The following is a 41,381-nucleotide window of genomic DNA, read 5'->3' on the forward strand; positions in this document are numbered from 1 at the left end:
GGCAGATTTGAAAATGAACCTTTATTAAAAGAAAGGTTTCCTTCTTTTACCGTATAGGCTAAATCTTTATTTAAGGTAATGTCATATAAACGAATTCTTGAATTGTCGGCTTTTATTCCGTATGCGTGCGTAGGAGTACCGTCAATACGCAAAGCGGCAATCTTTACGACATCAAATTTTAATGCGTTGATTTTTTGCTGCAAAAATTCCGAGGCATTGGATTTAAAACGCAGATTTTTAATGTAAAGATCGCTTATAGCTAAGACTTTGTCCGTAAGAACGGTTTTTAAATCAACTTCAAGATAAATTTCATCAGCACTAAGTATATCGTTAAAAGACGGCTTAATAAGCTTGATGGTATTAGGGTATAAAGGCGAGAACTCAACTGAGCTTACAGCAAAATCAGTTCCCAGTTTATTATTAATAAAATCCGTTAAAGGTTCTTTTACTTTGTTGCCGTTAAATAGAAAAATCAGCACGGAGAAAACGACGGCAAGAAAAATCGCCAATATTGCTGCCCATTTTATTAAACGGGAAAGCAATGATTTTTTATGAGCTCTGCGATACGGAATGACCATCGTTTTTGTCGTCTCTTGCAGTTAAATATTGGGGAAACCAGCGCCGTATCAAGTCTTCGGCGGCTTTAATCTCATTTTCTTTTAAGTATAAAGCACTATTGCGTGCACTCTCAATGAGGCGGTGATCGCGAGTTACGTCCGCGACTTTAAAAGTATCAAATCCGGCTTGCTTTGTACCGATAATTTCGCCCGGACCTCTTAGTGCCAGATCTTCAGTGGCGATTCTAAAACCGTCGTTTGAGGTTCGCATGATTTGTAGGCGTTTTTGCGCAATTTGATTTTCAGGATCTGCGTTATGCAAAAGCAGACAATAAGATTGCGCGGAACCTCTGCCGACTCGTCCGCGCAGCTGGTGCAGCTGAGCAAGTCCGAGTCTTTCGGCGTTATTAATAATCATTATGGTGGCGTTGGGAACATCTACACCAACTTCAATAATGGTAGTTGCCACCAAAATGCTTATTTTGCCTGCGGCAAATTCTTCCATGACTATGTTTTTTTGTTTGGAATTCATTTGTCCGTGCAAAAGGCCGATTTTAAGATGTGGCAGTTTATGTGAAAGTTCTTCATAAACGTTTTTTGCTGAAGCAATATCGTCATCTTCGCCTTCTTCGATATGAGGACAGACCCAATACGCCTGCGTCCCGCGGCAGCATACGGCGTTTAGTCTTGCTATAACGTCGTCTTTACGCGTCATATGAATTAAAGCGGTGATAATAGGTGAGCGGCCTGGTGGCAGTTCATCAATAGTTGAAACATCCAAATCCGAATATAAGGCAAGCTGCAGAGTCCTCGGGATTGGAGTTGCCGTCATTACAAGCTGATGGGCGGATGTCCCTTGCGGTGCTTTGTTTAATAAAGCGACACGCTGTTCAATGCCGAAACGATGCTGTTCATCAATAATGACAAGAGCAAGATGCTTATAGATTACATCATCCTGAAACACCGCATGTGTACCGATGATAAATTGGGCGCTGCCGTCACTTATAGATTTTAATAGGTTTAAACGATCGCTTTTACGCTCGGATGCGGTTAAAAGCACGCAGTTTACGTTAAACGCTTTTAGCAGGGCTGAACATTTGGCAAAGTGCTGTCTTGCAAGAATGTCGGTAGGAGAAAGCAAAACGCATTGTCCTCCTGCTTTTATTACTTGCAGAGCACTCATGATAGCCACTAAAGTTTTGCCGGAGCCGACATCTCCGTGTACCAGACGAGCCATCGGTACCTCTTTTTTTAAGTCATCAAGAATTTCGTTAAAAACTCTAAGCTGTGCCGAGGTCGGTTTAAAAGACAAACTTTTAAGGAAGTTATCGCTAAGCTCAGCATTGAAAGTTATGCTTAAAGCTGCTTTGTGCGAGCTGTTGCTTACTTTTAAAAGCAATAGGCACAATTGATAGGCGATAAGCTCTTCGTAACAAATCCGTTCAAAAGCCGTTAAGTTTTGCGGCAGTAGCGGCGCATGATCGCTTTGTGGATGCGGATAATGAACGTCGTTTATAGCATCATTTAAACTTATCCCGTAAGGATTTAAGTTCTTGGGCAGAATTTCAGGTAAAGGGGCTTTGTGAATAAGATCCAAAGCGGTTTTTATCGTTTTACGTAAAATAGCTTGACCAAGTCCCTCGGTTGAGGGGTAAATCGGGGTTAAAAATTCTTCGGTAACAATCTCTTCATCCGTTTGCAGGAAGGTAATCTCGGGATGAACGAGACTCGGACGCCCCGTCATATAATCAGGTTTGATGCTGCCGTAGGCAAGAACGCGTCTTCCTGATGTAAAGTTATGTACGAAAGTTGCGTAAGTATTAAAAAAACTTGCCTCGATAACTCCCGTATCGTCGGCAAAGAGAATTTTCAATACCTTACCGCGAGAACCGACAAATCCTTCCACCGCTTTGACTTTTAAACATAGTAAAACGGTTTTGCTGTCTGTTGTAAGGTCGCTTACCTTACTGATAAAGGTTCGATCCTGATAGCGAAAAGGAAAGTGAAAAATCAAATCAAATAAAGAGAAGATCTTAAGCCGGTTAAGACTTGAAGAAATCTTAGGTCCGACACCTTTAAGATTACTGACATCAATATTTTTAATTTGAGCGTCAGAAGTAATCATGGTCACTTATCCTTGCTTTTTAAATTTATTTCTGCGGCTGCGTTTTAAATGAATATGACGCCTGAAGGTATAAAAACTCATTAAAAATAAAAAAGCGCCGGAGATATGAAACTGTACGTTAAGCGAGAAAGTATGAACAACGGCACCTGATAACAGCGGTCCTAACATGCATCCGAATTGTCCGGCCATCGTCATCATGCCGAAACCGCGGCCGCGAAATTGCGGAGTGGTGGCAAGGGATAATGCCGCATTGATGCTCGGAACAATGCCGACGATAAATAGTCCCATTCCCGCACCGGTCACGAAAAGATACATGATGGATTGGGCAAATCCCTGGATAAATAAGAAAAAGGCCGCGCCGAAAAACGCGCATGACATAGAAAGGTAAAAGCCGCGTCTTTGCCCGAAGCTTCCCCAAAAAGGAGCCGTGAAAGCTCCGACAAATGAAGGTAAGGAGCAGGCGATGCCGGCATAGAAGGCCATGTCTTCATAGGAGTCGATAAGTTCACCGACATACAATGACAAAATCGGCTGAATCGCGAGCATGACAAGCGAGAAAAGGAAAAACAGTGATAAAAGCTCTCGTAAATTTTTATCTTGGACGGTGAATTTAAAATCAGCGACGATTGAGGATTTTTCTTGTTTGTCGTTACTTTTTACGACTTCTTCACCGGGAACAAGAGCCGTCACCAGAAACACGATAAGTAAAAAAGCTCCGGCGATGAAGAATGAAGATCGCATGCCGAACAGATGTGCGAGGACTCCGCCGATTAAAGGTCCGCTTACGGTTCCGACAAGCTGCGATGATTGGATGAAGCCTAAAGATGAACCTAATTTATCAGACGGGGAGAAAGAGGACACGCGTGACAAAATTGACGGCAGATAGCCGTTGGCAAAACCTTGAAGGATACGCATGCCTAAAAGCTGCAGCGGCGAGACGACAATTCCGCCGCTAAGGTATGCAAGACACAGCATGGCAGATGATCGTACCGACATGCTTTTCTGCCCTTTTTTATCGGCAAGCTTGCCCCACAGAGGAGCCATTACGCCGCCGACTAAAAAACTGACGGAAAAAATTACTGCGGTCCAAAATTCAATATTGTTTTGGTTTGCACCAAGCTCCAGCAGATATAGCGGCAAGAAAGGCACAATCATTGTGTAACTTGCCGACGTGAAGTAGATGCAAATGGTAAAGACAATAAGTTTGGCTTTCCACGACATGTCAGAACCAATCCTTGTTTTAAAGCAGCTGTTTGATAAAAATAGATGCCTTAAAACGCTTTACTTTGGTTAAAAGTTTTCTTACCTGCTCAGGATATTGACTGAAATCATCCAGATCTTTTTCAGACATGATTTGAGTGGTGTGTTTTAAAATATATTGCTGCTCATGTCCGAACTTTTCCTGCATCAGATGATGCGGATCGTGGACTAAAAGTCCGTTTTCCAAATCAAGGCTCCAAGCTCTCGGGTTTAAATTGTTTCCGGTAATAAGAGCAAGGCTTCTATCGGCAAAAATTCCTTTTAAGTGATATGTGTTGCTGCCGTTTTTCCATAGCATTACTTTAAGCTGCCCTTTTTCGATAAGATTTTGGAACTTGATGATAAAGGCACGCAGATTTTGTTCGTAAATATAAGGGACAGCACCTATAGGGGAGAATTTTTCTTCAGGCTTTAAATAAAAATCATTAGCCACTTTATCCCCTACCACTAAGGTAATTTTTACGCCGCGCATTAAAGCAGCTTCAAGGGCCTGCTGCAGGATTTTAGGCGGATTGAAATAAGGAGTACAGATAAAGAGATTGTTTTTGGCGCTTGATAAAAGCCATAAAACGGTTTTATTTAGAATATTTCCCTTTTTCCCTAAACCGACGAGCGGGGTGATTCCGACTTCGTCATTGTGCAGACGATTATTTTTAAACGTGTACTGGGTTTTTGTCAGGTGATGCTGAAGCTGTCTTATCTCTTCGCTTATTTCTTTTGCGCTCTTTACTTTCCCCTGGGAGAAGTCTTGTACCGCAAAATTAATATGAAAGGCGGAAGTGGTATAAGAACACAAAGTATCAGCTAATTCTTGTGACTGAATTTCATGATAGCGATCAAGACGATAACGTCCGTTTTTATCAAGGTAAACATCGTTGATACTGGCACCTGAATATAAAACGGTGTCGTCAAACACGCAGCCTTTTAAATGCATGACTCCGAAAATTTCACGTCTTTTTACGGGAACCCCGTAAATTGCCGGAGGATGCGGACTGTTTTCAGCCATCTTATAGTAAAGGGCGCTGTTGCCAAGCGATTGCTCCTGACCGATAAGACCGCGCTGTGCACGATGAAAGTCCACGTATATGCAGATATGAAGCTTAGGATTACGTTCCTGTGCTTTATAAAGAGCCTCAAGGATTTCTCTTCCGGCTTCGTCATCTTGAAGATATAAAACCGTCATCATGATCCGGTTTTTGGCTTGAGATATAAGTTCAAGCATTCTCTGCCTGAAGTGAGCAGGTCTTTCAAGAATGTTGTAATTGACGGCTTTTACCGCAATTACGGGCATTTGCTGAAGCCTGGTTGCGCTGTACAGGGTTCCGTGTAAGCTTTTTTTCAAAAAGAGCATGTCAGATCCTTCTCAGATGCGTGCCGTAGCTTTGGTCAGGAAGTTTACTTCCATATCCGAAAGAGTGGTTCCGGCATTTTTGATTACCTGATGAACGCGCTGATGATATTCATTCAGCCATTCGCGTTCTTTGTTGGTAAGCATTTCTCTTAAAATAAGTCTTGTATCAAAAGGCACCAATGTCAACGGTGAAAAACGCAGCATGTGACCTAAATGGGTCTCGGAGCATTTTTCAACGACCACTAAGTTTTCAAGTCTTATTCCGTAAAGACCTGTGGCGTAATATCCCGGCTCAATTGAGACCACCATGCCGACGTCAAGCGGTATTAATGATTGACGTGAAGAAATAACTTCAGGACCTTCGTGTACTGATAAAAGGTGTCCTACGCCATGGCCGGTGCCGTGCTCATAATCAAATCCGTAGTCCCATAAATTGCGGCGGGCGATTGCGTCAAGCTGAAGCCCCGTGGTTCCTTTGGGGAAAATGGTGGTTGCAAGTGCGATATGACACTTAAGGACCAAAGTGTACATGCGCTTTTCTTCTTGACTGACGTTCGGCCCTACCATCACGGTACGGGTAATATCGGTAGTACCTTCAATATAATGAGCGCCGCTGTCAATTAAATACATACCGTCATTACCTAAAGAGCGCGGGTGCTTTGCCGTAAGATGGTTGTAGTGACACATGGCGGCGTTAGGTCCTAAAGCAGAAATGGTATCAAAAGAAGGCTCAATAAAATCTCCTTCGATTTTACGGTAGGATTCAGCTTTATCCGACATGATTTTCTCATCGATATCGGCAACGCGTCTTTGATAGGCTTCAAGGTCGGTACTACTTTCAGGGGTAGTCTGTTCATCAAGCCAGGCAAGGAAACGGCACATGGCGATTCCGTCTTTAATGTGAGCGCGCCTTTCTCCTGCTATCTCCACGGGATTTTTGCAGGCTTTAGGGATTTGGCATAAACCCAAGCCCTCAATTACGGTAGCGCCGCCCTCTTTTAAGGAATTTAAAATGTGGGCGTTAGCGTTTTTAGGGTCAATATAAACTTTTGCCTGTGAGGTGCATAAACGTTCTAAAACATCATTAAAGCTGTCTATGCTGAAGATATCCACGTGACCGAAATGATCTTCAAGTGTTGCCTGAATCTCATCGTCAAGGTGCTTTAAGTTAACATACCATTCAAGAGCTCCGTTGGCGTAAGCCACGGCTCGGCTATTGATAACGGGAAGTCCTTTTCTGTCACGTCCGCGGATATTTAAAAGCCAGCAGACGCTTTCAGGATCCGGAATGACGGTTGCGTCGATGTCACGACGGTTTAACTCTTCTGATAAAGCCTGACGCTTTTGTAAACTTGGGCAGCCGTTAAACTCATCAGGATAAATTTCTACTTTTGAATAAAAATGTTCGGGTCGATCTTCCCATACGGCATCAATAAGATTGTATTTGAGCTCTTTAAGCTCAATACCGAAAAAGTTAAGCTGCTCTTTTAATTTTAAATAGTAGTCATAGCTGATGCGGTTTAAATCAACGCCTACGCTTTGTCCGCTTTCAAGTACCGCACACAGCCAGTCGGCAGGAGACACTTCGCTGAAATTGAAAGTATCAAAAAGTTCGGGATCCGTTTGCTCCGTTACCTGTATTTTGTAGCGTCCGTCAATAAATACCGCATTAGGACAACTTAACAGCAGATCTTCATTTGTTTTGACGTTTTTAACTTTGACGTTTCGTGTTAAATCATGGGCAGATATGCAGGCAAAACCTGCAGATCCCGTAAATCCGGTTACATAAGCAAGATACTGACTGTCATCCTGCAGTTCAAAAGAAAGAAATTCGTCATCATGGGAAATAAGAATCGCGTCTATTTCCTGTTTGGCCATTTCTTTTTTTAGATTAGAAAGAATCGGCGCGAAATTTTTTTGATTATGCTCTTCCATTTATGACGTTCTCTAAAGAAAAAGCACCGTTTATAAGGTGTACTGATATCTAATACGAAATAAAGCTCTTCCTGTCGCAATAATCATTATAAACGCAAGCGGCATTTTTGCTAAAAGAAGTACTTAATCTTAGCATATTGGGCGTTGATCCTTAACTTTAGATCCGTTAGTCTTAACCATTAATCAAGATTTAAAGAAGGAATTAAATAATGGAAAAAGATTTTAATCCTTTAATGCATATTGTAGGTCTTCCGGCTTTTTCCGCCGTAAAGCCCGAACATATAAAACCGGCTGTAGAAAGTGCTGTAGAAAATTGCAAGAACGTTATCATCAATGTTGTAGAAAAAAATAAAGATAATCCTACATGGGATAATCTGATGGCTCCGATAGAGGAGGCTGATGATCGCTTTTCAAAAATATGGTCGGTCGTTTCCCATTTAAATTCCGTTAACAATACTCAAGAATTAAGAACGGCCCATGATGAATGTCTGCCGCTTATTGCCCAATACTCAACCTGGGCCGGACAATATCGTCCGTTGTTTGACGCGTTGACGAAGATTGCCAAAAGCGATGAGTTTAATTTATTAACCAAAGCACAGCGTAAATCGGTAGAAAATTCTTTACGTGATTTCAGATTGTCGGGTATTGATTTACCTGAGGACAAGCAGCGCCGTTTTGGGGAAATTTCGGCAAGACTGTCGCAGCTGCAGTCCGATTTTGCCAATAATCTTTTGGATGCAACCAATAACTATGTCAAAAACGTCGTAGATGAAAAAGAATTGGCCGGTTTGCCGCGCGGCGCTTTGAATCTTGCTAAAAGCGAGGCACAAAAGCGCGGTCTTGAGGGGTATGTCTTTACTTTGGACATTCCGTCTTATCTGCCGGTATTAACTTACGCAGATAATCGGGAACTGCGTAAAGAAATGTATATTGCATACAATACCCGCGCTTCCGACGTGGGTCCTGATGCCGGCAAATGGGATAATTTGCCCGTAATGGAAGAAATATTATCTTTACGCCATGAGCTTGCCCGGCTTCTTGATTTTAAAGATTACGCATCATTATCTCTTGCTACTAAGATGGCGCAAAACAATGATGAAGTTTTAAGCTTTTTATATGATTTGGCAAATAAATCTCATAATCAGGGTCTTGAGGAAGTAAATACCTTAAAAGAATATGCCAAAGGTTTAGGCTGCGATGATTTAAAACCGTGGGATGTCGCTTATTATTCCGAAAAGCTGCGTCAGGAAAAATATTCCTATAATGCCGAAGAGCTGCGTCCGTATTTCCCTGTTGATAAGGTTATAGCCGGTCTTTTTGAATGCGCCAAGCGTATTTACTCGATATCCTTTAGATCTCGTCTTGGTGTGGATGTCTGGAATGAGAATGTAGTCTGCTATGACGTTTATGATGATTTTGGCAGCAAGATCGGCACTTTGTTTATGGATCTGTATGCCCGTCAGGGAAAACGCGGCGGCGCCTGGATGGATGAGTGCATGAGCAGGCGTTATCGTGCTGACGGCAGCTTGCAGCTTCCTGTTACATATCTTGTTTGTAACTTTACTCCTCCGGTTAACGGCAAACAGTCTGAACTTACGCATGATGAAGTAGTGACTTTGTTCCACGAATTCGGGCACGGGTTAAATCAGTTGTTAACGCGTATTGATATCGCAGACGTTTCCGGAATTAACGGAGTACCTTGGGATGCCGTTGAGTTACCGAGTCAGTTTAATGAGAATTTTGCCTGGCAGGAAGAAGTTCTTAATTTTCTGTCCTGTCATGTCAGAACGGGAGAGCATTTGCCTAAAGAGAAGCTTGATGCTTTGATTGCAGCTAAAAATTTTGAGTCGGCTATGGCAATGCTTAGGCAGCTTGAATTTGCGATTTTTGATTTTAGAATTCACGCAGAATACGATCCGCACAAAGGCGGACGCATTTACGAAATTTTAAATGAAGTCAAATCAAAAGTAAGTGTTGTTCCTCAATATGAGAACGGTCGCTTCCCTAACGGATTTTCGCATATTTTTGCAGGCGGATACGCGGCAGGATATTACAGCTATAAATGGGCGGAAGTGCTGGCTGCGGATGCTTTCGGACGCTTCATTGAGGAAGGTATCTTTAATAAAGAGGCCGGCGCGGATTTTCGTGATTATATATTGGCATCAGGAGGAGCAGAAGATCCGATGAAGTCATTTATAGCTTTCAGAGGCCGTAAGCCTAAAGTGGATGCTCTGCTGGTTCAAAGCGGAATCAAAGTAACACAGCAACAGTAGAACGTAAAAAAGGGGCATTTGCCCCTTTTTTAAGAATATGTGTAGCGTAAAGCAGTAAAGAAGCCCAAGCGGCTTAAAGAGCTGCGCATGTTTTGTGAAATAACTTCGCCCATGCAGTCGCAAAAATCAAGCGGCTCCTTATGCTTTAAAGATCCGATAAGGTTTATATATCTGTCGCATTCACTTTCATAAAATTGCAGAAGTTTGTTTCTGTATTCGCTAAACAGATGTTCTTTTTGGCTGACATCATCCGCAGAAGGACTATTTTTTAATTCAATCATTTGTTCTCTTATTTCTTTGAGATCAGGAACTGAACTTTCGCAAATAGCTTGTGGTGTAACAGCATCTTCAGGATCTTGCTTGATGTTTTCTAAAAATTTACTTATAAGAAAGCAGCTGTCGTTGTCAGTAGATGCCGTTTCACGATAGGTAAGTAGCGCTGACTTTAACATAACAAGTTTTGAAGTAACGGTATTAACGCCGTCTTTAAATAAATCAGAAGAACTACGCAGCGTTGATAATAACGTTAAATAAGGAGGCATTGCTTTGGCTCCGATAGGAAGAATTTCCAGCATTTTGTCTTTTATTTGTTTTAGTGCTTCGTTCAAGGAATCAACCGCAGCCTGCAGTCTTAATTGGCATTGCGAAAAATTAAATATCGGAGCCGGTACTTCAATACCGAGTTTTTGTATGGCGGTTAAAGCAACGGCGATACGTTTTCCCGTATCGCTTTCTTCGCCTTTTTGCAGAATTTTGTCGATGATTTCACTGACTTGGTTTTTTTTAGCTGCAAAAGCAATTTTCCCCTCAGGGCTTAACAATTCCTGGTAGCCTTTTAAGAAGTTTGACGTATCCTGTTTAAGTGCTGCAGCCGCAATTAAAGTTATCTGTATTTGCTGTGAAGAGGTAAGTTTAGTTGCATTGCCGAAATCGATAACGGTCAGCATATTGTCATCTACCATCATATTTCCGGCATGCAAGTCACCGTGATAAAAGCCTTCACCGTAGATACCTTCGGATACCCATTTGCTGCTTAAGTTGATCAAAAACTGCTGTTTTTTCTCAACATCTATATAAATTTTATTTAAATCTTCCAAAACCTTGCTGGTAGTTTCACGGTAGAACTTTTCGTCGGGGATCTCCACTGTATCTGTCTGCTGCATATTAGGAGCAACAGCTTCTTGAATTTTTGCGTCAAGACCGCTTAAATATCGGTCCAGTGTAATTCCCGGCGCTTTTTCCAGTACCATGGTATTGGCTGTCGGCTCTACCAAAGGATTTAATTTCATGCTTTTTACTGTGGCAAAACCTTGATCGTAAATAGCTCCGTCCTTGATGTTTGCAGCCTCTATAGTCAAATCAAGCTCTGACATAATACGTTCTAATTGTCCGGCAAAGGTTGTGGTCATGCCGGGGATATTTTTTGCTGCTTCTTGGAAAATAGCCTTTTCTCTTTCCGCTCTTAATTTGGCATCCGGGCGCAAAATTTTAATAACGCAGTCAGTTCCGTCCGGGTGATCTTTGGTATACATTTTGCATAATAATGCTTGACCTACCGAAGCTGCGCCTAATGATTTTGTTATTTCGATTTTATCGATACGTCCTTGAGATTTTTCTACCATGTCAAGCAGATATGCCTGAATAATTGTAGGATTTATCGGAGCGAGATTGCTTTTCATATCTTGCAGGGCATTACGGAAGATGGCATTCATGCTTTCAGTATTAAATCCCTGCAGCATCTTTTGCATGATTGGCCCTGCGCCTTTAAGCAAAGCACCGAGTTTGGCTCCCTGATCGGCGTTTTCCGTACTGTAGCGTACGCCTGCTGCAATCATAGCTCTTTGGTCAATAGGAGGTATAGCTGAAAAATATGAATTCATAACCTCGCGCATGAATTTACCGTAACCGTCACTGTTAAGATCGGTCCCGCTTGTCTGCAGCAGTTCGTCAAGAGTCTTGGTATCGTAATCCGCTGCATCTGAGGCAGCGCTATTGCCGCAGATTTCGTCAAATTGTTCTGAAATAGTGCGCTGGAGATTTTCTGATAAGTGTTGTATCTCTTTATCTATAGCTTCTTCCGTTGCGGCAAACTCGGATAGCGGAGTCAGAGTTATGGCGGTTTTAACTAAAAAACTAATTTGGTTTTCATTAAGATTATTAATTAAATCTTTTACCTTCTTGTTTTGTACGTCATAATCATGTTTAATTTCTTCGTAAATTTCTCGTTCATCCGATTTTAAAGCATCGGATATCTTTGCAGAATCTTTACCGAATGGCTCAATATTTTCAATCGTATCAAGGATATTGTTGATTTGCTCTTTTATTTCTGGAATAAGCGCATCAAGCTCGGATCGGTTTTTTAAAATTTTACTTATAGTGTCTGCATTCTGATATAAAGCAAGCTGTAATCTTTTCCCTTTATTATCAGCATTGGCATCAATATCCCAAGTACGTTCGTTATAGATTAAATCTGCAGCTAAATTGCGTACCGCCTGTTTTTGTTGTAATTCTTGCGCATCCGTTTGATTTGAGGGGGTAGGTAAAGAACTTACTTTTGCTGTGACTGTTTTAGGATCCGCTTTTTGTTCTGTTTCAAACCTGCTTATAAGATCAAGACAGTCGGCAGTATTGATAAGATTGTTATTGCATAAAGGATAAAAAAGTTTTTCAAATTCTGCTTTGGTGGAAAACTGCTCTTTTAAGGCCATTTCGGTAAATAACTTTAAAAGCGGTGTAGTTATAGAACTAAGATCGTGCTCTTGAATGCCGATAGCAGATATCAATGCCTGAGAATATAACTGACGTACGCGCGGGCGAGTGGAATCGTTATCCGTTAAATCGTTAAGCATGGACAGTACGTTGTCTTTTCCATAAAAATTAACGTGTTGAGCCATATCGTCTTCAAGTTTTTCTTTAAGCCGCTCTGCGGTGTGCTCAAGTTCAATATCTTGATTGTCAATTCTGGCGATAAGCCGGTTATCGTCGGCGCGTTGATGAATGCTGACAAGCAGACCGTTCATGACAAGAGAAATTGTTTCGTCCTGATTGGGAGTAAAATTTTCAAGAACATGTCTTAAATTTTTAACGCTTTGGATTGTTCCTTGTGCTATGGCTTCTTGTTTGTTTTCTTTTACTGCAAAATAAATAGCAGCACAGCCTAAAGTCAGAATGCCGAGAATGATTTTTTTTGCTGTAGAGGCTTTTTCATAGCTGGCCTGGTGAGAGGCTGTATCCTCTTGCCTTAAAATAGCAGTGTTAATATTTATGCGATTGGAAATACTATCGATTGACATAGCTTTTCTCTTTATTTTGATATGTAGGTTAAAATTAATATACAAATAATTTAATATATTGTTACATTTAATGTAAATATAAAGTCTTTCTTGTGATTATTATCACAAATGCAGTTAAAAATTTATAACAGCAATTTTGTCTTGGCGATAAATTGCACTGTTTATATCACGTCTGACTGCAGATTGGGGGTAAAAGTTTTTTGCATTCTGCAAACCGGCAAATATCAGGCATGGCATATTGCCGTATGTGCTTATTTGCTGAAAGATTCTTTTTTAATAAGCTTAATCTGAATTATTTTGTTTAAATTAAACATATAGTTAATTAGCAGTTAACTTTCTTTTTTTACACTAAAAGACAGAAAATTTGTTAAATACTCAAGGAGACCTTGTATGAATATGTCCCCAAAGTTTTTGGTTCTGTCTTTAGGTTTAGCTCTAAGCGTACCTTCGTTTGCAGCTCCCGAGGAAGTAAGCGCATTTTTAGAAGGACATGCGATTTTACCGGTAAACTCTACGGTTGCCGCCCCTTCAGACGCTCCTTCTGATATGAAAATAAGCGGTAAATATACTACCGGTAAAAGAATTGAGAAATTAGCTGCAGTTCCCGGTAAATCAGCTGATCGCTTAACCGGGATTTCTCTTCCTATTGAGAATCAGCCGCGTCAGGGTCATTCCGGAATTAAGCATATGGATGACGGAACCTTTTGGGTGATTTCAGATAACGGTTTTGGCAATAAAATTAACTCTTATGATTCAATGCTGTATTTAAATCAGTATCAGATTGATTTCAAGGACGGCAGTGTCAAGCCGTTAAAGAGCATTTTTCTGCACGATCCGGATAGAAAAGTTCCTTTTCATATTACTAACGAAAGCACTGAAAAACGTTATTTGTCAGGACATGACTTTGATCCGGAAAGCTTCCAGTTTGCCGGCGGCTTCTTATGGGTCGGGGATGAATTCGGACCTTTTCTAATTAAAGCCGATATGAACGGAAAAATCCTGGAGGTCTTTGATACCAAAGTAGACGGCAAGATAGTCAGATCTCCTGATAATCCTTATATTCAGTTACAAGGAGCTCCGGACGGAAAAGCACCCTTTGAAGTAACGCGTTCCAAGGGATTTGAAGGTATGGCTTCATCTCCTGACGGTACCAAATTATATCCTTTGCTTGAAGGCGCTTTGTGGGATGGTTCTCAATATGAAAATATTGACGGTAAACGTTACTTGCGCATTCTTGAATTCGATACCCAAAAAGGTGAGTGGACCGGCAGACATTGGAAGTTCGTGCTTGATGAAAATCATCATGCCATCGGCGATTTTAATATGATTGATGATGAACACGGACTTATTATTGAGCGTGATAACGGTGAAGGTACAGCTGATAAAGCATGTAAGACAGGTGAGCCTACTGCTAAATGTTTTAGCGATATAGCTAAGTTCAAGCGTATTTACCGCATTGAAATGAATAATGAAAATGTCGGAAAAGAGGCTTATAAACAAGCATATATTGATTTGCTTAACATTCAGGATCCAAAGAATGTTTCGCGGGTCGGCTTAAACGACGGAGTTTTTAAATTCCCGTTCTTTACAATAGAAGATGTGGATGTGGTTGATGCCAATCATATCGTTGTCGGAAATGATAATAATTTCCCCGGATCTTCAAGCCGTGATCCGAATAAGGCCGACGATAACGAGTTTATTCTTCTTAAAGTAGAAGGATTGCTCTAATTTTTCTTGGATATACAGATAGATGCCGGAAATAATCCGGCATTTTTCGTTTTTATTTTTTAAATGAATAGTCTAAAAACTTGAAATAAAAATATTGCTGTAATTTATCAAAAAAAGATCTGCGGCTAAAACCCCGTCCTTCAGGGCGGAGATCATCGCGAGGAGAAGCTCAGTGTTTAATCCGGCGTTTTCTGCCGGTCAATATATTGACGGATAACAGATATCGAAGCACTTGTGCAGGATGAAGCAAAATAAGATGAAGACCATAACGCCTTGCCCCACAGCTTTGTTCTAACGGCAGGATACTTACGCTTACGGATGATTATGTAAGATGTTCCCTTGAGTCTGAAGACAAGCTCCAAGATAGATAATTGAGGCAGATCTAAGATTAACAAATGAACATGATCTTCTTTACCTTCAAACTCAATAAGCCCGGCATTAAATTGCAGACATACGGATTCAAAGATTGTGTTTACAGTCTAAAAATCATCACAGTCACTCTAATCTACAACAAACGTCTTTTAGTATTAAAAGACCGTACCTTAGTCACAGACAAGACGCGGTCTTTAAAACAATATATCTCCAATGATTAGAGCAGGAATATAGCGAATAAGATCGCAGCTGCGGTCAAGCAGGCGTTTACGATAATCTGCCGTTTTGAAAGAGCATCACGGAATATTTTGTTTTCCGGCAGTTTACGAAGATTACGCGGAAGGTATTTTTGCCAACTAAGATCTAAAGCAGTATCGATCTTAATGCACAGTCCGGCCACAGCCCAAGGTACAGTAAGACCTAAGATGCCAAAAAAGCTCCACAGCAGTACGCAGTTTAAAGAAAACATTGGTTCCCCTTTCTGTACTATAAAATCAGCTCCCAAGACTAATGCGGCAAAACAAATCAGCATACCCACATACCAAAAAGAAAACTCTGAGCGCTTACCTAAGGCGGTTTTCCGTAACAAACCAAGTTCTTTTGACAAAAGTTTTTTTAAATCGTCTGAAATAAAACCGTCTGCTTTTTTTGTTAACTTCTGCATACCGCCGACTACAATTTCGCCGAAAACCGGATTTTGGGCTAATTCATTTAGTTTATCCCTGGCATTATTCCGATTTTGACACGCGGTTTTAACTTCTTGATGAAGCTTTTGTACTTCATCTGCAAGCAACTCATCGTAAACAGCGTCACGCTTAAACAGCATTATTTCAGAATCTGTTAAGCTTTCCGGCAGCACATAGCAGTAATGCATTTTGCCGTTGACCGTATAGTCAAGGCGTCCTACTTTAACAGTGCTGCTTACATGCTGAATATATGAACCGTTACTCTCCTCAGACGGCGCTGTAATTTCGTTTTTAGCATATCTGATAAGCTCGTTATAGTGCTTGTCAAACTCTTTTTCGATCTCATTTGCGTTAAAGAGCCTGCACTCTGCAGTGAGTTGTTGATTGCTAACTGAAGCCTCAATCTTGCAGGTGAAAATCTTATATAAATAGCCGACACCGTTACAGTTATGACACAATACCTTGCCGCGGCCTGCACAGTTATTGCATCTTAATTCGCCCTTGCCTTTGCACTCCGGGCAACGAATTTTGCCTTTACCGTTGCATTTGCTGCATTTACGCTCTGAGCTTTTACCGTTGCGGTAGGATCTGATCCGTCCGCGTCCGCGGCATTCGGGACATTTAACATACCCCTCACCGCCGCAGTTTTGACATTTAACGGTACCCGTTCCTTTGCATCTTGGACAATCGACCTTTTTTTCGCCATGACACTCAGGACAGCTTTCCTTATAGCAAAAATCTTCATAGCGCTTAGCAGTCAGCTTCTTCTTTTTTATGCAAGCTTTGACCACTGCATCCGCGCCTTGTACCTCTAACTGCTGAAGTTTAGCTATAAAATCAGCCCGTTCAGCGGCTTCTAAAGACTGATTTTTTAGCTTTTCCGCATACTCAAGAGCATCATAATCGGACTTAAATAGTTTTCCCTGACGCTCGGCTCCAAGTCCGGATGAAGATTGAAATTTAAAATCCCAGGTGATATTAGAGGACTTATAAAGCTTATCCTCTTGATAATTGACGACAGCAACATCTACCGGCACTTTTGCAAGAGAGAAGATCCTGCGCAAATATTGGAGACTCGAATTAACGATCGATTGATTGTTCATGAAAACCTTAAAACATTTTGCTGAATTACAGCAAATAATTACTCATATCCAAAAGATAAAATAAACTCTAAAACTTCTAATTTTGAATCCTAATCACTATCAAGGTATCAAAACAAGAACTTTACTAAAATTTGACGGCTATTTTGACAGTATATAAGCTTTAATGTAAAGGCATTGATATTTCTTTTTAGATAAATTTGGATTTAATGTATCTTTTTTAGAAAAAAGGTAATAGCAAACATTGCGTCAGTACGGAAAATATTACGGTTAAGGCAAAGTTAAAGCGTATTGAATATACGACGGTCAGCAGCAAGCTTATCAAAGTTATCGGATCATCTGTCATGAAAAAGGGGGCGACTATGCTTATCATGACACAGCTGGGAGCAGCTTCCAGCACGGCATTTATCCGTGCTGAAATTTTACCTTTACGCAAAATCAAATAACCTGCGATGCGGGTGAAATAAGTTGTTCCCGCCATAAGTAAAATTGCTAAAAGCTGAAAACCGTTGGGAAATAACGCTTGGAGATCGTTCATAAATTTATTATCACTTTATTATTTTTTTGATGCCTGAATAAATGCCGTAACAATACCTGCAAGAACTCCAAGCCCTACGCTGTAAGCGCTGCCTAGTTTAAGACTTACAAGAGCGGATACCGCTGCAGAAGCAAGAATCGGCAGAAGTTTAGCGTAATCTTTTTTGTGCCGCTTAAGCGGCCACATAGCGGCACTTAAAGCGATGAAAGTGGCAGGCATTGCCATGTTAAAACCGTAAATACTTAAATCTCCGCTTACGCTGCCTAATAATACGCCAAGACTGCAGGATAAAACCCAGAAGGCCCATAGAGTTACGCCGATGCCGAAATAAAAACCGGGATTTAAAAGCGGTTTATTCTTTCCTTTTTCTTCAAGATGCGCCATTTCCTGAAGGGTAAGCGCCCAAGTTTCATCGCACATGAAAAAGTAGATAAGAGCAACACGACAAAAAGGCTGTCCTTCAAGGTACGGAGCCAAAGCCGCCCCCATAACAAGATGGCGCGAGTTAATCAGAAATGTCGTTAGGATGATAAGCAAAATCGGCGGAGTAATGCTCCATAAAGGAATGACCGCAAATTCAGAACCGCCGGCAAAATTAATCGCCGGCATGAAAATGGCGGCAAGCGGCTCAAATCCGGCTTGTACCGCTTGAGCTCCGAAAATGATTCCTAAAGGAATGATGCCTATCATAATAGGCAAGGTAAGCAGCATTCCTCGCAAGATATGGTTAAAACTCATGGAAAATTAAGCGTACATTAGTTAATTATTATTGTTGTGCGTGTCGTCGCAGATGAAAACAGGTCTAGATTTTAACAAAAAAGCGCAGAAGGTGTGTTCTGCGCTTAATTAAATCAGAGCTTATCGTCAGCTCTAGCAGTTTGCTTGTACTTTATTGCAGACAAGTTCGCCGCTTGCGTCGAAGTTAAGCTCAAACGGCTCTCCGACTTTAACTTTTCCGCTTAAGATCATATTGGCAAGAGGATCTTCAATGGTATTTTGGATGGCTCGACGCAAAGGTCTTGCTCCGAATACCGGATCAAAGCCAATATTTGCTACATGATCCATAAGTGCATCAGGTAATATGACTTCATATCCTTGAGCAGAAAGCCGCTTTGTAAGACCTTCAAGCTGGATTTTAGCGATCTTCTTGATCTCATTATGAGAGAGCGGGTGGAAGACCACAGTCTCATCAACACGGTTCAAGAATTCAGGCTTAAAGTGTTTTTCCAGAATTTGCAGCAATTGTGCTTTGATTTCCTGGTAACTCTTTTTGCCTGTTTCCTCCTGAATCATTTCCGATCCGAGGTTTGAAGTCATGATGATAACGGTGTTCTTAAAGTCAACCGTTCTTCCCTGTCCGTCAGTTAACCGTCCGTCATCAAGCACCTGCAGCAGGATGTTGAAAACATCAGGATGCGCTTTCTCGATTTCATCAAGCAAAATGACGGAGTACGGACGTCTGCGCACGGCTTCGGTAAGATAGCCGCCCTGTTCGTATCCGACATACCCGGGAGGTGCACCGACCAAACGGGAGACCGAGAATTTTTCCATAAACTCGGACATATCAATACGCACCATGGCTTTTTCAGTATCGAATAAAAACTCGGCTACCGCTTTGCACAATTCGGTCTTACCTACACCCGTAGGTCCCATGAACATAAACGATCCGATAGGACGATTAGGGTCGGAAAGTCCGGCACGCGAGCGTCTTATTGAGTTGGCAATAGCGTTAATAGCTTCGTCCTGACCGATAACACGCTGATGCAGATTATCTTCCATATGCAAAAGTTTGGCTCTTTCACCTTCCAGCATTTTGGCAACCGGAATGCCGGTAGCTTTTGATACAACTTCGGCAATTTCTACATCGGTTACTTTATTTTTAAGCAGCTGGAATGATTTCTCTGCAGGAGCGTCACCGGCTTCTTTAATTTGCTTTTCAAGTGACGGAATAATGCCGTACTGCAATTCACTCATGCGCGACAAATCGCCTTGGCGCTTAGCGACGTCAAATTCATGACGTGCCGCATCAAGTTTAACCTTGATTTGCTGGGTACCTTCAAGAGATAACTTTTCTTTTTTCCAGATTTCATCAAGACGAGAGTACTCTTTTTGTGATTCGTCAATTTCTTCATCAATAGCCTGCAGACGTTTTTTGCTGGCGTCATCGGTTTCTTTGGCAACGGCTTGCCGCTCCATCTTGAGCTGGATGATCTTGCGATCAAGGCGATCAAGCGGCTCGGGCTTGGAGTCAATCTGCAGACGAATGCTTGCCGCAGCCTCATCGATAAGGTCAATAGCTTTATCCGGCAGCTGACGATCGGTAATATAGCGGTTTGATAAAGTTGCGGCCGCTACAATTGCCGGATCGGTTATCTGTACGTGATGATGAATCTCATAGCGCTCTTTTAATCCGCGCAAAATAGCAATGGTGTTCTCGACAGAAGGTTCGCCGACAAATACCTTTTGGAAACGACGCTCCAATGCGGCATCCTTTTCTATGTACTGGCGGTATTCGTCCAATGTCGTGGCACCGATGCAGTGCAGTTCTCCGCGGGCCAAAGCCGGCTTCAACATATTGCCGGCATCCATTGAACCTTCGGATTTACCGGCACCGACCATGGTGTGGATTTCATCGATGAACAAAATTACCTTGCCTTCAAGTTTGGCAAGCTCGTTCAATACGCCTTTAAGTCTTTCCTCAAATTCACCACGGTATTTTGCACCTGCAATTAAAGCTCCCATATCAAGGGACAAGACCTTTTTATTGCGCAGTCCCTCAGGAACTTCGCCTTTGACAATACGTTGCGCAAGTCCTTCGACAATAGCGGTCTTACCGACGCCAGGCTCACCGATAAGTACCGGGTTGTTCTTGGTGCGGCGCTGCAGGATCTGCATGGTGCGGCGAATTTCTTCGTCACGTCCGATGACCGGATCAAGCTTGCCTTTTTCCGCTCTTTCGGTAAGGTCAATCGTGTATTTCTTTAAAGCGCCGCGAGTGCTTTCGGCGTTTTCATCGTTAACGTTTTGTCCGTTTCTTACTGTTTCAAGAGCTTTTAAAAGCTTATCGCGGGTTATATTGCATTTTACTAAAATGTCTTTAACGTCATTATCGCCTTCAAAAGCAGCAAGAACGAAGAGCTCGGATGAAATATAAGCATCGTTGTTCTTTTGGGCAAATTTATCGCAAAGATTTAATACCTTTGCGCTTTGCTGTGATAATTGTACGTCGCCGCCTACTCCTTCAACCTGCGGCAACTTTTCAATCGCTTCTTTAAGCAACAAGCTTACGGCTTTAGGATCAGATCCCGCCAAGGTCAAAAGCGGACGTACCGAGCCGTCTTCTTGTGCAATAAGTGCAGAAAGAATATGAATAGGCTCGATAAACTGATTGTCGCGGCCTACGGCAAGCGACTGAGCGTCAGCTAAAGCTTGTTGAAATTTTGCGGTGAATCGGTCTAACCTCATTCTACCCCTCCCTTCTTTTTGTAATTCTTTTTTTCGCTGTATACAAAATGGGGGTAAAAAAGGCTTATTTAAAGTAAAAAGATGATAAAAGTTTGCACTTTATCCTATTTGTCCGATAATGCCTGCCATTCTTCCCGTGATGTGGTTTTTGCGGTAGGAAAAGAAATTTTCCGGATTTTTAAAGGTATCAAAAGACAGAGTTTCAATATCATCAGACTCACAACCGAGAGCTTTTAACTCAAAAGCGGCAAGTTCCGTCAATGAACATAAAGCTTTATCGGCCTTTTTAGTCTTAGTCTCTTTAAAGGCGGATAAGGGGGCACCTGCAGCTAGAAATTTTTCTTTTAAATCGATTCCGATTTCAAAAGAATCAAAACCTATGGCAGGCCCTAGTGCCGCTTTAATCTTTTTAGCGCCGTTTTCTTTCATTATATTGACCGTATTGGTAAGAATATGGCCGTAAATACCGCGCCAGCCGCAATGAACTGCAGCAAAAATTCCAGCTTTTTCATCGGCAAGCAACACCGGAAGACAATCTGCAGTCATAACGGCAAGACCAAGTCCTGGCTCATTTGTAACAATGGCGTCGGCATTGATTTTGGAACTTGTGTCAGCCGTCGTAACTTTACAAACCTTGGTTGAATGGGTTTGATTCATCCAGGCAATTGCTTTAAAACCGCATTCTTTTAGCACGATTTCGCGGTTTTTAAGTACGGCGTTTAAATCATCTTTTACATGATCGCCTAAATTCAGCTCGTTATAAGGAGCTTTGGAAACTCCTCCGCGGCGAGTGGTGAAAACCGCTTTAGTTAAAGGATTTTCAAAGATTGTAGGAATGATGAAATCAGAAGTCGCCATGTTCTTTGTAGTCCTCGCGCAAAAGATCAATAAGCGTGCTCATTTCATCAGGGATAGGAACGTCAAAGCTCATCATTTCCTTGGTTTTAGGGTGAGCAAATTCAATGTGTACGGCATGAAGCGCCTGATGGCGATAATTGCGCAGCATGTTTGCCAAATCTTCGCTGGCCCCGGGCAGCATTTTAAGGCGTTTGCCGCCGTACTGGTTGTCACCTAATAGCGGATGATGAATGCTTGCCATATGGACGCGGATTTGATGGGTGCGTCCCGTTTCAAGACGCAGACGCAGTCTCGTGTGGGCGCGAAAACGCTCCATGACGCGGTAGTGCGTTACCGCTTCACGGCCGATGCCTTCGGGCATTACCGCCATCTTGGTGCGCACATGAGGATCACGTCCTATCGGAGCATCAATTGTGCCGCCTGCGGTTATTTGCCCTTCGGCTATAGCCTCGTATTCACGTACTACGTCATGTTTGGCGATAGCTTTGGTTAAAACCTGTTGTGCAAGTTGTGATAAGGCTATAACCATAAGTCCAGAGGTATCTTTATCAAGTCGATGCACGATTCCAGCGCGCGGCAAAGATGAGGTTTGCGGAAAATGATAAAGCACGGCGTTCATTACGGTTCCGTCTTTTACTCCGGCGCCCGGATGCACTACAAAATTAATCGGTTTGTTGATAACTAAGATATCGTCATCTTGGTAAATGATATCAAGGGGCAAATCCTGCGGTTTGGCATCCAAATCTTCAGGATCGGGAATTTCGACGGTAACTGTTTGTCCTGAACTTACTTTTACGCTCGGTTTGGTGATGACGACGCCGTCTACAGCTACTTTTCCTTCGTCAATATATTCACGCAGGGTACTGCGGGAGTGAGTGTCTATAAGCCCGCCTAAAGCCGCGTCCAAACGCTTGTTGTGAAATTCATCGGTTATGGTTAAAGTTACGTTTTGCGGCATGGTTTTTCCTTTAGATGACAGATTTATTCCTGACTTTTAATGCGTTTTTGTTCTGATTAATAAGGCAAGATGTTATATTATTAGCTTAATATATTTTAGCAAGTTGAAAGATGACACGACAGTCAGGTCTTGAGGATCTTTTGATGATTAAGTTTTTTTTGCCGTTAATTGTAAGCGCCGCAGTCGCTCTAACGGCTTGTTCTTCAGCTAATTACAATAAAGATGAAGTTCCGAATATTGCCCCCGATGCCATGTACTCCGTTGCACAGAACGCTATGGCCTCAGGTGATTTTCAAAGAGCAAAGCAATATCTTGAAGCCATAGATTCCCGCTATCCTTTCGGCGAGCTTGCCGATCAGGTTCAGCTTGATCTTATTTACGTTTATTACAAAATGCGCGACAGCGAGAAAACCGCAGCGCAAATCAATCGCTTTATGCGCTTGAACCCTACAAGCCAGTATACCGATTATGTTTTGTATATGACGGGATTAAATCAGATCCAGATGCGTTCTGACATGCTGCAGGATTTTATAGGATTAAACCGCAGTCAAAAAGATCCTACTCAATATTACGAAGCACTGAAAACTTTCCGCAATCTAATTGAGACTTATCCTGAAAGCAAGTATGCGGCAGATGCGCATCAGCGCATGATTTTCATTAAGCAGCAGCTTGCCGAGCGGGAGATGGCCATCGCAAATTATTATTATGAGCGCGGCTCTTATCTTTCGACTATTCGTCACTGCCAGAACATTCTTTATTCTTATCGCGGAACACAATATCTTGAGCCTGCGCTTGCTTTGATGGCAAGGTGTTATGATGATCTCGGCTTACCTGAAGCTGCTGCCAATGCCCGCAGCGTTCAGGAAGCGTCTTTCGGAACCTCATCCGTTACGGCACAAGAATAATTTTGCCGCAGGTATGAGTGCTTTCAATCTGAAGGTGCGCCCGTTGCGCTCCTTCAGTATTGAGCTTGAACTCTTTTGTGATATGTACTTTCAATTTTCCTAATGCGCAAAGCTGCAGCAGATAAGCGATTTTTTCTTTGCTCGGCGCTGCAAGAACGCTTTTTACTTTTTTGTTGCAAGGACAGGCACTTATAACCTTGTCAAAACTGTAGCTTGGCACGGTTATTAATAATCCTTTTTCGTTTAACACAGCATAAAGCCCGATTCCGATATCTCCGCCTATAAAGTCAATAGCCGCATCAAATCGGTCTTTGTATTCACTCTTGTAGTCATTGTGATAATCAAAAATATTATCGGCACCTAATTCTTTTAAAAAATTAAAGTTTTTAAGCGACGCTCCGGCTGTTACGCTGTATCCGTGAATTTTTAAAAGCTGGATCAAAAGGTGTCCGACACCTCCTGATCCTCCGAGTACCAGCACATTACCCGTATCCTTTACTTCTTTTAAGGTGTTTAAAATATCAAGTGCGGTAACTCCCGCCGTCGGCAGAGCTGCCGCTTCTTTCAGGGAAACATTGTCGGGAACTTTTACGATGAGTTTGTCATCGCTTACTATATATTGCGCATAGGCTCGCGGATTAAAGCTGTGCCCGACGATACCGGCGACTTTATCTCCTTTTTTAAAATTAAGATTGTTGCCGCACTCTTCTACACTTCCTGCAAAATCAAAGCCTAAGCTCCAAGGAAAAGGCTCTTTACGGTTTTTGCAGACAAAACTGCTGCCGTTTCTTATTTTGGCGTCTATAGGATTTAGAGCAGCGGCAGCGGTTTTAATCAACAGCTCGTTATCGGTAATTTGCGGCAGAGAAACTTCTGCAGTATAAAGTTCAGATGCTGCTCCGAACTTATTAAAAAGAACGGTTTTATTTTGCATGGTAGTTTTACTCTGTGAAATTTAATTAATCAGGAAGCTTGGCATACTCTTCGTCGCTGACGGCTTCAAGCCATTCGTTGCTGCAGTCCTCACCCGGGACGGCAATTGCGATGTGGGAAAACCAGCTGTCTTGTTTGGCACCGTGCCAATGTTTTACGTTAGCGGGGATCATTATCACTTTCCCGGGAGTAAGGCTTACTGCGTTCTTTCCTTCTTCCTGATACCATCCCTCTCCTGCAGTACAGATAAGAAGCTGTCCGCCGTTTTTTGCCGCATGATGAATATGCCAATTATTGCGGCAGGAAGGCTCGAAGGTAACGTTTGATACGTGAAGGCTGCAGTCATTGCCGGTAAGCGGATTTAAAAATGAGTTGCCGATAAAGTATTTGGCAAAAGCTGTGTTGGTTTTCCCGAGACCGAAAACATTTATTGCGTCAAATTGCGCTTTATCTTGAATTTTCACCTTTATTCTCCTTACTCTTCTTATTCATTCTTATTGTAGAAAATGTCTATGTAGTTTTTACATTATTTTTTGTGCTAAATTTCAGTTCTGAATTTGATATTTGTTTGTAAGAAAAATATGACAGAAGATTTTGTATATAATCCGCCTCTTTTTCCTTTTTTAGATGTTCTTTATGAAGATGACGACATAATGGTAGTTAATAAGCCGTCAGGTTTATTGTCTGTTCCCGGCAGGCTTAAAGAACATCATGACAGTATTTTAAGCAGAATCAAAAGTTCGTATCCGGATGCCTTTGCCGTGCATCGTCTGGATATGGGGACGTCGGGAGTGTTAGTCGTAGGTCTTAACAAAAATGCCGTCTCAAACCTCGGCAAACAATTCATGGGACGTGAAGTTAAGAAGATTTATATCGCGATTGTTGACGGAATAATCGAAAAAAGCGGTAGCGTGTCTTTGCCTTTGATTTTGGATATTAATCACCGCCCCTATCAAAAAGTGGATTTTGAGGTCGGCAAACCTGCTTTGACCTTTTATGAACCCTTATGCCATGACGGTAAAACTACTTTAGTCAGACTGTTTCCTTTAACCGGCCGCTCTCATCAGCTGCGTGTTCATTTAAAAGAAATCGGTCATCCGATTTTAGGCGATCATCTATATGCTCCGCCTGAGATTAGGGACGCAAGTCCTCATCTTTATCTGCACGCGGGATGTTTGAGTTTTTGCCATCCCGTTTCAGGCAATAGAATGGAATTCTGTGCCCCGCCTCCTTTTGATATACCAAGTGAATTTATGCCTAATAACAGTTGGTTTGAGCTGATCCCTAAGGAAATTGACTTTCCGGCTTAAATGCCGAAGATCCTACTGCTAAACAACAATAGAGCTACTGTTATCAGTTTCGGCGGGTTTCTGCAGTTGACCTCTTGTACGGTTTGCTTGACAGGTCAGTAGGTATGGTTCTGCACTTTGATTTAGGCAGACATCTCCGTGGCATAATATTACAGCCAATTTTCAGGCGGCCTCCTTGATGGAAAGTCAGCAGTTCTTTTGGCACAAATAAAGCCTGAAAACCGAACACACATTTTTTAACGGGAGTTAAAATGAAAAAGAATTTCCTCATTATGGCTCTGTTTGCCGCGATAACTTGTTGTGCAAACGCCTCGCAAGCGGCCAGTCAATCCGACCTGATTGAGGCTTGCAAGCAAAAAGATTTTCAAAAATGCGCCGAGCTCACTACCGCACTTTTGGATGATTTTGATTACGACAACGCCCTCAAGTACGCCAAAATGGCCTGCGATTTTGGTGACGGCGCCTCTTGCGCCACCGCGGGCGATATTTTGGCAAACCAGTCCGTCGACGAAAATGAGGGCAAAGTTTTTAAAGAGGCCAACACATATTATCTCAAGGCATGTGAACTCAAATCCGGGACTGGTTGCACCGCGGTTGGTTTGAATTACGAGCAGGGTAAGGGCATCGGACCAGATTACGCCAAAGCCGCTCAATATTTTAAACAAGCTTGTGACTTGAAAGATCCCCAAGGGTGTTTCAACATGGGCAGGATGTACTCAATCGGAGTCGGGGGCAAGCAAGATCACCCTAAGGCAATTGAATTTTTAAAAAGAGCCTGCGATTTGAAGGATGCAAAATCATGCGCCTCGGTGGGTGTCTACATCTATAATGGCACGGGCATTAAACAGAATTTCAAAGAAGCCTCAAAATATTTCAACAAAAGCTGTGACTTGAACAACAACACCGGTTGCACCTACGCGGGCTTGATGTACGAGAACGGCGAGGGGGTGAAAAAGGATTACGCCAAGGCTTATCAATATTTTGACAAAGCCTGCAACCTGAATGTGATGGATGAGCCTAACAGTGACGCTTGCTACATGCTCGGTCAATATAATCAACTTGGCAAAGGTGGAAGAAAAAACGAGACCAAGGCTGCAGAAATTTATACCAAAGGCTGTGATTTCAATGACGGGAGAAGCTGCGGTGCTCTGGCAAGTTTGCACTTTAACAAAGTCACAACAAGGAAGAGTCCTGAGGCCTTCGAGGCTTTCAAGTACGCCACGAAAGGTTGTGAGCAGAGTGACGGACAAAGCTGCATTGTTCTCGGCCTCATTTATTACAACGGTCTTACCGGAGGGTTTGATACTTTTAAGGCATTTGAGCTTTTTAAACGCGCCTGTGACCTAAACAATCCCCAAGGATGTATCTACGCCGGCAACAGTACCGCATCCGGCACCGGTACCATTCAAAATCTGACAAAGGCTTTTGAGTTCATCAAAAAAAGCTGTGATCTTAACTCGCCCGAAGGCTGTTATGAAATGGGCACGTACTATCACGGCGGAAACGGGGTCAAACAGAGTTACAAACTTGCCAAAGAGTGTTATCGCAAGTCCTGTGATCTGAACTATCAAAAAGGTTGCGATTCTTTGAAACAGCTTAACACCAGAGGATACTGATAACTTAAAGCTTAAAGAAAGCCATAAGTTTCAGCACCGCGGCCCGAGCCTTGACATCGGCCGCGGGTTTTCCATCTTGGTCAAAGGAGGAGCACGATAACTTGCAGGGGTCCTGCAATTGTCCTTACCCTCTTTTCACCCTCGTCCATCTGTGTCTACCATATATCCGCGATGATCTTCGCCCTAAAGATCCGGGGTTGCAGCTGATCTTTTTAGATAAAAAAACATTTTTACTAAATTTTAGTTTTCGCCGCGGGCTTTTTTAATGAGGTCAAAAGCTGCCTGAATATCCTGCGCTTTTTGCGTATATAAACGAACCATCTCCGGAGGAAGTCCTTGGGATGCCAGTCTGTCAGGATGATATTTAAGCATGAGCTTACGGTGAGCACGTTTTATTTCCTCAAAAGGAGCGTCGGGACTTACGCCTAAAATGTCGTAGGCATTTTTAAGCTCATCCTGGCGCGGCTGCTGTTGATATGAGCCTCTGTTATATGAGCTGCCGCCTGAGGAATAGTCGTTTTGCCGGTAACTGCCTTGGCTGTAGCCTCCTTGCTGATAGGCATTGCGGAACTGCTCTGAGTATTTGGCAAACTGCATTTCGGCAAAGCGCATGCGGATAAGCCTTTCCATTGCCGTAGTTGAGATGCCGAGCTTTGATGCAATTTCCAGCAGGCGCTGGTGTTCAAGAGATGAGAGTTCATTGTCGGCAAGAGCAATTTGCACTACGATTTCAAGAACATAGGAGATAATTACCGGATTTTCTTTGCCGAAAGCTGAAAGTTTAAAGAGCTCGGAATCAAGCGGAAAACTTTCCGATTTCCCGTAATTAAAAGCTTCAATGGCGCGCTGAGTAGCGTTTGCATCAAGCTGCATGGTGCGCATGAACATTTTGGCGCGTTCAATCTGTGCTTCGTTGATGCGTCCTGCGCCGCGAGCAACGTAACCCATTAAGCAGAAAGTAAGTCTTATAAGCTCTTGGCTTTGGGCGGTATTGCTTCTGAAAGAAAAAGCGGCATTGGCAGCCTGGCTTTGACGCTCTGCCATAATGCGCTTTTTATCAAAATAAAACCATCCGATTGCATATCCGATGATTGCGCCGATGATGTTTAATAAAAATAAACCGACGATAGTGCCGATAATTCGACCCTTCCAGTTACCCATAAACTTTAACCCCTGTTTTTGATGTATTCGTTGATGATATTAAGCCGCTCGATAGTTCCTGCGTCAAACCAGGGTTCATCAAATACGCATCCTTGAAGTGCGCCAGCGGCAATCCACTTGTCAAATAGCGGTCGTAATTTTAATCTGCAAACGTTCATGTGGGCAAAGGCTGTTTTTCTGTATAAAGCAGTTCCGCTGAACGTATAGCTATTACCGTATTGTACTAGTCCGTCTTCCCCAAGGGCAAAATCTCCTTTTAAATTGTGAGCGGGATTTTTCACAAGGTACAGTCTTGCACAGATATTATCGGGAAGTTTTCTTTGCAAAAACTTAGCATAAGAAACATCCATATAAGTATCGCCGTTTACTACTAAAAAAGTATCGGAAAGATAAGGCAGAGCTTTAATGATGCCGCCGGCTGTTTCAAGTCCGCCGGGTCCCTCTACGCTGTGAGTTATGTGAACGCCGAATTGTTTTCCGTCGCCTAGAAAATTTACGATTTTGTCAGAAAGCCAGGCGCTGTTTACCACTATATCAGTAATGCCTGCTTCTTTTAATGCTTTTATATGGCGTACGATAAGAGGAACTCCGCCTGCATCAATAAGCGGTTTTGGGGTAGTGTCGGTTAAAGGACGCAGACGTTCGCCTCGGCCTGCGGCCAAAATCATTGCTGTTATGGACATAAAGTTTTAACAAGAGGAATAAGTTTTATAAGAAATTCGTGTAAAGATTCAAATCCCGGTAATAGAGCGCTTTCGTTTATTGCGTAATTTAAAACGCGCGGCAGATCTTTTAAATATCCGTTTTTGTGATCGCGTATATTTAATCTGCAGAATATTCCGAGAACTTTAAGATGGCGTTGCAGCGATACGGCTTCAAGATTGCGCTTGAAGCCTTCAAGTGATAAATCTTCAGTAAGATTTAATTTTTTGTAGGAGGCAAAAGTCTTAACGGTTATTTTGTCAATTAAAACTTGAGGCAAGACTTTATAGCAGTCAAAAAGCAGGGAAGCAAGATCGTAAGTAATCGGACCTTTAACCATGTCCTGGTAATCAATTACCGCCAACTTGTCTTGTACGATCATGATATTGCGGCTGTGAAAATCACGGTGCATGGCTATCTGAGGCTGCTTTAGACATAAATCGGCAAGCTTTGAAAAGCTGTCCTGAAGCATTTTGGCGTCGCTCTTATCAAGCGTAAGGTTAAAAGCCTTATTTAACATCCATTCGGGAAATAAAGACAGCTCAAATAATATAAAGTCGCGATCAAAAGGCGGAAGATCTTCCGTTGCAACGGTCGCAAGGTCGGTTAAGACATTAACCGTTTTTTCATACCAAAAACTTTCCTCTTTGTCTTTGGCGATATCTGCAAATAATGTCGAACCTAAGTTTTCTAAAAGGAAAAATCCTTTATCTAAATCGTAAGCAAAAATTTGCGGTACATAAATGCCGGCGTCATGCAGTTTTTTATTTATCGCAATAAACTCACGATTTTTTTGAGATGAAGGAGGAGAGTCTACGGCAATTTTATCGCCGTATATAAAGTAACGGCGCAAACTGGCGTCGCCGTTTAAAGAAATGAGCTCATATGCAGGTTCATTTATGGAAATAAGCCAGGCTTTGAGCTCATTTTTACGTTGATCAGTCACGGGTAAATACCAAATCCCAGACTCCATGTCCAAGACGTTCGCCGCGCAGTTCAAATTTAGTAAGCGGACGCCAGTCAGGACGAGGAATATAGGTATTGTCGGCAGAAGTGTTGGTAAAACCTGGTGCTTTATTAAAACACTCTAGCATTTCTTCTGCATACTCTTGCCAATCGGTGGCCATTCTTACCTGCGCGCCGTGTTTTAAGATCGGAGTAATGATCTCAATAAAACCGTCATTGATAAGACGACGTTTATGATGACGTGCTTTGGGCCAAGGATCAGGGAAGAATATCTGCAGAATATCCACGCTTTGAGGTTTCAGGCACTTGGTAAGTACAAGATACGCATCGTAATTGATGACTTTAACGTTAGTAAGTCCTTCTTTTTCAATCAGCATCATGGCGGCTCCCACCCCAGGAGGATGAACTTCGATGCCTAGATAATTACGCAAAGGATCGGCCTTTGCCATTTCAACAAAAGACTTACCCATGCCAAAACCGATCTCAACGACCAAAGGAGCCTCTCTGCCGAAAACAGTCTCCATATCAAGAGGTTTTTCGTCAGATACGTCAATAAGATATTTTGGCGAGAGCTCGGTTAGAGCATGTGATTGCGCCGTGGTCATACGTCCGGCGCGAATCACGTATGATTTAATACGATGCTTTTCTAAAAGAGCGTTGTTTTCAGCGTTCTTTTCAGTCATTAGATAAGTTCCAGTTTCTGCATTTCAGCTTTTATTTCAGCTTTGACGCCTTCAGACAAAGGCATTACCGGCAAGCGGCACTCCTCGGTACACAAACCGAGCAGTGAGGCTGCATATTTAGCACCGGCAGGTGACGGCTCTTTGAACATAAGCCCGTGCAGAGTCATCAATTTATCCTGAAGTTCACGTGCCTCGATCCACTTGTTTTCGGCGCATAAGCTTTGAACTTTAGCAACAAGACGCGGAGCGATATTGGCCGTAACTGAAATACAGCCGACGCCGCCTGCCACGTTGTAGCTTACCTGAGTGGCGTCTTCACCTGACAGCCAGGTAAAGTCTTTACGCTTAATTAAAGCTCTTTCTTTCCACGGACGAGCCAAATCGCCGGTAGCGTCTTTAATACCGCAGATATGGGAAAGCTCAGCCATTTTAGCCAAGGTCTCAGGGAGAATATTGACTACGGCACGGCCCGGGATGTTGTAAACGAAAATCGGCAATGAAGTATTGTCGTTAATCATCTTAAAGTGAGCATATAAGCCGGCCTGGTTCGGGCGGTTATAGTAGCCTGCTACATGTAAAAGACCGTCGGCACCTGCTTTTTCGGCTTCTTGTGAGAAATGAACAGCTTCTACCGGGTTATTGGATCCTGCGCCGGCCATAACGGGAACTCTGCCTGCAGCAACAGCGACGGTAGCTTTGATAACACGGACGTGTTCTTCTACGGTTAGGGTCGGGCATTCGCCGGTGGTTCCTGTGGGAACAATAGCATTGGTGCCGTTTTCGATATGCCACTCAACCATTTTTTCCAAGGCGGCTTCGTCAAGCTTGCCGTCTTTAAACGGGGTAATAAGAGCTACTAATGAGCCGTGAAAAAGATGCATTTTTATCCTCGAAAAGAAAGAAAACCTATTAGAGATTAGTTTAGCACTTTAAGTTTAAAGCTCCTAAATGAAAAAATTAAGCCGTGATTTAATTTCACGGCTTTGTGCATTATTTATTCGGACGCAGTGTCGGGAATAAAATTACGTCACGAATTGTATGGCAATTGGTAAAGAGCATGACGGTACGATCGATGCCGATACCTTCGCCTGCAGTAGGAGGAAGTCCGTGCTGCAGTGCTACGATATAGTCTTCATCGTAATACATCGCTTCGTCATCACCGTGTTTTTTAGCTTCAGCCTGCTGGTGGAAGCGGCTTGCCTGATCGTCAGGATCGTTTAACTCCGAGAATCCGTTACCCATTTCGCGGCCGCCGATGAAGAATTCAAAACGATCGGTGTAACGGGGATCGCTGTCTGATCTGCGGGCTAAAGGTGAAATTTCAGCAGGGTATGAGGTAATGAATGTAGGCTGCTGCAAGTGCTCTTCAACCAGCTCATCAAACAAGGCGGCAATGAAATGACCGTGCTCCCATGACGGCATGATTTCAATGTGCAGCTTTTTGCATAATTCTTTAGTCTTTTCCGCATCATCAAGATCTTCCATGGCGATGCCGTTTCCGTATTTAACGATGGATTCCTTCATGGTAAGGCGATCAAAGGGTTTTGCAAAATCAATATCAAGACCTTCCTCGCCCTCTTTGCCGTAGTGAACCTTGGTATCGCCTAAAACTTCAAGCGCCATCTTACGGAAAAGATCTTCAGTGAAGTCGATAAGATCGTGATAGTCATGATAAGCCATATAGAATTCCATCATGGTGAATTCAGGATTATGGCGTACGTCAATGCCTTCGTTACGGAAGTTACGGTTGATTTCATAAACGCGTTCAAAACCGCCTACTACAAGACGCTTTAAGAAAAGCTCAGGAGCGATACGCAGGTACATGTCGATATCAAGAGCGTTGTGATGAGTAATGAAAGGTTTAGCGTTGGCTCCTCCAGGAATGACGTGCATCATCGGGGTCTCGACTTCCATGAAGCGGTGGCTGTCCATGTAAGAGCGGATGAAAGAAACGATCTTGGTTCTTATCTCAAAAGTTCTGCGGGACTCTTCATTGGCGATAAGATCAAGATAACGCTGACGGCAGCGGGCTTCCTGATCGGTAAGACCTTTATACTTCTCAGGCAGAGGGCGCAAAGCTTTAACTAAAAGGCGCAAAGCGGTTACGTGTAAAGTAAGTTCGCCGGTTTTTGTTTTAAATGCATAGCCGGTAACACCGATAATATCGCCCAGATCAAGTTTCTTGAAAAGCTCTTGATATTGTCCTTCAGGCAAGGCATCACGGGTTACGTAAATTTGAATCTTGCCGCCCATGTCCTGTAAAGTGGCAAAAGAGGCTTTTCCCATGATGCGGCGGGTCATCATACGGCCTGCAACGGTGAATGTTTTAGGATCGGCTGCAAGCTCTTCGGCTGATTTATCGCCCAAGGCTTTGATAATATCGGATGAAACGGCATCACGACGAAAATCGTTAGGATACGCCTGTCCTTGTTCACGCAGGGCGTTTAATTTATTGCGGCGCTCCTGCATTTCATTATTGAGATTCTCACCGGTTGCGGAAATATTCTCTTTAGTCATTTTTCTTTCCTTTAATTAAAGCCCGGATTTAAGGCTTGCTTCAATGAATTGGTCTAAATCACCGTTTAAAACTCTTTGCGTGTCACGGCATTCAACTTGAGTACGCAGATCTTTTACTCGAGCATCATCAAGCACATAAGATCTGATTTGACTGCCCCAGCCGATATCGGCTTTGCTGTCCTCAATCGCCTGTTGTTCACTTTGCTGCTTTCTAAGTTCAAGCTCATAGAGCTTGGCTCTTAACTGCTTCATTGCCTGATCGCGGTTTTGAAACTGAGAACGTTCATTTTGGCAGCTGACCACGACGCCTGTAGGAATATGAGTAATGCGGACGGCGGATTCGGTTTTGTTGACATGCTGACCGCCGGCTCCTGATGAACGGAACACATCGATTTTCAAATCGGCAGGATTAATCTCTACTTTGATGTCATTGTCAATTTCAGGATAGACAAAGGCAGAGCAGAATGAAGTATGGCGGCGATTATTGGAGTCAAAAGGAGATTTGCGCACAAGACGATGAATTCCCGTTTCCGTACGCAGCCAGCCGAAAGCATACGGACCTGCAAATTTTAAAGTTGCGGATTTTATTCCTGCAACTTCACCTTCCGAGCATTCAATGACGGTGCAGTCAAAACCGTGTTTCTCACCGAATTTAAGGTACATGCGCATGACCATTTCCGCCCAATCCTGAGCTTCGGTACCGCCCGATCCTGACTGAATGTCCATGTAGCAGTCGGAGTTATCGTTCGGTTTTGAGAACATACGCTCAAACTCAAGAGCGTTTAGCACTTCTTCAAGTTTGTCAGCCTCGGCATAAGCTTCTTTTACGGAGTCTTCATCTCCTTCCTCGCTGCCGAGCTCAAAAAGCATCAATACGTCATCAAAACCTGAATATAATTTGTCAAAACGGGAGACGACAGAGGATAAAACTTGTCTTTCTTTTCCTAATTGCTGTGCTTTTTCCGGATCGTTCCAAACATCCGGATCTTCAAGCAGTCCGTTTACTTCTTCAAGACGTTCCTTCTTGGTCTCGAAGTCAAAGATACCCCCTAAGAGCGTTGGCCCGCTCGGTCATTTCTTTGATTTTTTCGTTTAAGGATATTGTTTCTAGCACGGTTGGCCTTTAATAAAAAATGAAAATTAAAAGCAATATTATAACAAGGATCACAGATCTTTGTATGTAAAAAGAGCTTACAGCAAAAAATATCAATAGCTAAAACTTCGTCTTGAGGAAGAAGAGTAAAGATTTTGGCAAGCTTATTTTTAAGTAGTGTTTTTTGCTAAATATATTGTCAGATTCTGATTTCACTTTAAATTCTGCGCTTTTAGAAAGAATACAACAATATTGAGACGTATATATGATTTTTAGATTGACTGTGTTTTTTATTTAAAGCCGGTAATATATTATATGTTATATACATTTTACACTACACAATAAAAAAGATACGATGTCGTATTGCTCTCTTAAAGATTGGTTTTGAAGTATAAGCTAATTAAAAAGGAAAATATTGACATATCAACCACTGATTAAATCGGCTTATATTTTAGGAGAATGTAATGACAACAGATAACAACAATATAAGCGGAATAGTAGAAAGCGCCGTGAACGCTCTTGACCTTGGTATTGAATGGAATGATTCGGTATCTGGCACTATAGATTTGTATGGAGTTCCGTTAGCCTTTTTCTTTGAGTCGGGGTCGCTGTTTTTTAAGTCATCATTAGGTACCCCTCCTGATGAGATGCTTGAAAATGCCAAGTTTTGGCGTCTTTTAATGGAGCAGAATAATTTTTACTGCAAACTGGCAGGGGCGAGCCTTGGTTATGATGCTGAAAATGGAATTATAACTTTTCAATGGGTTTGGCCTCTTGTTGATATAAATGCTGCGCGACTTGAAAATATGCTGTTAAATTACGGTAAAGGTTTAGAGTACATGCAGACTTTGGTGCAGCAAGGTGTGCATGATCGACATAATGAGCTTCAATCTTTTGAAGAAGCATCACTTTTAAGGGGTTAAAAAATAGGTTTATTAACCAAGGTGGTTTTTATGTCAAATTCTCCTGAAATTATTAAAAACGCTGTGGACTTTACAAAGGCTCAAAGTGAGGGATTAGGTTTTCATTTAAACAGCAAAAATGAAATAAAAACCCACGGTAAATTTACTGCCTTTTTATATCAGATTAGAGATTTGTTTCGCTTTCAAACTACTATTAATGCAGAAAAGGCAAAATTGTCAGAAGCCCTGCAGAATATTTTATCCTCTCATTACGGTATTACTGCAGATCCGGGGTCTAGTCCCAATCTAAGTCCTGCTGAGCTTGATAATTTAAAGCACAATATTAAGCTTGCCTCCGATAGTGCGGCTAATTTCAATAAGCCCGGTGTTGATGTCAAAAAACTGGAAAACGCCATTCATGCTCGTTTAGGAACGGACCTTTCTCCAAAAGAGTTTGATACAGTTAAAAAAGAGATTTTACGCTATGGCAACAGTCAGCTTGAAGCCATGCGCTCTTTGGAGCTTAAGTTGCAAAGGCAAGCCGCAGACAAAAATGGGGCTTATCTTATGAGCTCCTCGCAAATTGAGGATTATGAAGGATTAGTCGAGAGCTTTCTGGCTGAGAAGGCAAGCGGTTCTACGGTTAAAGAAGGAGCAAATCTTTCTGCAAAGAGTGCTGTCATAACAGATGAAAAAGAACTTCTGTCGGTAATTGAATTTGAAATAAAACGTATTGCTGACTTATATGCGCAAAGTGTACCGAAAAATCTTGATGCGGCAGTTAAAGAGATTAGAGATTTCTGTAGTGAGGGTATGACAAAGGACCAGGTTTCAGAGACTGTTAATGATGCTATAGTCGCCGGATTGCTTAATAAGTATGCTTTTGAACGGTTAAACGAATCTAATAGTACGAAGGAACCGACAAAAGAGGAAAAAATTCGAACGGAAATTGAATCTGAAATAAAACGTATTGCTGACTTATATGATCAAAGAGTACCGAATAATCTTGATGCAGCAGTTAAAGAGATTAAAGATTTCTACTATGAAGGTATGCCAAAACACGATCTTTCATCGATTATTAATGATGCCATAGTAGCAGGACTGCTGAAAAAGACCGGAGCTCAAGGAGGAAGTAGAGCTCCTGCGCTTCAAGAGAAAACGATGCCTGATTGCCAAATGCCGGCTCAAAACGGAAATCATATCATTCAAGGACAGTTTTTTAGACAGCAGCCACTCTCTAATACCTGTTTTATCTTAAGTATATTTAACGGATTGTGTAGTTCAGAGCAAGGTGCTAGATGGCTTAACGATCATGTAACGCAAGATCTTGTTCAAAAAGGTACTTTGCATTTTCATCCTCGCGATGCAGAAAATAAGGACTCTGATTTTGAAATTGATATTCACACTCCTGAAGTACAGCAAGTCAGAAATCAGGTTTTAAGCAGAAAAGGGCTCGATTGTATGAGTGATTTCGAGGCGGCTTGTGCCCATGCTTATATGAAATATTTTGATGATGGGTTTGGTAGGGCTTATGTGGATCCTATGGTGAAAGAAATAGGCTTTACCCCTGATCCTGAGGAACCATACATTCCCGGAGATTTGGGAGAAGCCATCGTGATGGCAAATATTTTGGGATTATATGTCGACACTAAATCTATTGTAGAGCCAAGCAGTTTAAAAGAAAATCGGCAGAGAGTTATCACAATGGCACAAGATTTCCTTAGAAATCATAAAGGTATAATTTTACTTCATAAAAACAGCTTGCACTTTACGGCAGTGCAGGATGTAAGGGATAACGGAGATTTTGTCGAACTTGATTCTCTAAACGAATCAGGAACAAGACTACTCGAATTTGACGATGTCGCAAATAGACCTATTAATCTTATTTTTATTTCCTTTACACAAGAAAACCAGTTTAATGCCGAAGATCTTCATAAGGTATAATCGTTTTACGTATTTTGCGCTTTGACCTAAAGGCTTAAGTTATCGGTAGCCAGTCGTGCTGTACTTAATCGACAAAACTTCAGCCTTTAGTTCTGATATCAAATTTTGAACTTTTCAATGCTACAATGAAAATTTATAGGTAATTTAAAAAAAGATATTGTTCGAGCCGCATAGATTAAAAATTGCGCAGCCGAATCAAGCTCTTTCCTTATTTCAAAGGTGAAATCATGCTTGAAGAAGATATTCGTTTAAATGTCGAAAGTGCTCTTAAAGAAGATTTAGGCGGTGTTTTGGATCCAAACCGCGATATAAGCGCTCAACTTATTCCGGCAGATCTTGAAAGCGAAGCTGCGGTAATTTCCCGTGAAAGCGGAATTTTCTGCGGTGAAAAATGGGTTGAAGAAACTTTAAGACAGTTAGGCGGTAATGTTGACGTGACTTGGTTTACCAAGGACGGAGATCATGTTAAGGCAGGACAGGAGCTTTTTCATCTTAAGGGTAATGCACGAGTAATCGCGACAGCCGAACGTACTATTTTAAATTTTGTGCAGATGCTTTCAGGTGTTGCAACGGCAGTGCACTCTTACGTAAAGGAAATGGAGGGTACTTCGTGTAATTTATTTGATACCCGCAAAACCATACCCGGACTTCGTACTGCTTTAAAATACGCCGTAGCTTGCGGCGGCGGCAAGAATCACCGCATCGGACTTTTTGACATGTTTTTTATCAAAGGAAGACATGTTCAGGCGGCAGGCGGAATTAAGAACGCTATTTTAAAAGCAAGAGAAATTGCCCCTGATAAAAAGATAGATATCATGGTCGAAAGTCTTGAAGAGCTTAAAGAAGCGCTTGAAGCAAAAGCCGATGTCATAATGCTTGATAATTTTGATTATGCGCAGATAGAAGAGGCGGTTGCGGTAAACAATCATCAGGCAAAGCTTGAGATTTCAGGTAATGTTAATTTAGAAACGATAGGAAAGTTTGCAAAGACGGGAGTGGACTTTATTTCAGTGGGCGCTCTTACTAAGCATATTACGGCGCTTGAAGTATATATGCGCTTTGCAAAAGATTAATTTGCTAAAAAACAAAGCAGGCGGGTTTTTCCCGCCTGTTTGCTATTTAAGTTTTGTTAAATTAGCTCAACGCGGACGCGCGGCATAACTCTGCAGACTAATTCGTAAGGAATTGTTCCGCACATTTTTGCGATTTTTTCTACGGGAAGCCCCTTGCCCCACAAGATAGCCTCATCTCCGATTTTATCTTGTGAATCGATGCCCAAATCAACAAACAGCATATCCATGCAAACATGTCCTGCCGTTGGAACATATCTGCCGTTTATCAAAACAGGCGTACCGTTAGGAGCAACGCGCGGATATCCGTCGCCGTAGCCTGTTGCCACGATTCCTATGGTAGTGTCGTAAGGTGCGGTCCAAGCGGCACCATATCCGACTTTTGCTCCTTTTTTTACTTTACGTATAGCAATAACCGAGCTTTTTAAAGACATTACCGGTTCAAGACCGAAATCTGCGCCTACCTTATCGTCAAAAGGAGAAATGCCGTACATGATGATACCCGGGCGTACCCAAGAGGTATGTGAGTCAGGCCAGGCCAAGATCCCGGCTGAGTTGCTAAGGCATAAATCTCCTGAAAAATGTTTGGCAGTCTCTCGGAAATAATTGATTTGTGCGATATTGTATTCCGTTTCTGCGGGGGTATCGGCAACGCTCAGATGAGAGATAAGACCGATGGGTTTTAAAACATTAGGACACTCTTCAAGACGTTCTTTCATTTTCATAACATCTTGAGGATCTGCTCCTAAACGATGCATGCCGATATCAATCTTAAGCCAGCAATGTAAAGGTTTTTCCACTTTTGCCCTTTCGATTGCTTCAAGCTGCTCCATATCGTGGACGGCTGTATAAATTTCCGAGCGGGCGATAAACGGAAGATCTTCTTCATTAAAAAAGCCTTCAAGCAGGATAATAGGTTTTTTTATTCCCTGCTCTCTTAAATTTAAAGCTTCATCAAGACGGGCAACGGCAAAAGCGTCAACTTTTTCATAAAGGGCGGATGCCACCTGGTAAAGACCGTGACCGTATGCGTTGGCTTTAACGACAGCTACGATTTTCGATCCGGGTACGTATTTTTTGATGGTATCGATGTTGTTTCTTAAAGCCGTAGTATTGATTTCAGCTGTGGCTGCTTTCATTTTTGGTACCTATTATTGTAAAAGGACGTCGTCGATAGGAGGTACGTCCATCATTGCAACGGTATTGGCTTTATCATAAAAAGCCGTATATGCGCCTTGGAATTGCAATTCAATATCTTTAATAGCGCCGTTACGGTTTTTGCTGACAATTAAAAGGGCTTTGCCGTTATCTTCTCCGTCCCCGCCTCCGTGATAAGTTGCTTCACGGTGCAGGAACATAATCATATCGGCATCCTGTTCAAGGGAGCCTGATTCTCGGAGATCGGAGTTCATCGGACGGTGATCTTTACGGTTTTCTACTTCACGGTTTAACTGTGAAAGCGCGATAACCGGTACGTCCAGATCTTTTGCCAGAAGTTTTAAAGAACGGGATATTTCACCGACTTCAAGGCTGCGGTTTTCAGCTTTTGTTTGTCCTTTCATAAGCTGAATATAGTCAACCATTATGACGGAAAGACCGCCATGTTCAGCCGCAAGCTTACGGGCTCGCGATCTGACTTCAAGAGGAGTAATGTCGCCCGAGTCATCAATATAAAGTTTGTTGCGCTTTACGTTGTCTTCTCCGGTTTCGGTAAGCATGGCAACTTTTCTTATGATGTCGTGCCACTGATTGGTCGTGACTTTTCCTTCGGACAATTCACGCATGCTTACACGGCCGAAGGTTGAAAGCATACGTAAAACTATTTGCTGCGCAGGCATTTCCAAAGAGAAAACCAATGCCGGCTTATGAATATCGGGATTCATTGCGATATTTTCGACGATATTCATGGAGAAAGATGTCTTTCCGACACCGGGGCGTGCGGCCACGATGTTTAAACTGCCTGGCTGTAATCCTGATGTAAGCTCGTCAAGTTCGGAAAATCCTGACGGAATTCCGGTCATTCTTTGTCCTAACTCTTTATCCTGCTGTATTTTTTCGAGCAGCTTTACCGCATGAGTAAGAGCCGGAACAGGACCTGCATCGGTATGGGCATTTTCTTCCGAAAGCTTGAAAATAAGGCCTTGAGCTTCATCATAAAGCTCATCAACGCTGCGCCCTTCAGGCATATATCCCATATTGCTGATCTTTTCGGCGGCGCTGATAAGACGGCGGCGTCTGGCGTTATTCCTGATGATAAGGGCATATTCAATTGCGACGGATTCAGGTGCAGTATTGGCAATAAGCCCTGAAATGTAAGCTTTGCCTCCTACTTTGTCTAAAAGACCGTCATTCTCAAGCAGCGAGCATATGACAGTAGGGTCAAATTCATCTGAAGATGCGGCACGATTTAAAATACAGGAATAAATAATACGGTTTTTTTCTGACGCAAAATCATCAGGATTTAGCGGACCGATTTCATTGCCTATAGCGGCAAGTAAGGTACCGTCACGCATTAATGCGCCTAAAAGATTACGTTCAGCCTCAAGGTTTTTAGGCGGATCTTTTAATGTTTCTTCTTTATTTGAATTTGTTGCGGCCATTATGATCTTTTTGTTTTCAGCAAAAGTGTAGTGCGATTTTAAGACTAAAACCGTTTAATAAAAAGACTTTTTTATAGCCGATATTTTAACATTGATATGGAATTTTTCTAAAGGATGGCGCACCCGGAGAGATTCGAACTCCCGACCGATCGGTTCGTAGCCGATTACTCTATCCAGCTGAGCTACGGGTGCGCAACGTAATGAGGTATTCATCACATTACGGGCAGTGATTATAGCAAAAGTTTTTCCTTTTGCAAGCCTATTTTTAATCAATATTTCATGCTGTTGTAATAAAGGAGAATTTTTTTAGATTTTTGTTAAGAATGAACCGAATCAGTACATCTAAATCGGCATGAATTTAATTTAAAATAGAAACAAAATTTAGGGAGCAGTGTCTGATGTTAAAGAAATCTTCTGTAAAAGGAATCGTGCTTGCAGGAGGAACCGGCAGCCGCCTTTTTCCTATGACGCTTACGGTCA

General features: G+C 42.3%; 33 protein-coding genes and 1 tRNA gene. 9 read left to right on the forward strand and 25 right to left on the reverse strand.

Features of this window, described 5'->3' with window-relative positions:
• The 5 genes from QZ019_RS01655 to QZ019_RS01675 all read right to left on the reverse strand — a co-directional run.
• Nucleotides 1-578, reverse strand: a 578-nt coding sequence (locus QZ019_RS01655) for a hypothetical protein (protein ID WP_295481863.1), incomplete at its 3' end; no start/stop codon positions are given.
• Complete coding sequence (gene recG, locus QZ019_RS01660; RefSeq protein ID WP_295481864.1) at nt 550-2,682, reverse strand: ATP-dependent DNA helicase RecG; 2,133 nt, start codon at nt 2,680-2,682, stop codon at nt 550-552. The genes recG and QZ019_RS01655, both read right to left, overlap by 29 nt.
• Nucleotides 2,683-2,688: 6 nt before the next feature.
• Entirely contained in the window at nt 2,689-3,903 is a 1,215-nt protein-coding gene (locus QZ019_RS01665) for an MFS transporter (protein WP_294564100.1), read from the reverse strand.
• A gap of 19 nt (nt 3,904-3,922) precedes the next feature.
• Nucleotides 3,923-5,293: a CDP-diacylglycerol--serine O-phosphatidyltransferase gene (gene pssA / locus QZ019_RS01670; RefSeq protein WP_294564097.1), complete on the reverse strand. Its 1,371-nt coding sequence runs from the start codon at nt 5,291-5,293 to the stop codon at nt 3,923-3,925.
• 12 nt (nt 5,294-5,305) lie between these two features.
• Nucleotides 5,306-7,228, reverse strand: a complete 1,923-nt coding sequence (locus tag QZ019_RS01675) for an aminopeptidase P family protein (protein WP_294564092.1) — start codon at nt 7,226-7,228, stop codon at nt 5,306-5,308.
• A 209-nt stretch (nt 7,229-7,437) separates the two neighbouring features.
• Between QZ019_RS01675 and prlC the strand changes: the two genes are divergently transcribed.
• Nucleotides 7,438-9,501: an oligopeptidase A gene (prlC, locus tag QZ019_RS01680; RefSeq protein WP_295481867.1), complete on the forward strand. Its 2,064-nt coding sequence runs from the start codon at nt 7,438-7,440 to the stop codon at nt 9,499-9,501.
• 29 nt (nt 9,502-9,530) lie between these two features.
• On the opposite strand, the gene QZ019_RS01685 is transcribed toward prlC, so the two are convergent.
• Nucleotides 9,531-12,794, reverse strand: coding sequence for an AarF/UbiB family protein (locus QZ019_RS01685; RefSeq protein ID WP_295481869.1), 3,264 nt, complete (start codon nt 12,792-12,794; stop codon nt 9,531-9,533).
• A gap of 390 nt (nt 12,795-13,184) precedes the next feature.
• Here QZ019_RS01685 and QZ019_RS01690 point away from each other — a divergent pair, with 390 nt between their 5' ends.
• Nucleotides 13,185-14,522, forward strand: coding sequence for an esterase-like activity of phytase family protein (locus QZ019_RS01690; protein WP_294564083.1), 1,338 nt, complete (start codon nt 13,185-13,187; stop codon nt 14,520-14,522).
• A 176-nt stretch (nt 14,523-14,698) separates the two neighbouring features.
• On the opposite strand, the gene tnpA is transcribed toward QZ019_RS01690, so the two are convergent.
• From tnpA to rluD, 7 genes are all read right to left on the reverse strand, one after another.
• On the reverse strand, nt 14,699-14,989 hold the full coding sequence (gene tnpA, locus QZ019_RS09865) for an IS200/IS605 family transposase (protein WP_366936829.1): 291 nt from the start codon (nt 14,987-14,989) through the stop codon (nt 14,699-14,701).
• A 122-nt stretch (nt 14,990-15,111) separates the two neighbouring features.
• Nucleotides 15,112-16,683: a hypothetical protein gene (locus tag QZ019_RS01695; protein ID WP_295481872.1), complete on the reverse strand. Its 1,572-nt coding sequence runs from the start codon at nt 16,681-16,683 to the stop codon at nt 15,112-15,114.
• A gap of 217 nt (nt 16,684-16,900) precedes the next feature.
• Nucleotides 16,901-17,218, reverse strand: coding sequence for an AzlD family protein (locus QZ019_RS01700; protein WP_295481874.1), 318 nt, complete (start codon nt 17,216-17,218; stop codon nt 16,901-16,903).
• 18 nt (nt 17,219-17,236) lie between these two features.
• Nucleotides 17,237-17,908 (reverse strand): AzlC family ABC transporter permease, encoded by a 672-nt coding sequence (locus tag QZ019_RS01705; RefSeq protein ID WP_295481893.1) that lies wholly within the window; start codon nt 17,906-17,908, stop codon nt 17,237-17,239.
• Nucleotides 17,909-18,088: 180 nt separating this feature from the next.
• Nucleotides 18,089-20,683 (reverse strand): ATP-dependent chaperone ClpB, encoded by a 2,595-nt coding sequence (gene clpB, locus QZ019_RS01710; RefSeq protein WP_249082196.1) that lies wholly within the window; start codon nt 20,681-20,683, stop codon nt 18,089-18,091.
• Between the two features lie 99 nt (nt 20,684-20,782).
• On the reverse strand, nt 20,783-21,541 hold the full coding sequence (gene pgeF / locus QZ019_RS01715; RefSeq protein WP_294564068.1) for a peptidoglycan editing factor PgeF: 759 nt from the start codon (nt 21,539-21,541) through the stop codon (nt 20,783-20,785).
• On the reverse strand, nt 21,528-22,499 hold the full coding sequence (gene rluD / locus QZ019_RS01720) for a 23S rRNA pseudouridine(1911/1915/1917) synthase RluD (RefSeq protein ID WP_294564065.1): 972 nt from the start codon (nt 22,497-22,499) through the stop codon (nt 21,528-21,530). Before rluD ends, pgeF begins: the two co-directional genes overlap by 14 nt.
• 143 nt (nt 22,500-22,642) lie before the next feature.
• On the opposite strand from rluD, the gene QZ019_RS01725 reads away from it, so the two are divergent.
• A complete protein-coding gene (locus QZ019_RS01725; RefSeq protein WP_294564062.1) occupies nt 22,643-23,404 on the forward strand; it encodes an outer membrane protein assembly factor BamD in 762 nt (253 codons plus the stop codon).
• Here the strand turns inward: QZ019_RS01725 and QZ019_RS01730 are convergent.
• The gene (locus tag QZ019_RS01730; RefSeq protein ID WP_294564060.1) at nt 23,388-24,338 is read right to left on the reverse strand and encodes an NADP-dependent oxidoreductase; all 951 of its coding nucleotides are present in this window, start codon (nt 24,336-24,338) and stop codon (nt 23,388-23,390) included. The genes QZ019_RS01725 and QZ019_RS01730 overlap by 17 nt on opposite strands.
• 25 nt (nt 24,339-24,363) lie before the next feature.
• Nucleotides 24,364-24,801, reverse strand: a complete 438-nt coding sequence (locus QZ019_RS01735) for a cupin domain-containing protein (protein WP_295481877.1) — start codon at nt 24,799-24,801, stop codon at nt 24,364-24,366.
• Nucleotides 24,802-24,918: 117 nt separating this feature from the next.
• On the opposite strand from QZ019_RS01735, the gene QZ019_RS01740 reads away from it, so the two are divergent.
• Together QZ019_RS01740 and QZ019_RS01745 are read left to right on the forward strand one after the other, a co-directional pair.
• Nucleotides 24,919-25,647: an RluA family pseudouridine synthase gene (locus QZ019_RS01740; RefSeq protein ID WP_295481879.1), complete on the forward strand. Its 729-nt coding sequence runs from the start codon at nt 24,919-24,921 to the stop codon at nt 25,645-25,647.
• Between the two features lie 251 nt (nt 25,648-25,898).
• Nucleotides 25,899-27,263 (forward strand): SEL1-like repeat protein, encoded by a 1,365-nt coding sequence (locus QZ019_RS01745; protein WP_294564052.1) that lies wholly within the window; start codon nt 25,899-25,901, stop codon nt 27,261-27,263.
• 240 nt (nt 27,264-27,503) lie between these two features.
• On the opposite strand, the gene djlA is transcribed toward QZ019_RS01745, so the two are convergent.
• The 7 genes from djlA to prfB form a co-directional block, all read right to left on the reverse strand.
• Complete coding sequence (gene djlA, locus QZ019_RS01750) at nt 27,504-28,424, reverse strand: co-chaperone DjlA (protein WP_294564049.1); 921 nt, start codon at nt 28,422-28,424, stop codon at nt 27,504-27,506.
• Nucleotides 28,425-28,429: 5 nt separating this feature from the next.
• Nucleotides 28,430-29,107: an N-acetylmuramate alpha-1-phosphate uridylyltransferase MurU gene (murU, locus tag QZ019_RS01755; RefSeq protein WP_294564047.1), complete on the reverse strand. Its 678-nt coding sequence runs from the start codon at nt 29,105-29,107 to the stop codon at nt 28,430-28,432.
• Nucleotides 29,098-30,072: a phosphotransferase gene (locus tag QZ019_RS01760; RefSeq protein ID WP_295481882.1), complete on the reverse strand. Its 975-nt coding sequence runs from the start codon at nt 30,070-30,072 to the stop codon at nt 29,098-29,100. Before QZ019_RS01760 ends, murU begins: the two co-directional genes overlap by 10 nt.
• Entirely contained in the window at nt 30,065-30,775 is a 711-nt protein-coding gene (gene trmB, locus QZ019_RS01765) for a tRNA (guanosine(46)-N7)-methyltransferase TrmB (RefSeq protein WP_294564042.1), read from the reverse strand. The genes QZ019_RS01760 and trmB overlap by 8 nt, the downstream gene beginning before the upstream one ends.
• A complete protein-coding gene (gene dapA, locus QZ019_RS01770; protein WP_009143036.1) occupies nt 30,775-31,656 on the reverse strand; it encodes a 4-hydroxy-tetrahydrodipicolinate synthase in 882 nt (293 codons plus the stop codon). The genes trmB and dapA overlap by 1 nt, the downstream gene beginning before the upstream one ends.
• 109 nt (nt 31,657-31,765) lie before the next feature.
• Nucleotides 31,766-33,292 (reverse strand): lysine--tRNA ligase, encoded by a 1,527-nt coding sequence (lysS, locus tag QZ019_RS01775; RefSeq protein ID WP_295481885.1) that lies wholly within the window; start codon nt 33,290-33,292, stop codon nt 31,766-31,768.
• Between the two features lie 15 nt (nt 33,293-33,307).
• Nucleotides 33,308-34,367 (reverse strand): peptide chain release factor 2 gene (prfB, locus tag QZ019_RS01780; protein ID WP_294564449.1). Its coding sequence is split into 2 segments (ribosomal slippage): nt 33,308-34,330 and nt 34,332-34,367, totalling 1,059 coding nucleotides; the frame shifts between segments, so codons are not numbered across the junction.
• Nucleotides 34,368-34,849: 482 nt separating this feature from the next.
• On the opposite strand from prfB, the gene QZ019_RS01785 reads away from it, so the two are divergent.
• From QZ019_RS01785 to nadC, 3 genes are all read left to right on the forward strand, one after another.
• Nucleotides 34,850-35,308 (forward strand): type III secretion system chaperone, encoded by a 459-nt coding sequence (locus QZ019_RS01785; protein WP_294564031.1) that lies wholly within the window; start codon nt 34,850-34,852, stop codon nt 35,306-35,308.
• 30 nt (nt 35,309-35,338) lie between these two features.
• The gene (locus QZ019_RS01790) at nt 35,339-37,231 is read left to right on the forward strand and encodes a hypothetical protein (RefSeq protein WP_295481887.1); all 1,893 of its coding nucleotides are present in this window, start codon (nt 35,339-35,341) and stop codon (nt 37,229-37,231) included.
• 227 nt (nt 37,232-37,458) lie between these two features.
• On the forward strand, nt 37,459-38,304 hold the full coding sequence (gene nadC / locus QZ019_RS01795) for a carboxylating nicotinate-nucleotide diphosphorylase (RefSeq protein ID WP_295481889.1): 846 nt from the start codon (nt 37,459-37,461) through the stop codon (nt 38,302-38,304).
• A 56-nt stretch (nt 38,305-38,360) separates the two neighbouring features.
• On the opposite strand, the gene alr is transcribed toward nadC, so the two are convergent.
• From alr to QZ019_RS01810, 3 genes are all read right to left on the reverse strand, one after another.
• Nucleotides 38,361-39,440, reverse strand: a complete 1,080-nt coding sequence (alr, locus tag QZ019_RS01800; RefSeq protein WP_294564022.1) for an alanine racemase — start codon at nt 39,438-39,440, stop codon at nt 38,361-38,363.
• Nucleotides 39,441-39,452: 12 nt separating this feature from the next.
• Nucleotides 39,453-40,901, reverse strand: a complete 1,449-nt coding sequence (gene dnaB, locus QZ019_RS01805; protein WP_295481891.1) for a replicative DNA helicase — start codon at nt 40,899-40,901, stop codon at nt 39,453-39,455.
• 115 nt (nt 40,902-41,016) lie between these two features.
• Nucleotides 41,017-41,093: transfer RNA gene (locus tag QZ019_RS01810), tRNA-Arg, on the reverse strand.
• A 206-nt stretch (nt 41,094-41,299) separates the two neighbouring features.
• Here QZ019_RS01810 and QZ019_RS09870 point away from each other — a divergent pair.
• On the forward strand, nt 41,300-41,381 hold an 82-nt coding region (locus QZ019_RS09870; RefSeq protein ID WP_366936830.1), incomplete at its 3' end, for a sugar phosphate nucleotidyltransferase.

Origin of the sequence: uncultured Succinatimonas sp., from assembly GCF_905203285.1 — a bacterium.
Lineage (GTDB): Bacteria > Pseudomonadota > Gammaproteobacteria > Enterobacterales > Succinivibrionaceae > Succinatimonas.

Excerpts from the sequence above, each read along its gene's own strand:
- recG (WP_295481864.1), bottom strand. The coding sequence starts at position 2,682 with ATGATTACTTCTGACGCTCAAATTAAAAATATTGATGTCAGTAATCTT.
- QZ019_RS01665 (WP_294564100.1), bottom strand. The coding sequence starts at position 3,903 with ATGTCGTGGAAAGCCAAACTTATTGTCTTTACCATTTGCATCTACTTC.
- pssA (WP_294564097.1), bottom strand. The coding sequence starts at position 5,293 with ATGCTCTTTTTGAAAAAAAGCTTACACGGAACCCTGTACAGCGCAACC.
- QZ019_RS01675 (WP_294564092.1), bottom strand. The coding sequence starts at position 7,228 with ATGGAAGAGCATAATCAAAAAAATTTCGCGCCGATTCTTTCTAATCTA.
- prlC (WP_295481867.1), top strand. The coding sequence starts at position 7,438 with ATGGAAAAAGATTTTAATCCTTTAATGCATATTGTAGGTCTTCCGGCT.
- QZ019_RS01685 (WP_295481869.1), bottom strand. The coding sequence starts at position 12,794 with ATGTCAATCGATAGTATTTCCAATCGCATAAATATTAACACTGCTATT.
- QZ019_RS01690 (WP_294564083.1), top strand. The coding sequence starts at position 13,185 with ATGAATATGTCCCCAAAGTTTTTGGTTCTGTCTTTAGGTTTAGCTCTA.
- QZ019_RS01695 (WP_295481872.1), bottom strand. The coding sequence starts at position 16,683 with ATGAACAATCAATCGATCGTTAATTCGAGTCTCCAATATTTGCGCAGG.
- QZ019_RS01700 (WP_295481874.1), bottom strand. The coding sequence starts at position 17,218 with ATGAACGATCTCCAAGCGTTATTTCCCAACGGTTTTCAGCTTTTAGCA.
- QZ019_RS01705 (WP_295481893.1), bottom strand. The coding sequence starts at position 17,908 with ATGATAGGCATCATTCCTTTAGGAATCATTTTCGGAGCTCAAGCGGTA.
- clpB (WP_249082196.1), bottom strand. The coding sequence starts at position 20,683 with ATGAGGTTAGACCGATTCACCGCAAAATTTCAACAAGCTTTAGCTGAC.
- pgeF (WP_294564068.1), bottom strand. The coding sequence starts at position 21,541 with ATGGCGACTTCTGATTTCATCATTCCTACAATCTTTGAAAATCCTTTA.
- rluD (WP_294564065.1), bottom strand. The coding sequence starts at position 22,499 with ATGCCGCAAAACGTAACTTTAACCATAACCGATGAATTTCACAACAAG.
- QZ019_RS01725 (WP_294564062.1), top strand. The coding sequence starts at position 22,643 with ATGATTAAGTTTTTTTTGCCGTTAATTGTAAGCGCCGCAGTCGCTCTA.
- QZ019_RS01730 (WP_294564060.1), bottom strand. The coding sequence starts at position 24,338 with ATGCAAAATAAAACCGTTCTTTTTAATAAGTTCGGAGCAGCATCTGAA.
- QZ019_RS01740 (WP_295481879.1), top strand. The coding sequence starts at position 24,919 with ATGACAGAAGATTTTGTATATAATCCGCCTCTTTTTCCTTTTTTAGAT.
- QZ019_RS01745 (WP_294564052.1), top strand. The coding sequence starts at position 25,899 with ATGAAAAAGAATTTCCTCATTATGGCTCTGTTTGCCGCGATAACTTGT.
- djlA (WP_294564049.1), bottom strand. The coding sequence starts at position 28,424 with ATGGGTAACTGGAAGGGTCGAATTATCGGCACTATCGTCGGTTTATTT.
- murU (WP_294564047.1), bottom strand. The coding sequence starts at position 29,107 with ATGTCCATAACAGCAATGATTTTGGCCGCAGGCCGAGGCGAACGTCTG.
- trmB (WP_294564042.1), bottom strand. The coding sequence starts at position 30,775 with ATGACTGAAAAGAACGCTGAAAACAACGCTCTTTTAGAAAAGCATCGT.
- dapA (WP_009143036.1), bottom strand. The coding sequence starts at position 31,656 with ATGCATCTTTTTCACGGCTCATTAGTAGCTCTTATTACCCCGTTTAAA.
- lysS (WP_295481885.1), bottom strand. The coding sequence starts at position 33,292 with ATGACTAAAGAGAATATTTCCGCAACCGGTGAGAATCTCAATAATGAA.
- QZ019_RS01785 (WP_294564031.1), top strand. The coding sequence starts at position 34,850 with ATGACAACAGATAACAACAATATAAGCGGAATAGTAGAAAGCGCCGTG.
- QZ019_RS01790 (WP_295481887.1), top strand. The coding sequence starts at position 35,339 with ATGTCAAATTCTCCTGAAATTATTAAAAACGCTGTGGACTTTACAAAG.
- nadC (WP_295481889.1), top strand. The coding sequence starts at position 37,459 with ATGCTTGAAGAAGATATTCGTTTAAATGTCGAAAGTGCTCTTAAAGAA.
- alr (WP_294564022.1), bottom strand. The coding sequence starts at position 39,440 with ATGAAAGCAGCCACAGCTGAAATCAATACTACGGCTTTAAGAAACAAC.
- dnaB (WP_295481891.1), bottom strand. The coding sequence starts at position 40,901 with ATGGCCGCAACAAATTCAAATAAAGAAGAAACATTAAAAGATCCGCCT.